General features: G+C 38.8%; 40 protein-coding genes, 2 pseudogenes and 1 riboswitch. Of the genes and pseudogenes, 4 read left to right on the forward strand and 38 right to left on the reverse strand.

What is annotated here, in order from left to right:
• On the reverse strand, window positions 1-1,527 hold a 1,527-nt coding region (locus HMPREF2728_RS10780; RefSeq protein WP_186822183.1), incomplete at its 3' end, for a YSIRK-type signal peptide-containing protein.
• 508 nt (window positions 1,528-2,035) lie between these two features.
• Window positions 2,036-3,340 carry a surface-displayed alpha-enolase gene (eno, locus tag HMPREF2728_RS02370; RefSeq protein WP_000022825.1) on the reverse strand — a complete coding sequence of 435 codons (1,305 nt, stop codon included), beginning with the start codon at window positions 3,338-3,340 and terminating at the stop codon, window positions 2,036-2,038.
• Window positions 3,341-3,504: 164 nt separating this feature from the next.
• Between eno and HMPREF2728_RS02375 the strand changes: the two genes are divergently transcribed.
• A complete protein-coding gene (locus tag HMPREF2728_RS02375; protein ID WP_075226937.1) occupies window positions 3,505-3,951 on the forward strand; it encodes a DUF1694 domain-containing protein in 447 nt (148 codons plus the stop codon).
• Here HMPREF2728_RS02375 and HMPREF2728_RS02380 read toward each other — a convergent pair.
• The 14 genes and pseudogenes from HMPREF2728_RS02380 to HMPREF2728_RS02445 form a co-directional block, all read right to left on the reverse strand.
• On the reverse strand, window positions 3,948-5,063 hold the full coding sequence (locus tag HMPREF2728_RS02380) for a glycerate kinase (protein WP_075226938.1): 1,116 nt from the start codon (window positions 5,061-5,063) through the stop codon (window positions 3,948-3,950). The two genes, HMPREF2728_RS02375 and HMPREF2728_RS02380, sit on opposite strands and share 4 nt — an antisense overlap.
• A 16-nt stretch (window positions 5,064-5,079) precedes the next feature.
• Window positions 5,080-5,721, reverse strand: coding sequence for a phosphoserine phosphatase SerB (gene serB, locus HMPREF2728_RS02385; protein ID WP_075226939.1), 642 nt, complete (start codon window positions 5,719-5,721; stop codon window positions 5,080-5,082).
• Window positions 5,722-5,783: 62 nt separating this feature from the next.
• Window positions 5,784-7,217, reverse strand: coding sequence for a glycogen synthase GlgA (glgA, locus tag HMPREF2728_RS02390; protein WP_049510192.1), 1,434 nt, complete (start codon window positions 7,215-7,217; stop codon window positions 5,784-5,786).
• Complete coding sequence (glgD, locus tag HMPREF2728_RS02395) at window positions 7,214-8,353, reverse strand: glucose-1-phosphate adenylyltransferase subunit GlgD (RefSeq protein WP_075226940.1); 1,140 nt, start codon at window positions 8,351-8,353, stop codon at window positions 7,214-7,216. Before glgD ends, glgA begins: the two co-directional genes overlap by 4 nt.
• Window positions 8,343-9,485, reverse strand: a complete 1,143-nt coding sequence (locus tag HMPREF2728_RS02400; protein WP_075226941.1) for a glucose-1-phosphate adenylyltransferase — start codon at window positions 9,483-9,485, stop codon at window positions 8,343-8,345. Before HMPREF2728_RS02400 ends, glgD begins: the two co-directional genes overlap by 11 nt.
• Window positions 9,475-11,403: a 1,4-alpha-glucan branching protein GlgB gene (gene glgB, locus HMPREF2728_RS02405; protein WP_075226942.1), complete on the reverse strand. Its 1,929-nt coding sequence runs from the start codon at window positions 11,401-11,403 to the stop codon at window positions 9,475-9,477. The genes HMPREF2728_RS02400 and glgB overlap by 11 nt, the downstream gene beginning before the upstream one ends.
• A 373-nt stretch (window positions 11,404-11,776) precedes the next feature.
• A complete protein-coding gene (locus tag HMPREF2728_RS02410; protein WP_075226943.1) occupies window positions 11,777-12,817 on the reverse strand; it encodes a DMP19 family protein in 1,041 nt (346 codons plus the stop codon).
• 232 nt (window positions 12,818-13,049) lie between these two features.
• Window positions 13,050-15,329: a type I pullulanase gene (gene pulA, locus HMPREF2728_RS02415; protein ID WP_075226944.1), complete on the reverse strand. Its 2,280-nt coding sequence runs from the start codon at window positions 15,327-15,329 to the stop codon at window positions 13,050-13,052.
• Between the two features lie 32 nt (window positions 15,330-15,361).
• Complete coding sequence (locus HMPREF2728_RS02420; protein ID WP_075226945.1) at window positions 15,362-16,312, reverse strand: diacylglycerol kinase family lipid kinase; 951 nt, start codon at window positions 16,310-16,312, stop codon at window positions 15,362-15,364.
• A 3-nt stretch (window positions 16,313-16,315) separates the two neighbouring features.
• Window positions 16,316-18,274 carry an NAD-dependent DNA ligase LigA gene (ligA, locus tag HMPREF2728_RS02425; RefSeq protein WP_075226946.1) on the reverse strand — a complete coding sequence of 653 codons (1,959 nt, stop codon included), beginning with the start codon at window positions 18,272-18,274 and terminating at the stop codon, window positions 16,316-16,318.
• A gap of 93 nt (window positions 18,275-18,367) precedes the next feature.
• Window positions 18,368-19,627 (reverse strand): nucleobase:cation symporter-2 family protein, encoded by a 1,260-nt coding sequence (locus tag HMPREF2728_RS02430; RefSeq protein WP_075226947.1) that lies wholly within the window; start codon window positions 19,625-19,627, stop codon window positions 18,368-18,370.
• Complete coding sequence (locus HMPREF2728_RS02435; RefSeq protein ID WP_075226948.1) at window positions 19,627-20,208, reverse strand: xanthine phosphoribosyltransferase; 582 nt, start codon at window positions 20,206-20,208, stop codon at window positions 19,627-19,629. Before HMPREF2728_RS02435 ends, HMPREF2728_RS02430 begins: the two co-directional genes overlap by 1 nt.
• 76 nt (window positions 20,209-20,284) lie before the next feature.
• Window positions 20,285-20,381, reverse strand: a riboswitch (purine riboswitch).
• The gene (gene guaC, locus HMPREF2728_RS02440) at window positions 20,374-21,357 is read right to left on the reverse strand and encodes a GMP reductase (protein ID WP_049529533.1); all 984 of its coding nucleotides are present in this window, start codon (window positions 21,355-21,357) and stop codon (window positions 20,374-20,376) included. It overlaps the preceding riboswitch by 8 nt.
• A gap of 170 nt (window positions 21,358-21,527) precedes the next feature.
• A pseudogene (locus HMPREF2728_RS02445) lies at window positions 21,528-22,313 on the reverse strand (3-isopropylmalate dehydrogenase); the annotation flags it as partial.
• A gap of 176 nt (window positions 22,314-22,489) precedes the next feature.
• Between HMPREF2728_RS02445 and HMPREF2728_RS02450 the strand changes: the two are divergent.
• Window positions 22,490-24,193, forward strand: a complete 1,704-nt coding sequence (locus tag HMPREF2728_RS02450; RefSeq protein ID WP_075226949.1) for a thiol-activated cytolysin family protein — start codon at window positions 22,490-22,492, stop codon at window positions 24,191-24,193.
• A gap of 452 nt (window positions 24,194-24,645) precedes the next feature.
• On the opposite strand, the gene HMPREF2728_RS02455 is transcribed toward HMPREF2728_RS02450, so the two are convergent.
• The 15 genes from HMPREF2728_RS02455 to gyrA form a co-directional block, all read right to left on the reverse strand.
• Window positions 24,646-25,425, reverse strand: coding sequence for an L-threonylcarbamoyladenylate synthase (locus HMPREF2728_RS02455; RefSeq protein WP_049526683.1), 780 nt, complete (start codon window positions 25,423-25,425; stop codon window positions 24,646-24,648).
• Window positions 25,426-25,455: 30 nt separating this feature from the next.
• Window positions 25,456-26,049, reverse strand: a complete 594-nt coding sequence (leuD, locus tag HMPREF2728_RS02460) for a 3-isopropylmalate dehydratase small subunit (protein ID WP_075226950.1) — start codon at window positions 26,047-26,049, stop codon at window positions 25,456-25,458.
• Window positions 26,050-26,058: 9 nt separating this feature from the next.
• A complete protein-coding gene (gene leuC / locus HMPREF2728_RS02465) occupies window positions 26,059-27,441 on the reverse strand; it encodes a 3-isopropylmalate dehydratase large subunit (protein WP_075226951.1) in 1,383 nt (460 codons plus the stop codon).
• 3 nt (window positions 27,442-27,444) lie between these two features.
• A complete protein-coding gene (locus HMPREF2728_RS02470) occupies window positions 27,445-27,714 on the reverse strand; it encodes a DUF1294 domain-containing protein (RefSeq protein ID WP_075226952.1) in 270 nt (89 codons plus the stop codon).
• Window positions 27,711-28,748: a 3-isopropylmalate dehydrogenase gene (leuB, locus tag HMPREF2728_RS02475; RefSeq protein ID WP_075226953.1), complete on the reverse strand. Its 1,038-nt coding sequence runs from the start codon at window positions 28,746-28,748 to the stop codon at window positions 27,711-27,713. Before leuB ends, HMPREF2728_RS02470 begins: the two co-directional genes overlap by 4 nt.
• An 11-nt stretch (window positions 28,749-28,759) precedes the next feature.
• Window positions 28,760-30,322 (reverse strand): 2-isopropylmalate synthase, encoded by a 1,563-nt coding sequence (locus HMPREF2728_RS02480; RefSeq protein ID WP_075226954.1) that lies wholly within the window; start codon window positions 30,320-30,322, stop codon window positions 28,760-28,762.
• 314 nt (window positions 30,323-30,636) lie between these two features.
• A complete protein-coding gene (locus HMPREF2728_RS02485; RefSeq protein ID WP_075226955.1) occupies window positions 30,637-31,293 on the reverse strand; it encodes an MmcQ/YjbR family DNA-binding protein in 657 nt (218 codons plus the stop codon).
• 43 nt (window positions 31,294-31,336) lie between these two features.
• Window positions 31,337-31,969, reverse strand: a complete 633-nt coding sequence (locus HMPREF2728_RS02490; protein ID WP_075226956.1) for a copper homeostasis protein CutC — start codon at window positions 31,967-31,969, stop codon at window positions 31,337-31,339.
• A gap of 93 nt (window positions 31,970-32,062) precedes the next feature.
• Entirely contained in the window at window positions 32,063-32,422 is a 360-nt protein-coding gene (locus tag HMPREF2728_RS02495; RefSeq protein ID WP_045763427.1) for a YbaN family protein, read from the reverse strand.
• Between the two features lie 251 nt (window positions 32,423-32,673).
• Complete coding sequence (topA, locus tag HMPREF2728_RS02500; protein WP_075226957.1) at window positions 32,674-34,761, reverse strand: type I DNA topoisomerase; 2,088 nt, start codon at window positions 34,759-34,761, stop codon at window positions 32,674-32,676.
• A gap of 118 nt (window positions 34,762-34,879) precedes the next feature.
• Window positions 34,880-35,737 (reverse strand): DNA-processing protein DprA, encoded by an 858-nt coding sequence (dprA, locus tag HMPREF2728_RS02505; protein ID WP_148130246.1) that lies wholly within the window; start codon window positions 35,735-35,737, stop codon window positions 34,880-34,882.
• Between the two features lie 111 nt (window positions 35,738-35,848).
• Complete coding sequence (dapA, locus tag HMPREF2728_RS02510) at window positions 35,849-36,784, reverse strand: 4-hydroxy-tetrahydrodipicolinate synthase (protein WP_000121596.1); 936 nt, start codon at window positions 36,782-36,784, stop codon at window positions 35,849-35,851.
• A 50-nt stretch (window positions 36,785-36,834) separates the two neighbouring features.
• On the reverse strand, window positions 36,835-37,911 hold the full coding sequence (locus tag HMPREF2728_RS02515; protein WP_049504392.1) for an aspartate-semialdehyde dehydrogenase: 1,077 nt from the start codon (window positions 37,909-37,911) through the stop codon (window positions 36,835-36,837).
• Window positions 37,912-38,198: 287 nt separating this feature from the next.
• Window positions 38,199-38,948, reverse strand: a complete 750-nt coding sequence (locus tag HMPREF2728_RS02520) for a class A sortase (RefSeq protein ID WP_000078698.1) — start codon at window positions 38,946-38,948, stop codon at window positions 38,199-38,201.
• A complete protein-coding gene (gyrA, locus tag HMPREF2728_RS02525; RefSeq protein ID WP_060955818.1) occupies window positions 38,948-41,416 on the reverse strand; it encodes a DNA gyrase subunit A in 2,469 nt (822 codons plus the stop codon). Before gyrA ends, HMPREF2728_RS02520 begins: the two co-directional genes overlap by 1 nt.
• Window positions 41,417-41,611: 195 nt before the next feature.
• Between gyrA and HMPREF2728_RS02530 the strand changes: the two genes are divergently transcribed.
• Window positions 41,612-42,598, forward strand: a complete 987-nt coding sequence (locus HMPREF2728_RS02530) for an L-lactate dehydrogenase (RefSeq protein ID WP_045763432.1) — start codon at window positions 41,612-41,614, stop codon at window positions 42,596-42,598.
• Between the two features lie 57 nt (window positions 42,599-42,655).
• On the opposite strand, the gene sdbB is transcribed toward HMPREF2728_RS02530, so the two are convergent.
• The 6 genes from sdbB to HMPREF2728_RS02560 all read right to left on the reverse strand — a co-directional run bounded on the left by sdbB (window position 42,656) and on the right by HMPREF2728_RS02560 (window position 48,036).
• On the reverse strand, window positions 42,656-43,216 hold the full coding sequence (gene sdbB, locus HMPREF2728_RS02535) for a thiol-disulfide oxidoreductase-associated lipoprotein SdbB (protein WP_060955819.1): 561 nt from the start codon (window positions 43,214-43,216) through the stop codon (window positions 42,656-42,658).
• A gap of 12 nt (window positions 43,217-43,228) precedes the next feature.
• Complete coding sequence (ccdA2, locus tag HMPREF2728_RS02540) at window positions 43,229-43,936, reverse strand: thiol-disulfide oxidoreductase-associated membrane protein CcdA2 (protein WP_060955820.1); 708 nt, start codon at window positions 43,934-43,936, stop codon at window positions 43,229-43,231.
• 127 nt (window positions 43,937-44,063) lie between these two features.
• Window positions 44,064-44,924 carry a methionyl aminopeptidase gene (locus HMPREF2728_RS02545; RefSeq protein ID WP_045763436.1) on the reverse strand — a complete coding sequence of 287 codons (861 nt, stop codon included), beginning with the start codon at window positions 44,922-44,924 and terminating at the stop codon, window positions 44,064-44,066.
• 14 nt (window positions 44,925-44,938) lie between these two features.
• A complete protein-coding gene (spxR, locus tag HMPREF2728_RS02550; protein ID WP_060955821.1) occupies window positions 44,939-46,216 on the reverse strand; it encodes a CBS-HotDog domain-containing transcription factor SpxR in 1,278 nt (425 codons plus the stop codon).
• Complete coding sequence (locus tag HMPREF2728_RS02555) at window positions 46,209-46,760, reverse strand: GNAT family N-acetyltransferase (protein WP_049525843.1); 552 nt, start codon at window positions 46,758-46,760, stop codon at window positions 46,209-46,211. The genes spxR and HMPREF2728_RS02555 overlap by 8 nt, the downstream gene beginning before the upstream one ends.
• A gap of 16 nt (window positions 46,761-46,776) precedes the next feature.
• Window positions 46,777-48,036, reverse strand: coding sequence for a UDP-N-acetylglucosamine 1-carboxyvinyltransferase (locus HMPREF2728_RS02560; RefSeq protein ID WP_060955822.1), 1,260 nt, complete (start codon window positions 48,034-48,036; stop codon window positions 46,777-46,779).
• A 181-nt stretch (window positions 48,037-48,217) separates the two neighbouring features.
• Between HMPREF2728_RS02560 and HMPREF2728_RS10785 the strand changes: the two are divergent.
• Window positions 48,218-48,958: pseudogene (locus HMPREF2728_RS10785) on the forward strand (transposase); the annotation flags it as partial.
• Window positions 48,959-49,164: 206 nt separating this feature from the next.
• Here HMPREF2728_RS10785 and HMPREF2728_RS02570 read toward each other — a convergent pair.
• On the reverse strand, window positions 49,165-53,793 hold a 4,629-nt coding region (locus HMPREF2728_RS02570), incomplete at its 5' end, for a ZmpA/ZmpB/ZmpC family metallo-endopeptidase (RefSeq protein WP_148130245.1).

The following is a 53,793-nucleotide window of genomic DNA, read 5'->3' on the forward strand; positions in this document are numbered from 1 at the left end:
GAAGCTATCCTGAACTTTATCAGCTGGAGTCTTATCGCCTGCTCCTTCAAAGGTTACTGTTTGTTTAGTTGCTTTTGTCACATCGTTTTCTACTGGAGCAGTTGCTCTATAGTAGTATACAATTTCATTAGTTGCATTCAAAAATGGATTTTCTAAACGTTGGGTATACGGACGTCCATTAGCTGCAGTACCATTATACTCAGTTGTTTCACCTTTTCCTAAAGTTGTTTCATGAATCTTTTTACCACTATAGTAGACCTCAGCCTTCATAGTTCCATCCATGTTCAGTAAAGTATATTTAATCTCGAGGTTAGGTTGAGTCACTTTTGTAAAGCTATCACCTACTTGCTTCCAAGGAGAAATATAGCCACTTGGAGAACCTACAATCTCTTTATCGACTAGTTCGTAACCCTTTAATTCTGCCGCGGTAGTATCAAAACGCATTCCAGTCAAACCATTTAAAGTATGAGAAGGAACCAATTCTTTATTTGTATCTTTATCCTTAAATCGTACAGTTACTGAATTATTGGTAGGAATCAACCATCCATCTGCATAAAAAATACCTTGGCCTTGTTTAGTTGAAATTTCTGGACCGTTATACAAGATATAAAAGTTTGCAACTTGATTACGAGTTTTTGTAATATTCGGCATATCACCGATAGAAATGGAATCCGCATTTCGATTAATGAGTATTTTCTGGTCACGCTTTTTATACTTATATACAAATTCCTTAGAATTAGTATTTTTATCCATGATAATCTCTTGCTGCAACTCATTTTTACGGTTATAAAATTCTAGTTTTACCGTGCCATCAGTCGTATACCCATTTGGTGTTCGATCTGACTTAGCAGATATAACCACATAACCATCAAACGAATTAATGTAAGTGAACTGTGGATGTCTTTCTTGTTGATCCAATTGAACAAAAGTATACCAGCCATCACTACCATCATGATACTTAGTAGAGTTATTATATCCATTCGGATGAGACGAGTCGCTTGAAGTATTTTCTTTTGGTGAAGTGATACTGATAGTTCCCCCTTTTACTACTGCGCTAGAATCAAGTTCACGACGAGTTCGTTTCAAAGAGTCAGCGGTATCAACAGATACACTTCTATCTTCTGCATTAGATTTATCTAGTTTATCCTCAATTTTTTTATCTGAATTTTCTGCGGTAGCATTTACAACTGAATTTGTTGTTGACTCAGATGATAATGGTTGAATTTCTTTATTATTTTCTGAACCTTGATATTCTTTAGAATCGATACCTGGAATAACTGCAGGTGCTTCATAAGTTGATTCAGTTTTCTGATTATCTTTAAGTAAATCAGATTTATTTTTTTCAGTAATGGTTTGATCTCCAGTAGCTTGTGAAGTGAGCTCATTAGCTGAAACAGTCCCACTTCCTAGAAACATCAAACCTGTTGCGATTGCAACTGAAGCCGCTCCAAAACTGTACTTTCGAATACCAAAACGAGTATATTTCTCAGTCCGAAAATCAGCTTGTTGGTTTCTTTTAATTTTCATTAAATTGCCTCCTTATTCATATATAAAAACTAACATTTATATATACCTCACCTAGTATAACAAAATTATTTTCAACTATCAAATTATAACAGATGTTTTTTTTAGAAAAAAATAATTTTATAACACTTTAAAAGATAATTTTTGAAGCTTTTCGAACTTTTTGGTATTAGATATCTAAGATTTTTACATTTAGTGAACTAGATATCTTACTTGAACCATTTTATAATATCATAGAGATGAGAATTATATTTTTTCTAAATCAGGGTTATTATTTAAGAAAATATTTCTCTGACTTTTCGAAACACAAATTACGTAAAATTTAAAATATGAATCAATAAGTGTCTTGGATAAGGTTATAAAAATTTTTTAAAAAGTTTTGCCCCTTTTTTGCCCCCCTGAATAAAGAAAAAGCCCTTCGGATAAAATCCGAGGGGCTTAAAACGTTGTTAAATCAACGACCGAACTTTTGAGTTTCAAGGTTCGGGATAAAATAGTTCACTGAACTATTTTATTTCTTAAGGTTGTAGAATGATTTCAATCCACGGTATTCAGCTACTTCACCAAGTTGATCTTCGATACGAAGCAATTGGTTGTATTTAGCGATACGGTCAGTACGTGAAAGTGAACCAGTCTTGATTTGTCCTGCGTTAGTTGCAACTGCGATGTCAGCGATTGTTGAATCTTCAGTTTCACCTGAACGGTGTGATACAACGGCAGTGTAACCAGCTTCTTTAGCCATTTCGATAGCGTCGAATGTTTCAGTAAGAGTACCGATTTGGTTAACTTTGATAAGGATTGAGTTAGCAGCGCCTTCAGCGATACCTCTTTCAAGGTAAGCAGTGTTTGTTACGAAGAAGTCGTCACCAACCAATTGAACTTTACCACCAAGACGTTCAGTAAGAGCTTTCCATCCATCCCAGTCGTTTTCATCCATACCATCTTCGATAGTGATGATTGGGTATTTGTTTACCAATTCTTCAAGGTAGTCGATTTGTTCTGCAGAAGTACGAACAGCTGCTCCTTCACCTTCGAATTTAGTGTAGTCGTAAACTTTACGTTCTTTATCGTAGAATTCTGATGATGCACAGTCAAATCCGATAAATACGTCTTTACCTGGAACATAACCAGCAGCTTCGATAGCAGCAAGGATAGTTTCAACACCGTCTTCAGTTCCTTCGAAACGAGGAGCGAATCCACCTTCGTCACCTACGGCTGTTTCAAGACCACGAGATTTAAGGATTTTCTTAAGAGCGTGGAAGATTTCAGCACCCCAACGAAGAGCTTCTTTGAATGTTGGTGCACCAGCAGGTACGATCATGAATTCTTGGAAAGCGATTGGAGCATCTGAGTGAGAACCACCGTTGATGATGTTCATCATTGGAGTTGGAAGAACTTTAGTGTTGAATCCACCAAGGTAGCTGTAAAGTGGGATTTCAAGGTAGTCAGCAGCAGCACGAGCCACAGCGATAGACACACCAAGGATTGCGTTAGCACCCAATTTACCTTTGTTAGGAGTACCGTCAAGTGCGATCATAGCACGGTCGATAGCTTGTTGGTCACGTACATCGTAGCCGATGATTGCTTCAGCGATGATGTTGTTTACGTTGTCAACAGCTTTTTGTGTACCAAGACCACCGTAACGAGATTTGTCACCATCACGAAGTTCAACTGCTTCGTGTTCACCAGTAGAAGCTCCTGATGGAACCATACCACGTCCGAAAGCACCTGATTCAGTGTAAACTTCTACTTCAAGTGTTGGGTTACCGCGTGAGTCTAGGACTTCGCGAGCGTAAACATCAGTAATAATTGACATTTTTTACTCTCCTTATTGAGTTAAATTTTTTACACCTCTATGATACCTTAAAAAGACTCCTTTTTCAAGGAAAAACGTTATCTTTGTGCAAATTTTCCTTAAGTTTATAAAGTAATCGCTTTCTTTCATCTGTTTTCTCCTTTATTTTATGATATACTATTTTTATGACTGATGTATCAAAACAAATCCTAGAAAAAGCTCATGGTGGGCTTAAACTAAATCCAGATGAACAGAGACGTTTTCTCGGAACTTTCGAGGAACGTGTCCTTGGCTATGCAGACCTTGAAACAGCTGATGATGATAAATTTAAAAATGGATTTTTAACAATTATAGAAACCTTTAAAAAAGAGACTCAACCTCTATTTGTCAAAATTTCTCCTCAGGTAGAGTTTGATAAACAAGTTTTTTATCTAAAACAATCCAAAGATGCTGACTGCCAAGCGACCATCGTTTCTGAAGATCATAACTCTTCTCCTTTTGGCCTAGTCATCCATAGCGATGCCCCTGTTCAAACAAGTGAAAAGGACCTCAGAAAGGCCTTTTCAGACTTATGGCAGGAAAAAGAGATGAAAAAAGCTCCTACTTCTCTTTGGAGAAAGTGGTTTGGTTAATTTTTCTTCAAAGCTAAAATTTGACCAATGTTTGCAGCTGTATCTTCTAAATAGGTAGCTGCATTTTTTAAACTATCTTCTAATGGTTCGCTTTTCTCTAATATTGAAAAAGCAGCTATGACATTCTCAAATGGTAAAGGAGGTAAATCCTCAGCTAAACTACCACAAATAGCAATAACTGGAACACCATCTGGTGTTCTTTTTGCTATTCCAATTGGCGCCTTACCAGATAAACTTTGAGAATCTAACCTACCTTCACCAACAATAACTAGATCTGCATCTGCAACGTTTTTATCGAAATTGATTATATCTAAACAAGTTTGGATACCAGATACGATCTCTGCTCCAGCAAAAGCACATAAGCCAGCCGCAATACCACCACCTGCTCCAGCTCCTTCAAGGCTTAAAATTTCAGGGGCAACTTTGTGGTAAAAGTTTTCAATAGAAGCATCAACTTCTTGAAATTTTGTTGGATTCAATCCTTTTTGCTTTCCGAATGTATAGGTGGCACCGTGAGTTCCACAGAGTGGATTGGTAACATCTGCTAAGATTTTGATATGCACATCAGAAGGAATAGATATAACTTTCTCCTTTGAGATATCAGTAATTTCAAACAAAGACTGACCAATAGCTAGAAGTTCATCTCCATTTTTGTCATAGAACTGGTAACCAAGTCCTGAGGCAATTCCAATACCACCATCGTTACTGGATGTCCCACCAACTCCTATATAGATTTCTTTCATTCCTTGTTCGATTAAATATAGGATCAGTTGACCAATCCCCTTTGTTTGAATCTTTAGTGGATTTCGTTTTTCAACAGGAATTTTAGCAAGCCCAACTAAATCGGCCACTTCGAAAAGAGCAAGTTCTCCTTTTTGAACATAAGTCATTTGAACTTCATCTCCAAAGGGACCCGTCACTAAAGCAGTTTTTTCTACAAGACCAAGTGAATTTTTAATGGCATCTACTGTTCCTTCCCCTCCATCGCCAACAGGTAAGAGCAAACATTTCGATTCAGGTAGAGCCTTTTTAAAACCTCGTTTAATAGCTTTAGCTACTTCACTTGCAGGGAGACTCTCCTTAAAAGAGTCAGGTGCTATAACAATTTTCATACACTCATCTTTCTAATCAAAGGAAATCTATCAGATTCAATACTTTTGTTAAATCTCTATCTTCAATTTGAAGGTGAATTTCCTCTTTCACGATTTCTTTGGCACAGAAACCAATGCCGATTCCAGCTCTCTTCAACATCGCTAAATCATTAGCTCCATCTCCAATAGCAATTGTTCTATCGATTGGTACCTCTAATTCATCAGCCCATCTTACTAGGGTTTCTTTTTTAACTTCTCTGCTTATAATAGGACCAACAAGATTTCCGGTTAAATGACCATCTCTGATTTCCAGTTGATTAGCAGCAAATAATGAAATCCCTAAATCTTTTGCTATTCTTTCAACCACAGGTGTAAATCCCCCCGAAACTAAACCCACTTCTATCTGATTTTTTTGCAGAGTGTTAATAAATTGCGCAGCATTTTTACTAAGGTGTAGTTCATGATAAATCTTATCAAAAGTATCTACAGATAGTCCTTGTAATAAAGAAACACGTTTTCTCAGGCTCTCTTCAAAATCTAGTTCTCCCCTCATAGCTTGGGCCGTCAGCAGAGCTACTTCATTTTCACACTCTGCTTCTTTCCCCAACAAATCAATAACTTCCTCTTCTATCAGTGTCCCATCTACATCCAGTACACAGAGTCCTTTAATTTTTTTCATATAATTGCCTTACTTTCAGAATCTCAAAAAATCGTATGAAGGTATCATACGATTTTAACTATTTAGTTTGCTAAACTGTGATACAAATCAAGATATGACTTGCAGGCTGTATCCCAAGAGAAATCACATTCCATAGCTTGAACTTGCATATTTTTCCAAACATCAGGATGGTTGTGATAAACATCCAAAGCTGTTTGCAATGCCCAGTTGAGCCAGTATGGAGTTAGGTTGTTAAAGCTAAAGCCTGTACCTGTTCCTTCAATTGGGTTAAAAGCTTGAACAGTATCTCTAAGTCCACCCACCTCATTTACTAAAGGAAGCGTACCATATCTCATGGCCATCATTTGTGAAAGCCCACACGGTTCAAAGCGACTTGGCATGAGGAAAATATCACATGCTGCATAAATCTCTTGAGCTAACTTCACATCGAAAGTAATATTGGCAGAAAGTTTTTCTGGGAATACTTGACTAAACCAAGAGAAAGCTTGTTCAAATCCTGGATCTCCAGTTCCCAAGAGAACAATTTGAATATCCTCTTGAAGCATACGATGCAGGCTTTCAACCACCACATCAAAGCCCTTCTGACGAGTCAAACGTGACACGATACCAATCATTGGAACATCAGGACGTACTGGAAGACCAACTCTTTCTTGAAGCTTCGCTTTATTTTGAGCTTTTCCTGACAAATCAGATTTGTTAAAATGATACTCAAGTAAAGAATCCGTCTCTGGGTTGTACAAATCTGTATCAATACCATTAACAATACCTGAAACCTTACCAGATTCCATACGAAGAATCTGATCAATACCGCAACCAAATTCTGTAGTCATGATCTCATAAGCATAGCTCGGTGACACGGTTGATACACGATCTGCATAGAGAATACCTGCCTTCATCCAGTTAAGACAATCATTCCAACGAACTGTTCCATCAGCATAGCGCTCAAATCCAACCCTGAACAAGTCCCAAAGCATGCTTTCAGAGAATTGACCTTGAAATTCCAAGTTATGAATGGTCAAAACAGTCTTGATTCCTTGGTAAGCTTGAATCCATCTGTATTTTTCTTTCAACAAGAACGGAATCATTGCTGTATGGTAATCATGAGCATGGAGGACGTCAGGTATGAATCCAATACGCTCCATAGCTTCAAGGGCAGCAAGTTGGAAGAAGGCAAAGCGTTCACCATCATCGAAGTCTCCATAAACATGTCCACGGAAGAAATAATATTGATTGTCGATAAAGTAGAAGGTAACACCGTTTAAAACAGTTTTCTTAATTCCACAAAATTGTCTGCGCCAACCAACATAGACTTCGAATTGAAGGACATCTTCAATCTGATCACCAAACTTGGCTTCTACCATGTCATAGTAAGGTAAGATAACAGCAACCTCATGCCCAGCTTTTACTAATGATTTTGGAAGTGCTCCGATAACGTCTCCCAAGCCACCTGTTTTTGAAAAGGGCGCACCTTCGGCTGCTACAAATAAAATTTTCATGAAAGGATATCCTCTGTTACTTTTTCGCCTTTTTTGATGACAACAGGATTTTCTGCTGTACCTCGAATGACAACTCCCTCAGCTATTTCAGCACCCTTATCTACGACTGCATACTCGACTTGCGCACCTTCACCAATGACAACACGAGGGAAAACAATAGATTCTTTAACTAAGCTATCTTTATGAATTTGAACATTACGAGAAATAACCGAACGAACAACTTTACCTTCGACAATACTACCAGAAGCAAACTGCGAAGTATTTACTTCACAACCAGGTGCATAGTAAGTAGGCTCTTCGTTTTTAACTTTAGTGTGAATCTTTTGATTTGGTGAGAACAAAGAGTAGAATTTATGCTGATCAAGCATATCTAAATTAGCTTGGTAGTATGTTTCTACTGAATGAATATTTGCTAGGTATCCTGTGTATTCATATGCAAAAGCACCTTCTTTAGCTGCTAAATCACGAAGAACATAACGTAATTTTTCTGGATATTCTTTTTGAGCTTCTTCTTCTAAACGTTTAATCAACCATTGAGTATCTACAACAAAGATATCTGTTGACATGTTGTAGTAATCTTGATTTGATTTTTTATCAAAGAGTTTGTGAGAAACCACATGGTCAGTTTCGTCGATATCAAGGATTGCATTTACTTCTGAAATGTTCTTCTTAGGCAATTTCTTATAAACAACTGTGATTGGTGATTTTGTTGTATTATGCAAATGGAAAACTTGATTGAGATCAATATTCACCAAAACATCAGAGTTCAAGGAAACTGTTTGGTCTGAACCTGAACGTTTTAAGTAAGTTAAGAGTTGTTTATAGTACTCTTTTCCAACAGTACTGCTCTCTACACGAGTATTGTAGATTCCAAGATAGTAGTGGCTAAGAAGTGTATTCAAGCCCCATTCACGTCCTGAACGAATATGGTCAAAAACTGAGCTGATGTTATCTTGTTGGAAAATTCCAAAGATACTACGAACGCCTGCATTAGCTAAACTTGAAAGCGGGAAGTCAATCAAACGATACTTTCCTCCAAATGGTAAAGTTGCCACTGGACGGTTACTTGTCAAGGTTGACATATCATGGAAACCAACGGTATTTCCTAAAATCGCTGAATATTTATCAATCTTCATCTGTTGCTACCCCCACTACTTCGTTATATCCGACTACTTGTACTTCTTCTGTACCATCAATTTCAACACCATCGGCAATAATTGCACCTTCACCGATGATTGCACGTGTAATTTTAGCTCCTCTACCGATAACTGCTCCACTCATGATGACAGAATCAACAACTTCTGCTCCCTTACGAACTTGAGCAGCTGTAGAAAGGATAGAGTGTTTTACTGTACCATTTACGTAACAGCCATCCACTACAAGAGAGTCTTCTACATGAGCATGTTCTCCAATAAAGTTTGGTGGAGCGATAAGGTTACGAGAATAAATTTTCCATTGACGGTTACGGCTATCTAGAGCATTCTCTGGAGAGATGTATTCCATATTTGCTTCCCAAAGAGATTCGATAGTACCAACGTCCTTCCAGTATCCATTGAATTCATAAGCATAGACACTCTCGCCTGTTTCAAGATAATTTGGAATAACATTTTTACCGAAGTCTGACATATCTAGGTTGGCCTTTTCAGCTGCAACTAGCATATTACGAAGTCGTTTCCAGTCAAAGATATAGATACCCATTGATGCCTTAGTTGATTTTGGTTCAGCTGGTTTTTCTTCAAACTCAACAATACGATTATTAGCATCTGTATTCATGATACCAAAACGGCTAGCTTCTTTTAGTGGTACATCCAAGACAGCAACTGTCAAGCTGGCATTATTGTCCTTGTGTGATTGGAGCATATCATCATAGTCCATCTTGTAGATATGGTCACCTGAAAGGATCAAAACATACTCAGGATTGATACTGTCGATATAGTCGATATTTTGGTAAATGGCATGACTTGTACCTTCAAACCAACGATTTCCTTCACTTGCAGAGTAGGGTTGAAGGATAGAAACACCTGTGTCAATACCGTCTAGACCCCAACTAGAACCATTACCAATGTGGCTATTGAGAGCTAGTGGTTGATACTGTGTAATAACCCCAACATTATGGATACCAGAGTTGGCACAGTTTGAAAGAGCGAAGTCAATGATACGGTAGCGCCCACCAAATTGCACGGCAGGTTTAGCAATGCTTTGAGTGAGTTTACCGAGACGAGTTCCTTGCCCACCAGCAAGGATTAAAGCTAGCATTTCATTCTTCATTTTCTACTCCTTTTTGAGTTTTATTAGCGACTTTTTTAGTAGGTTTGATGCGACGTTTGATTTTCCAAATACTTGCTCCCATAGCTGGCAAGGTAAATGTCAAAGTCTGCTCATAATCCTTCCACAATCCTTCTTGAGTTTGAACTGTTTGGTTATGCTCTTTCCACACACCACCCCATTGTTCTAACTCTGTATTCCAAATTTCTTCATAAATACCTGCAACAGGAAGACCAATTGTAAAATCAGGACGTTCAACTGGTGCCATATTGAAGACACAGACTAGCATCTCGCCTTTCTTACCTTTTCGGATAAAGGATAGGACGCTTTGGTCTCTATTATCCGCATCAATGATTTCAATACCATCGTAACTTGTATCAATTTCCCAAAGACAACGGTGATCTTTATAGAGCTGATTCAACTGTGATGTAAAGTATTTCATCTTGGCATTCATTGGATCTTCGAGATTTGACCACTCTAATTGCTCTTCTGACTTCCACTCTAAGAATTGACCAAATTCACTACCCATAAATAGTAATTTCTTACCAGGGTGACAAATTTGATAGGTGTAGAGATTTCTCAGGCCTGCAAATTGATTGTAACGATCCCCCCACATCTTATGCATCATACTCTTCTTACCGTGGACAACCTCATCATGTGAGAATGGTAGGAGATAATTTTCATTAAAGACATACATGAAGCTGAAGGTCACAAGATTAAAGTCATACTTGCGATAAATTGGATCTTCTTCGTAGAATCGTAGGATATCATTCATCCAACCCATGTTCCACTTGTAGTCAAATCCAAGTCCACCCATTTCCTTCATGCCAGTAATCTTTGTACCAGAAGAAGACTCCTCTGCAATCATCATAACATCCGGATGAGCTAGTTTAATAACATCATTCAAACGTTGTAGGAAATAATAGCCTTCATAGTTGAGATTGCCACCATCTTTATTTGGTGTCCATGGAGCATTGTCATAATCTAGATAGAGAATATTACTTACGGCATCTACACGAATACCATCTAGGTGATAGAAATCTATCCAGAACTTAATGCTTGAAATCAAGAAAGATTGGACTTCATTTTTACCTAAGTCAAAGTTGAGTGCTCCCCAACCGTAGTTGTTAGCCTTATTATGATCTTGGTATTCAAAAGTTGGTGTACCGTCGTAGTATGCCAAAGCGTCGTCATTGATTGTAAAGTGTCCAGGTACCCAGTCCACAATTACTCCGATATTGTTGATATGACATTCCTCAACGAAGTCTTGAAACTCTTCAGGACGACCATAGGCATGCTCTAAAGCGAAGTAACCCATGAGCTGATAACCCCAACTCAAACCAAGTGGGTGAGCCATCAAAGGCATAAACTCGATGTGAGTATAGTTCATCTCAACGAGATATGGGATGAGCTCTTCTTTAAGTTGAGCAAAGCTATAAGGTGTTCCATCAGGATTTCTCTTCCAAGATCCTGCATGCACCTCATAAATGTTGACCGGTCTCTCAAAAAATCCCCAACGTTTTCTACGAGCTAACCAGAGCCCGTCCTTCCATTTTTTCTCAGGAATTTCTGTTAAAACAGCTCCTGTACCCGGACGTGCTTCATAGCGAACAGCCAAGGGATCAATCTTCATGAGCTGATGGCCATTAGCACGAGTAATATGATATTTATAAATATGTCCCTCTTGAGCTAAAGTTGTAAAAACTTCCCAAACTCCAGATTCATTACGAACCATGGGGATTTGATTTTCAACCCAGTTAGTAAAATCACCAACTAGATGGACAGCCTGCGCATTTGGCGCCCAGACACGGAATGTATAGCCATACTCACCGTCTCTTTCTTCACGATGCGCACCTAAATAGTGTTGAAGATGGAAATTTTCGCCACTAGTAAAAGTTCTTAAAGCCTCAAATTTATCCATTGAATCCCCCTTTTATTGTAAGCGTTTTCTTATTTTTATTATACTACCTTTTAAGAGAAGTTTCAAGTAAATTACTATATTTTTAAAAATTATTTTGAAAATCTGAAAATAATTCTCTGATGCGTCCTGGGAAAATCATTTTAATTTTCCAATTTATCTTCGCCTCTTTTCATTTTCTTACATTTTTATATAATAGTAACAAAATATTCGGATTTAAGCAATTTTTAGCCTTATATTTTTGAAAAATACATTGAAAATCCGTAAATATTGAGTTTATAACATTCAATTTAGATTGCAACTATTCAGAAACAAGGGATTTCTCCCAAAAAATAGAGCAGATCTTCCAATCTGCTCTTTCTTTATTTACTATTCTTTACGATTTATCTGCACTTCCATGAAAAATGAATTTCTCTGGATATTTTTTGATAAAACTTAGCTCATTCTCATTTCCATCATAATCATAGACAAAATTATCTGCTTCATCCAATTTCTCATAAAAATCATCGCCATACTCTTCTTCCATCTGTGCTAGCAGCTCCGATCTTTCTTCTCTAACAAAGGAGATAGTTCCACCAAAGTATGCAAGGAGATTTTTGAAATTAGCAGCATGCTCCTTCATTCCAAATAGTTCGAAGCCCTTTAAAGTATCTTTCCAGACAATCCCTGTCGAATTATCGAAAAATTGATAGTGACCTCCATTGTTTACTTCGATAAAATACCAGATAATTGCCAGAAGGTATCTTTGTTCTAAAGTAAAGATTTTTGCAGAATCGAGATAGTCTTTATAGGTGTTATAGATGTTAACAGTTTCGTATACTGGTTCAATAATATCCCAAGAGTCTTCTGCATTTTGAACATCTTCTATCTTAATATTCTTGTATAATTTCTTATTCTGTGCAGTTTTCATTTCTTGATTAGTTTCATTAGCATTTTCAAAATAGTATTTCTGAAGCAGGGGATATTCTGTTGGCTTGCCTTCAAAAACTTCCTTTAGAGAACCTACTTTAACCAACTCAATACACCATTCAATGACTGGATTTGTTGAGGAATCAGCATTTTTGATAGCATTTTCTAATAAATCTAGAGCCTGATTAGCTTCAGTTTCAAAGTCCTTGTTCGGATCACTAGATAAACGCCAATGGGTAAAACCATTTCGATAATACCAAATAGCATCCCTATCTTCTTCAGAGACCATCTCTAAAACTCTTTTGGCTTCTTCGAATTGACTCCAATTATTATAGACTTTGGCTAGTTCACTAAGGACTAGTCCACTTAAATTTTCTAAGCCAAGCTCTAAAAGAATTTCTATTACTTTCTCGAATTGGAAGTTATGCTTAATGTCTTTAAGACACTGAACTTTCTCCGATTCATTTAATGTGATAAATGTTTCCAGCGTAATTGTATTGATATCCATAGGTATCTCCCACTAAAACTAATGAACTTTTATAATTTTAATTCAATTTGTAATGAAACTTCTGCTTTTTCTATCGTCTCCAAGATAAACTTTCTAGAAGTATAGGCCGAGATAAAAAATCCCGACCTCACATTTTAGTAGAAATGAGTCTTTGAAATACTTTTGTTCATTTATTGGACTCTGCAAAATAGTTTTGCCCTACACTTCATTGTGTCAATCTTCAATCTAAGACTTACGATAAAACATTCATAACTGCCACACTGACATCGTCAATGGCATTTTCTTGGTTAGAACGGCTATTGGTTACCAACATTTCTAGGTTTCCTGCATTTTCATAGTAATAGGAAGCCCCTTTAGCATTGAATACAACCAAGAAGTGCTCTTCGCCACCATGAATCTCATAAACAATCCAACCACTATTTTCAATGGCCGTGTGTACAAAGACATGACGGTAGACTTCTTCATAGGTAGGGTATGAAAAGGCACTGTTTTGTGTTTTAAGTCGGATAATCTGACGAACAAACTCGATACTATCTTGACGCTCATTGATCAAATCCCAGTTGACTTGGTTGACGCTATCAGGAGCATTGTAACTATTCATAGCTCTCTCACGATCTGCGTGAGTCAACTCACCATTTTCTCCTGTAGCTACAAGCTTGGTACGGCCAAACTCTTGCCCCAACTCCATGAAGGCCATCCCTTGCATGAGAAGGTTCATGGCTGTCGCTGTTTCTACTTTCTTCATGATACGTTTTTCACTCTCCGTTGGATGAAGGGTTTTAAGCAAATCATGCAAATTGTAGTTATCGTGGGCTTCTACATAGTTAAGAACCTGATTGGGGCTAAGGTAAGAACCCAGCTCTCGGCTTCCAAGGATAGCCTTTGCGACGATCGGTTCAGTTCCAGCACCACTGACGAAACCAGATTTGATAGAGCCATAGACTTCACAACCTTTGACCGCATCACGTTGATTATCATTAAAGAATCCAATGTTTGGCAACTGGTAGGCGTTATCTTTCTTAGCCTTATCATAAGGAGCAAGACCAGTTCCCATATCCCATCCTTCTCCATAAAGGATGATTTTAGGATCGACTTCGTCCATAGCCCAACGAATCATCTGCATAGTTTTGACATCATGGATTCCCATCAAGTCAAAGCGGAAACCGTCAATATTGTACTCTTTTACCCAGTAGAGAAGGGAATCAATCATATACTTACGGAACATTTCGTGCTCACTGGCAGTTTCGTTCCCGACTCCTGTTCCATTTTGGTAAGTTCCGTCATGGTTCATTCGATAATAATAATCAGGAACCGTTGTTTGGAATGGCGCATCCACCGTTGAGAAGGTATGATTGTAAACAACATCCATAATAACACCGATACCAGCATCGTGATAAGCTTGGACCATGGCTTTCAAATCACGGATAGCTTGACCTGGATCGTTTGGGTTTGTAGACATGCTAGTTTCTGGAGCATTGTAGTTTTGTGGATCATATCCCCAGTTATAAGTTACATTTCCATCAGCGTCGTATTCTTTATGACGGTCAGCAATTGGTTGCAACTGAACATAGTTGACACCAAGTTCTTTGATATAGTCAAACGAAGTCGACTGACCATACTGGTTAACTGTTCCAGTTTGCGCTGCACCTAAGAAGGTTCCTCTTAATTCTGGCGCAACACCAGATGTTTCAGACTTAGTCAAATCACGGATATGCATTTCATAAATGACTGCTTGGCAAGGATTTTCCAAACGCCAAGTTGCTTCTGTACCATGCTTGACCTCAAAGCCTTCAACCTGTCGATCTTGATTTGAGACAATGGCTGAACGTTTTCCAACAGGACTCGTTGCAATGGTATATGGATCACGAGTTAATGACTGGTGATGAGGAAAGTCAATTTGGTAGTGGTAAGCACGACCTGCTAGGTTTTCTGGGACTGTTAAGCTCCAAACACCAATGGTATTATACTTGTGGCTATAGGAATAACTATTTCCTCGCTCCATTTCAAAGATTTTAAGGATAGGAGCGTCATTGCTCGCTGATTCATAGACAACTACTTGGACAGATGTAGCTGTTGGTGCCCATAAGCTAAAACTTGTTTCATTTTCAGAAACTTGACATCCCAACTCTCCTTGATAACCCCAGTGGTGGTCGAAACTCGCACTATTGATTGCCTTGTCAAAAGCAAAAGGATTTTGGTCTTTATAGTGGGGACTGGCAATAGCTGGATTTTCAGAATAATAAACTGTATCGTCTCCATCCAAAATCCAAACCTCTGTCAAAAGTGGATAGTAATTGAAACGAATAGGATACTCTTTGCTGACACCGTCTTTTTCAACGCTAAAAGTCATGGTTTCAAGGGCTACTTCACTCGATTGAGTCAGTGAAAATTTGGCTCCAAAGTATTCTTCTTTGATAAGCTCTACTGAATCTACTGTTTTTTTACTGAAACTGCAAGCCTCGTAGGCTTCATCCTTACGATGATAATGAATAAGTACAGGATAATTGTACATAGTTCTCCCTAATTTCTAAATTAAATTTGATTTTATATGTTAATCATAATTTCTTGATCAATCGCCTCACGATTCACAAAAAACTCAATGTGATTATGGCACACTTCCAAATCTACTGGTGTGTCGCCACCGTATTCTCCATCAAGATTAAGCATAAACGGCTCTTCCTGATCCAAAGTTTCAATTCGGAGTTTACTAGTTTTCAGATATTCAACATTGACATCTGATACGTGTTGGCCTCCGTTCATGGCTTGAACTAGCAGACTCAACATATCTAGGATTTTATCTGTCTTTACTAGAATAAGCGTGAAATTGCCATCATCCAGCTTGGTATCAGGTGCAAATTGCTCAAATCCACCGATAGAATTGGTCAAGGCAACAAAGACAAGAGAAACTTCTCCTGTAAAAATTCCCCAATCATGGTAAATACGAACAGGACGGGCTTTGGATTTTGGGAACATCTCGATGCCTTTAGCAACGTAGGCCAGATAACCCAGACGCGTCTTTAGTTCACTCGGAACACTAAAAGTTAACTCCGTAAGAGCTCCTGCCGCAGCAATATTGATGAAATACTTATCGCCAAAAGCACGACCAATATCAATTTTCTTGGTTTCATTTTTGGCAATGATCTTCGCTGCAGCAACTGGATCCCCCATAGGGATTTTCAATGCTCTTGCATAGTCATTGGTAGTTCCAGTAGGAATGATGGCTATCTTTGGACGATGTTCCAGAGGTGCAATTCCATTAACCACTTCGTTGATGGTGCCATCGCCACCAGCTACTAAAACCAAATCAAAGCCAGCTTTTGCAGCTCTTTCTGCTTCTTTCTGGGCTGACAGGTGTTCAGGTTTGGTTTGGAAAGCACTGGTTTCATAGCCTATGCTCTCTAACACTTCTAGGACTTCTGCGATATTTTGCTTGATCATTTCCTGGCCTGATGTCGGATTATAAATGAGACGTGCGCGTTTTTTTTCTTCTTTCATAGATTACAAACTCTCAAGCCAAGCTTCATCACGAATCTCTATTCCCAGTTCTTGTGCTTTTTGGAGCTTGCTTCCTGCATCTGCTCCTGCTACAACAAGGTCTGTTTTTTTCGACACACTACCAGTAACCTTGGCTCCTAGACTTTCTAATTTATTTTTAGCTTCTGAGCGATTAAGACGCTCTAGCTTTCCTGTCAATACGACAGTTAGACCAAACAAGGCTGCATTTGCTGCAACAGTCTGTCCTTTGTAGTCTAGATTAACACCTGATTCTTTCAATTCCCTTAAAAGGATTTCAGAACCCTCTGTAGCAAAATAGGTCTGAAGGCTTTGGGCAATGACACTTCCCAAACTTTCGATACTTGCAATTTCTTCAGGATTGGCTTGTGCTAGCGATTCGATTGAGTGGAAGTTTTGTAAAAGCAACTGACTTACCTTACTTCCTACATGACGAATCCCCAAACCAAACAAGAGTTTTTCAGCAGAATTTTCTTTGGATGCTTGAATAGCCTGGTAGAGTTTTTGAGCAGATTTTTCCTTGATACCATCTAGCAAAAGCAATTCTTCCACAGTCAAACGATAAATATCTGCAACATCCTTAACCAAATTGGCTGCAAATAGTTTCTCAACGATTGATGGACCAAGGCCAGAAATATTCATAGCATCACGCGATGCGAAGTGCGTCAAACCTTCCTTGATTTGAGCAGGGCATCGCGGATTGATACAACGAAGGGCAACCTCATCTTCAAAATGCAAAAGCTTACTGTCACAACTTGGACAGTTTGTTGGAATATCTAGTCTTTCCTCTGACACACGCTTGGATTCTACCACTCGTAAAACAGCTGGAATGATATCCCCTGCCTTATAGACAATGACGGTGTCATCCTTACGGATATCCTTTTCAGCGATATAGTCGACATTATGAAGGGTTGCACGACTTACAGTTGTACCTGCAAGTTGCACTGGAGTAAGATTAGCAGTCGGAGTCACAACTCCTGTACGCCCTACTGTCCAGTCAACAGAAAGAAGTTTCGCTTCTTTTTCTTCTGCTGGGAATTTATAAGCGACTGCCCACTTAGGTGCTTTGACTGTAAATCCTAGTTGCTCCTGACCAGCTAGATCATTGACCTTAATCACAACTCCATCGATATCATAAGGCAACTGATCTCTTTCTCGACCAATTTCTTGAATAAACGCCCAAACCTCATCCATACTATGAGCTAATAGACGTCTTTGATTAACCACAAAGCCTAACTGCTCTAAATGATTCAAAACCTTCTCTTGACTATCCCGAGTTGAAGGACTAGCTTCCTGATAAAGGAAGGTTGCAAGATTACGTTTGGCTACTACTGCTGTATCTAACTGACGAAGGGTTCCTGCAGCAGCATTTCTTGGGTTGGCAAATTCTGGCTCCCCATTTTCTTGACGAGATTGATTGACCTGGTCAAAAGAAGCTATCGGCATATAACATTCACCACGAACTGTAATATCTATTTTTTCTGGTAATGATAACGGAATGTCTTTCACTCGTTTAAGATTTTCAGTGATGTTTTCACCGATGGAGCCATCACCTCGAGTTGCCCCAGCAACAAAAATTCCCTGCTCATAAGTCAAGGAAATCGATAAACCATCAATCTTCAACTCACAAATATAAGTGACATCATCTAATTCTTTACGAACACGCGCATCAAAGGCGTCGAGTTCTTCACGTGAAAAAGCATCCTGCAAACTATAAAGAGGATACTGATGACTATATTTCTCAAACCCATCAAGAATCTTTCCACCAACACGATGTGTCGGACTTTCTGGTAAAACTTGGTCAGGATGAGCTTTTTCTAACTCTACCAATTCACGATAAAGACGGTCATACTCACTATCAGATACAGATGGATTATCACTTGTATAATACTCTGTCGCATAGCGATTGAGCAGTTCAACGAGCTCTTTCATTCTTTCATTCATAGAACCATTTTACCATAAAAAGGACTCTATAAACAATCCTCAAGCTCTAAAAAAGAAAATGAGAAGGATATTTCTATCGCTTCTCATTTATTTTTATTTTTTACGATTCAAAATAGCATTCAAGACGATGGCTACTGTACTTGCAATGACAATACCATTTGAGAAGAACATTTGTAATTCAGTCGGTAAAGTATTGAAGAGATTACTTCCATTCAATCCAACCCCAGCAGAGATAGAAACTGCTGCAATGAGGAAGTTGTGTTCATTGTGTTCGAAGTCTACACGCGCCAAGATTTGCATCCCTTGGAGAGACACGAAACCGAACATGACGAGCATAGCTCCACCTAGAACAGGACTAGGAATAATCTGTGCCAAGGCACCGAACTTAGGCAAAAGACCGAGCAAGATAAGGAAACCAGCTGCGTAGTAGATTGGTAAACGAGTACGAATACCTGAAAGTTTCACCAAGCCTACGTTTTGTGAAAATCCTGTATATGGGAAGGTGTTGAAAAGTCCACCAAGCAGAACAGCGAGACCTTCAGCACGATAACCATTGCGAAGACGAGTGCTATCGATTGGATCTTTAGTAATATCAGAAAGGGCAAGATAAACACCAGTTGATTCTACCATAGATACAGTAGCGATAATACACATCATGACAATAGAAGAAATCTCAAATTGCGGAGCACCGAAGTAAAATGGAGTTGGGATATGAACGAGTGGAGCTTCTGCTACTGGTGAGAAATCAACCAAGCCCATTGTTGCAGCGATAATGGTACCTGCAATCAAACCAATCAAAATTGAAATAGATTTGATAAATCCTTTGGTAAAGATATTGACCAAAAGAATAATGAGGACTGTAATCATTGCCAAGGCTAAACTTTGTCCAGTTGGTTTTTCAACGTTATTTCCCATATTTCCGATGGCAACTGGAATCAAGGTCAATCCGATTGTTGTAATGACAGAACCCGTTACGATTGAAGGGAACAGATTGGCAACCTTAGAAAAGATACCTGAAATCAGGATAACATAAATCCCTGAAGCAATCAAAGCACCAAACATAGCACCACTACCATGACTCTGACCGATCATGATAAGAGGAGCAACAGACTGGAAGGCTACCCCAAGAACAATAGGTAAACCAACACCAAAATGTTTATTGAGTTGCAATTGTAAGAGAGTTGCAACCCCACACATAAAGATATCTGTTGAAATAAGGTAGGTCAACTGTTGAGCTGAATACCCTAAAGCACTTGCAATCATGATTGGTACCAGGATTGAACCTGAGTACATGGCTAGCAAGTGTTGCAAACCAAGAACGGCTGCCTGTGAGTGGTTTTCCTGTTGTTTCATTAGATGTCTGCCTCCTTAAATATAACTTTTCCATTTTCAAAACGCTCTAATCGCGCGAGTGATACTACTTGATGGCCTGATTTTTCTAGCAGTCCACGACCATCTTGGAAAGATTTTTCAATCACAATTCCGATAGCTTCAACTGTAGCACCAGCCTGTTCAATAATCTGAATCAAACCTTTAGCTGCTTGACCATTAGCCAAGAAATCATCAATAATCAATACTTTATCTTGAGGAGATAAGAACTTACCTGCAATAGATACGGTACTAGTTACTTGTTTAGTGAAAGAATAAACTTCAGCGGTTAAAATTCCTTCATTCATAGTGATATTTTTTGCCTTTTTAGCAAAAATCATGGGAACATCTAACTGTTCAGCCACATAAAGAGCTGGGGCAATTCCAGATGCCTCAATGGTTACGACTTTGGTAATACCAGCATTTTTAAAATGCTCTGCAAAAGTACGACCAACCTCGCGCATCAAGGAATAATCAACTTGGTGGGTCAAGAAAGAATCCACCTTAAGAATATTCTCACCAAGAACGTTTCCGTCCTTTAAAATTCGTTCTTCTAATAATTTCACAATAACCTCCGAAATAAAAAGAGACTTACAAAGTAAGCCTCTGGGAAACAAAGAAATAGATTTAACACCTATCCTTATATCTCTGCAGCTTACTCATTGTTAGGTATTTACGGTACCTTGTAGAAACGCCACGCCAATTCGTGGCATAAATAAGTAATAGTAATATTAGTGAGCATCACCATTCCAGATAGAATTTTTCACAATGACATAGTCAACGTGACGAAGATCAGCTACCTTTCGACCTCCAGCATAAGAAATCGAACTTTGCAAATCCTGTTCCATCTCAGTCAAGGTATCTTGCAAATGTCCTTTGGCAGGAAGAAGAATTTTCTTACCTTCGACGTTCTTGTAGGCACCTTTTTGATATTCTGAAGCTGAGCCATAGTATTCTTTGAATTGTTTACCATCAACTTCAACTGTTTTACCAGGACTTTCGATATGCCCTGCAAACAGTGAACCAATCATCACCATACTTGCACCAAAGCGGATTGATTTGGCGATATCACCATGTGTACGAATACCACCATCGGCAATAATCGGCTTACGCGCAGCTTTCGCACACCAGCGAAGGGCTGCTAACTGCCAACCACCAGTACCAAAACCAGTTTTGACCTTAGTAATACAAACCTTACCTGGACCGATTCCGACCTTAGTAGCATCTGCACCAGCATTTTCAAGTTCACGCACGGCTTCTGGAGTTCCAACGTTTCCAGCAATGACAAAGGTATCTGGCAATTCTTTCTTGATGTGCTGAATCATTGAAATAACGCTATCAGCATGACCATGAGCGATATCAATAGTGATGTACTCTGGTGCATCATCCTTTAATTGACTAACAAAGTCATACTCGTAGTCTTTAACACCTACTGAGATTGAAGCAATCAAGCCCTGATCGTGCATACGTTTGACAAAAGGAATGCGTCCCGCTTCATCAAAACGGTGCATGATGTAAAAATAGCCACCCTTGGCAAGCTGTTCAGCAACATCTTCATCCAAGATAGTCTGCATATTAGAAGGAACAACTGGCAACTTAAAGGTATGTTTCCCCAAGGTCACATGTGTGTCAGCTTCTGCTCGACTTTGAAGGACACACTTATTTGGGATTAGCTGAATATCTTCATAGTCAAAGATTGGAAATTCGTTTAACATATTTCTCTCATTTCTCTTCTTTAGACTTTCCTAAAGTTAGGAATAGTCTCGTCTTTTCCAGACAATTACTCTAACAAGTTTACAGTAATGTCCGTTTTTTGTCAATTATTATGACTGAAAACAAATAATGTTCGTGTTTCGTATTTTCAATCAAGGAGATAACTAGACAGTTACCCTGAATTTGTCTTACCTTTTAAATTTCTACCTAGATTTTCGATAAAAACTTTTTCAAAGGACTCCATCTTCCTGACAAAATCTTGATAGCTTTCAGCTTGTCCAGGGACTTGGATAGACCACTTCTTCAACAGGGCTCCATAGCCTGCTAGCTTACCTATCTCATTATCAACTACCTTTTCCTTGCTCGGAAAAACAAGCCCAGCCTGCTCAGCTTTTAAAATATAAGAATAAGAAATCAGCTGGAACAAGTCTTCACGATTGATCCCTTTTTCAGTGAACTCTAGTTTTTTATATTTAGTATCTAGTACGATTTTATGGTTTTGATGATAGAAATCTGGAAATACTTTTCGTTCACGGTCAGAAAATACTGAAATACCGTCCGCCCTATTCTTATTTCGTGGATGGATGAAATCTTTTGGCAACAAGGTATAAACATACTCTTCCCAAATCCAGGCAACATCAAAAAGAATACCATGGATTTTTTGCTCTTGGTCTCCTAAACCATGCTTTTCTCTATTTAGGATCATCAGGCAAAGCTCTTGCAACTTTCTGTACTCTCGAAAATAGGCATGACGAAGAGGTTTGGTTTTATTTATTCTGATAATCTTAGCTCGATTAGCTAGTTTATAAGTGGATGTTACTCGCACGATTTCTGCCACATTCTCACGACTTGTTAATAAATTATCAAGAACTCCTCCCCCTATGCTTCTCTGATTCTTCATATATTCAATTGTATGACGGATCAGCTGCATAAGAGGATTATCGTAGGTAAACTCTCTAGCGAGAGAGAAATTACACTAAAAAGCATAAATTTCTAAAAATAAACATATATATAAATATGTCCATTTTGTCAAGAAAACGATTGCATTAGATTTTTATTTCTGATAGAATATTTTTATCCCGAGAAAGCGCATTCAAGAGATGATAAAATGAAATAATAAACTAGGAGCTTTATATGATTCAAAATAATCTTGAAAAAGGTTTTCGTTATTCTATCCGAAAACGTAGCATTGGTGTCTGTGGTGTTGTTATTGCAACTTTTTTATTAAGTACAGCTTCGATTATTCAAAATAATACTGTAAAAGCTACTGAACCCCCAATTTCAAGTAGTTCTAATCCAAAAACAGAACCTACAGTAAACGAACAAGAAAATACTCCAAACCTCAATTCAAAACCTGAAGAAAAAGACGCCACTACTGTAACTGAAGCACCAAAAGCAGATGTTATGGAAAACCTCATGAGATCTACTAATCAGGCAGATAAGGACTTGAATAAATATCTTTTCGGATTAAACTACAATAAAATTGATATTTTAACTCGTAGAGGTGAAGCAATCGAAAATTATTCAAATACATCTTCAAAACAACAAGGAAATGAGTTTGTTGTAATTGAAAAAGTGAAAAAGAGTATTTCTAATAATTCAGCTGATGTTTCAATTAACGGTAATAGCGACATCTTCCTAGGCGCTTTGTTCCGAGCAGATCAAGGGTTATTAGAAAATAAACCTCAACTTGTTAGTATTGATAGAAAACAGGGTAGAATCAGCGTGGACCTTCCAGGAATGGCTGGAGCAGATAGCTATACTGATGCAAACACAACAGTCAGTGGTATGCAGGAAGGAATTAACACTCTGGTAAATAGATGGAATGCAAATTATGCATCAAGCAATCCTGCACCTGCTCGTATGCAATACGATTCTACTTCAGCATATAGTATGAATCAACTAAAAGCAAAATTTGGTAGCAACTTTGAAAAAATTGGGGTTGATTTAAAAATTGACTTTGAAGCTGCACAAAAAGGTGAAAAACAAATTGAAGTTGTCGACTTTAAACAAATTTACTTTACCGCTAACTTTGATGCACCAAAAAATCCTGGAGATGTCTTTGGTGATAATGTAACAGTCAACGATTTACAAGATCGCGGCTTGGATGAACAAACACCTCCTGTTTATGTTTCTAGTATGTCTTATGGCCGTCAAATGTATGTTAAATTTGAAACAACAAGTACAAGTACAGAACTTAAAGCAGCTATAAATGCTGTCATTAAAGGTGTGCCTATTAACCCTGAATCTGAATGGGCTCGTGTTTTGAAAAATACTTCTGTAACAGCTGTTATTGTTGGCGGTAACGCTGATGGCGCTGCTCGAGTAGTTACTGGAACACCTGAAGATCTCAAAAAATTAATTCAAGAAGGAGCTAATTTTAGTACACAAAATCCTGCAGTCCCTATTTCTTATAAAACTGCCTTTTTAAGAGATAATCAAGTTGCAACAATCCAAAACAGTACTGATTATATTGAAACTAAAATTACCTCTTACAAGAATGGCTATCTCAATTTGCAACATAAGGGTGGGTATGTCGCTCGTTACTACGTTTACTGGGACGAAGTCACATATGACGAAAATGGAATTGAAAGCATCCGCTCTCGTGAATGGGAAGATAATGGAAAAAATAGAACTGCTGGTTTCCAAACTGAACTACAATTTAGAGGAAATGTTCGCAATCTTCGTGTAAAAATTCAAGAAAAAACTGGTCTTGCTTGGGAACCTTGGAGAACAGTTTATAATCGTACAGAATTGCCTTTAGTTCAAAAACGCACTATTATCAATACAGGAACAACCCTAAAACCAAAATATAGTGAACAAGTCGAAAACAACTAATAAAATGGTTAAACTACAGAGTATCATTATTCATCAAGTATCATTTTTGATCCACTTTGAATTTGAAGAAAAGCAATATGATAACTCTATTCGATAACTTATACAATAAAAGGAAAACATCTTTTTATGAGATGCTTTCCTTTTTGTTTTTTGAGGTTCTTAATCCAATAAATTCAACTTATCGCAATTTAATACTCATTTAAAATCAAAAAGAGGAGAAATGTTACTGTCTAAACAAACATATTAAAGTTATTGTTAGAAACTCATTACTTGCTTGCCCTGAATATAGTATGGTTCATTGATTTGCTGGTAAATTTACAAGTTTATACTTGTATTATGATGTTTCTTAAGTCGCCTATCAACAAAAAATGAACTTTGATTTTAATTGTGTATGAATACTTTTAAAAAATCTGTTTTTATCAATAATGACTAAACCTCACTCCTTCTACATCCTAATAATACTCACCCTGACGGTAGTCCCATGAGTTAAAGGTGTCTGACAGATGCATCATGATTTTATCGATGTCAAGGCCTTTACGGATAACCACTGGAGCTGGTGAAGTTGAACGTGCTCCACCTTGTTCTGGAATGAGTTTGCCGTCTTTATCGACCATAGAGACCATCACACCTTGCTCGTAGCGTGTTTCAATCGTTTTGTCAGGTTGGATTGATGCCACGTAGTCGTCTGCCTCGATAACAAGGTCCACTGCTTCTTCGATACGTTCTCCGATTCCTTCAACCTTACCACGATTTCCTTTTCCAGAAGGATTTGCAGATGAAGCGTAGACCATTTTTCCTTCTTCCCAGAGTTTAGCAGCCAATTGTTCACCAGCTTTACCAAACTTGATAACGAAACAGCTCGTTCCACGAACGTCAGTCATGAGTTCTTCGCGACCATCACCATATGCTTTCAATTTTTCAAAGGCTTCTGGTTTCCATGGAAGGATACAACCAAGAAGAATATCTTCGTCCCAATGTTTTTGGTAGAAAGCTTCAATTTCTGGATTTAGTTGTGCTAAAGCGCGAAGCTCATCCATACTACCACAGAGGACTACTCCTGGTTTGTTACGATTACGTTCTTTGGCTTCAAACTTACGCTCAAGTCCTGCCTTATCACTAGTCATAATGATGTAACCAACCTTAGTAGGACAAACGATACATCCGCCCTCACCTTTTAAAATTTCGTAGCCTTCTTGTGAAAGTGTTCCGTTCCATTGAATGTGTTTTGTCATAGTTCTATTTCCTTTTCTATTTTTTTTCTTCTAATCCTGCCAGTAGGCTGGTCGTTGTTTTTCATAGGCAGCAATCAAATCTTCGTACTGCATGGTAATACCGATATCATCCAAACCATTTAAGAGTTTGTGTTTCCATTCACTATCTATTTCAAAAGTGAATTCTCCAATTGGTGAGATGATTTTTTGTTGTTCCAAGTCAACCGTCACTTGGTCAGTTGGTTGGAGCTGGGCGAGTTTTTCTCTAACTTCCCTAGGTTGAACGATTGGTAACATGCCATTATTGAGTTCATTATTGTAATGAATATCCCCGAAAGATCCTGCAATCACGACCTTAAAACCATAGTCAGCCAATGCCCAAGCTGCGTGTTCTCTCGAAGAACCTGCGCCAAAGTTATCCCCTGTGATGAGAATACTCGCCTTGCGGTATTCTGGTCGGTTAAAGACAAAGTCTGGATCCTCAGTGTACTTATCGTCCAGATAACGCCAAGCATACATGAGATATTTACCAAAACCTTTCTTGTCAATCAATTTCAGAAACTGCTTGGGTAGGATTTGGTCGGTATCAATATTATCATTCATAAGAGGAACGGTCGTTCCCGTATAAACTGTAAATTTCTCCATATCCTCTCCTTACTGGGCTTCTGGCATTTGCCGTACATCTACGAAACGTCCTGCGATTGCTGCCGCAGCTGCCATGGCTGGACTACAGAGATGAGTCTTAGCACCAAATCCTTGTCGATCTTCAAAGTTACGATTGCTAGTTGAGGCACAATGAACACCATCTGGTACTTTATCAGGATTCATTCCTAGACACATAGAACACCCTGGATCTCTCCATTCGAAGCCGGCATCTAGGAATACCTTGTCCAAACCTAACTTCTCAGCAGCTCGCTTGACTGGTCGAGAACCAGGTACCACAATAGCTGTTAAGTTAGGAGCAATCTTCTTCCCTTCGACAAATCGAGCAGCCAGTTGCAAGTCACTGAGCCGAGCATTGGTACATGAACCTATAAAGATATAGCCTAATTCAATATCTGCTGGCTTTTGACCAGGCTCCAAATCCATATAATTGTAGGCTCGTTCATCATTCATATCCTTAATTTCTGGGAAACTACTGTCAAAATCAACCCCCATAGCAGGATTAGTTCCCCAAGTCACCATAGGAGCCAATTCAGAGACATCCATTCGGATAACCTTGTCATAAACGGCATCGTCGTCGCTAACAAGCCTTTTCCAATCAGCTACTGCTGCATCAAAATCTTTAGGTACACACTCTCGTCCCTTTAAATAGTCAAAAGTGGTCTGATCTGGATTCATGATTCCCATCTTAGAGCCAAATTCAATGGACATATTGCAGATGGTCATTCGCTCTTCCATACTCAGTGCATCAATCGCTTGTCCCCGATATTCCACCACATAGCCAACACCACAGGCAACGCCGTACTTGGCAATCAAGGCGAGAATAAAGTCCTTGGAATAAACTCCCTTTTGTGGAACTCCTGTAAATTCTACCAGCATTTTCTTGGGTTTGACCTGCCAGAGTGTCTGGGTAGCAAAGACATGCTCGACCTCACTGGTCCCAATTCCAAAAGCGATTGCTCCGAAAGCTCCGTGGGTTGCTGTATGGCTGTCTCCACAGACGATGAATTTTCCTGGTTGGGTTCGTCCTGTTTCTGGACCAACCATGTGTACGATCCCTTGTTTTTCAGAACCGTGAGCCGCATGTTCGATTCCAAATTCTTCAACATTTTCAGCTAGCTTATCAATTTGAGCCTTGGAAATCACATCTCGAATATCGTAGATATTAACTGTCGGTACATTGTGGTCAAAAGTGCCAAATGTTAAATCCGGTCTTCTCAATCTACGCCCTGCATCTCGTAATCCTTGAAAAGCTTGAGGACTGGTCACTTCATGGATGTAGTGCTGATCCACATACATGAGTTGAGGTTGTCCCTCTTCTCCTGTGATCACATGGAGGTCCCATAATTTATCAAAAATTGATTTTCCTGCCATTCATTACCTCCATACAAAATACAAAGCTACTAGTGTAGTTACTATTCCTAGGAACCAAACTGTTTTAAAATACCATTTTCTAGTCTTGTGATGAAAAGTGAGTCCTGCCAACCAGGCCCCAAAACCACCACAAAAGAATGCAAATGATAATAAATATTTTTCAGGTATTCGCCAAGCATCTCTTCTTGCCTTAAATTTGTCAATGCCATATATCAAGAAAATGATGAGATTCCAAATCAGGAGGGCAAAAGTAATTCCTTCGTTTAGTTTCATAGTCTTGCAATGATGGCTTCTGTCATTTCCTTAGTCGAAGCCTGTCCTCCTATATCTCTTGTTAAAATGCCAGCCGCTAAACTAGCTTCAACAGCACGTTCGATACGCTGCGCATCCTCATAACGTCCAAAGCTGTCTCTCAGCATCATGGCAACTGACAAAATCATGGAAATAGGATTTGCAATTCCTTGTCCAGCAATATCAGGTGCCGAACCATGAATGGGTTCATAGAGACTCGGACCATCTTCAGAGTGGCTGGCTGATGGCATAACCCCGAGTGTACCTGATAGAACACTTGATTCATCAGATAAGATATCTCCGAAAAGATTCTCTGTCACGATAACATCGAACTTAGCTGGATTTGTGATCATGAGCATGGCAGCCGAGTCGACTAGCTGATGTTCCAAAGTTACATCCGGAAAATCTTTTGCGACTTCATCAGCAACTCTCCGCCATAGTTTTGATGTTGCCAAAACATTTTGCTTATCAATACTGGTAAGGATTTTTCTCCGACTTCTTGCAATTTCAAAAGCCTTGCGAATAATTCGTTCTACTTCCTCATAGCTGTATTCATTGATATCACGCGCTTTTTTTTCTTCAAGGATATGATCACCAAAGTAAATTCCTCCTGTCAACTCACGTACTACTACAAAGTCAACACCAGTTATTCGTTCTGGCTTCAGAGGTGATAAGTGCTTGAGACTCTCAAAGATTTTAACCGGACGAATATTGGCATAGAGATTGAGTTCCTTTCGAAGGGCCAGAAGCCCTTGTTCGGGTCGAACTGGAGCATCATCATACTGAGGACTACCGATTGCAGCGAGTAGAATAGCATCCGCTTCTCTAGCAGCCTTGAGCGTTTCGTCTGGCAAGGGATTTCCTGCAGCATCAATCCCCGCCCCTCCAAAAGGTCGTCTGTCTATCTCGTAGTCAAAGCCTGTTTTTTCAGCTAGAGCCTCCAGAACTTCTAAACCAGCTTCCATGATTTCTGGGCCGATACCATCACCTGCTAGGGCCACTATTTTCTTTGTCATAGCTTTCTCCTTTACACGCTAGGCATGTCACGATAGGAAACTGTTGTTCCCATCTCACCAGCATTCTCTTTTTGAACAAAGGTATTAGCATTGATATAAGCGATAGCCGAAGCCTTCAACACATCGAAATCAAGTCCAGCTGCGTTAAAGATAGTCTCTGTATCTCTGTTTTCAACAGTTACCAATACACGTGCCTGAGCATCAATCCCATCAGTTACCGCATCAATCGTATAGGATACCAAGCGAACAGATTGATTAAAGAATTTATCAATAGCATTGAAAATAGCTTCAACAGAACCCTGACCTGTTGCATTAAATTCAACTTTCTCACCATCAAAATTAGCTAATCTAACTGTCGCTTCAATATCATTTTCAGAATGGGTTTGAAGTTGCAAGTCATCAAAGTGGAAGCCTTCTGGATTTTCAACCATGGTACCAGCTACCAGAGCTCGAATATCAGCATCTGTGATTTCTTGCTTTTTATCTGCCAAGGCCTTGAACTTAGCAAAGAGTGGCTTGATATCTTCATCTGTAAAGTCTAGGGCTAGCTCTCTCAGTTTTTCAACAAAGGCATGGCGACCAGACAATTTACCAAGCGGAAGACTATTGCTCTTGGCACCAACCAATTCAGGTGTAATGATTTCATAAGTGAGAGGATTTTTAAGAACACCGTCTTGGTGAATACCTGATTCGTGAGAGAAGGCATTTCCTCCAACAACCGCCTTGTTTTTTGGAACTGGAATTCCTGAGAAGCGAGAGACCATTTCGGACGTATTAATTGTTTCATTTAGGACGATACTTGTCTCTGCTTGGTAATAATCTTGGCGAATATTGAGGGCCACCGCTATTTCTTCTAAAGCAGCATTCCCAGCTCGTTCTCCAATACCATTAATGGTTCCTTCAACACGCCCCGCACCATTCTTAACAGCAGAAAGGCTATTGGCAACTGCCATTCCAAGGTCATCGTGACAGTGAGGTGAATAGATAATCTGACGATCAGTCTTAACATTGTCAATCAGATACTTGAAGATATTCCCATATTCCTCTGGTGTGGTAAAACCAACCGTGTCAGGAATATTGATATAAGTCGCACCTGCGTCTACCGCTGTTTGAACGACTTGTAAGAGGAAATCCAGCTCAGTTCTAGTCGCATCTTCAGGAGAGAATTCTACCACTTCAAATTTACTACGTGCATAGGAAACATGCTCTTTAATAGCTTCCAATATTTCCTCTTTGCTTTTATTCAACTTAAATTCACGATGAATAGGACTAGTAGCGATAAAAACATGGATTTGTGGATACTTAGCATCCTTAAGTGCTTCATAACAAGCGTCAATATCTGATTTAACAGAGCGAGCTAAACCAGTCACCGCTGTTTTCTTCAAGACTTTTGCGATTTCCTGAACTGCAGTAAATGAGTCTGGACTAGCTGCTGGAAAACCAGCTTCAATTGCCGAAATTCCCCATTTTTCCAGTTGTCTTGCAATGGCAATCTTTTCCTTGATCGAAAAATTAACACCTGGTGTCTGCTCACCATCTCGAAGGCTAGTATCTAGAAATTCAACTGTTCTCATAAGATTTCCCCTTTTCTAAATTCGGTTTTAAAAAAACATCTCGCTCGGAGTTCCAAGCGAGATGTTGATTTACTCCCGCTTGGTAAGCCAAACAGGACTAATGCTTTTGCACTAGTCCGAGTACCTCAACAACAAAGCAAATTGATTAAACTTAGCTGTTTTCATGTTTGACTTTCTCCTTCGTTTGATATCTTGTTTAGTATTTTAGCATAGGAAAAAACACATGTCAAGAAAAAATCCAATATTTTCTGAAAATTTCTTCAGTAAAGAATATTTTGCTAATTGAAAGTATTTGAAAAATCAAGTAAATCTAATTACTTTTTCAAGGTCAAGTTCCAACTTTTTTCGATCAATTCTAGCAGCTCTTCATCTGCTAAACTGTCATCAAGTGGCACACTTATCCAGTAGCGCTTATTCATATGAAAGGCTGGATAAATCCCTTTTTTTACCAACAAATCAGATACTTGATCATGTTTGAGATTGACTGCTTCCACTAGTCCTTCTCTGCCCTTTTCAAGCTTATCCCAAGAGATTCTCATCAAAACAGCATACCACTTTTGATTGCCCTCATGGCGCAGAATTGCAGTATCAGGGGATTTCTCCCATAGATATTCCAATTGATTTCCATACTTTTCTTGAACAACTGCCATAATTCTCTTGGTCTGTGGGCAGATAAAATCCCGCACCTCAAAACAAGACTTTCGGATTTCATAAAGAACTTCTAAACAAGCCTCTCGAACAGTTCCAACAAAACTACCTCTCATACTGGCCATATGAACTTGAGGATAAAGATCGCCAGTTTCTTGGTCATAAACTTGAAAACTTAAGTCTCCATCCTCAACTGTAACTATCATGAGAAAATCTCCGTGCAAGATAGTCGAACTATGGTTCCATACGCCTTGATTTTCTTCAAATCCATACTCTTTAGCCTTTTTACTATTAAACTGATAAGCTTTAAAAATTTCAAACATAAGCGAAAACTGCTACCAAAAGCTAGCAGTTCCTTTCTATTTTTTAAAAAACGACCTTAGTTCCATGTAATTGTGTCACGCCCAGTTGGTCAATAAAGGTTTGACGGTTGTCCATGTCAATCCCTCCACCAGGCAAAATTTCAATTTTTCCTGCAGCGTGTTCTAGGATTCTGTGATAGTGCGCAAAACGTTTCTCTAGAGAATCGCCAGATACACCAGCACGAGTCAGAATGCGTGTCACTCCAGCTTGGCTGAGCCAGTCAATGGCTTCCAACTGATCTTGATCTCTCAATTCATCAAATGCCATATGGAAAACAATTTCCATACCTTTAGATGCAGCAATCAATTTTTCAAGATTGGCCTTGTCCAACTTCTTATCAGCAGTCAATGCACCAAAGACAACGCCTTGGCTTCCTGCTTGAGCAGTTAGAGCGATGTCCTCAAGCATGATGGCAATTTCTAGATCATTGTAAACAAAGTCACCACCACGTGGACGAATCATAGTCATAATGGTCGTATCGTAGTCGGCCGCCAGTTCCACAGCTGCCTTGATCACTCCGTAGCTTGGAGTTGTTCCACCAACTGCTAGATTGTCACAAAGCTCGATGCGACGAGCTCCTGCCTGCATAGCTTTTTCAAGCAAGGTTACATTTTCAGCACAAAATTCGTAAATCATTTGATTCTCCTTGAAGATTACTTTAAATTTATTATATCATATTATTTCGAATATGTTTTTGTTTTTATCAAGGAAAATCGTTACTTATTAAAGCTATTCTTTATCAGGAATCACCTTAAAAAGATAGTAGGTAATAAAGATGGTTAAACATCCCAAACCGATTTTGACTGGTAAAAGAGGCGCAAAATAAATGGAAATTCCCATCAGGATATAAATCGATACAATAATTTTTTTCTTACGTTCACGCGCAATAGACTTGGTCTCACGAAAGTCCGCCACGTAAGTCTGATAAAGTTTGGTATGATAAAGCCAATCTTCAAAACGCTTGGAACTTCTCGAAAAACAAGCAATAGACAACAAAAGAAAAGGAGTCGTTGGCAACAAGGGCAAGACAACTCCAACAATAGCCAGAGCTAATGACAGAAATCCAATAATCAGATAGATAATACGCATAACTTCTCCTAGTTAATACTCTTCGAAAATCTCTTCAAACCACGTCAGAGTCGCCTTTCCGTATATATGTTACTGACTTCGTCAGTTCTATCCACAACCTCAAAACAGTGTTTTGAGCAGCCTGCGGCTAGCTTCCTAGTTTGCTCTTTGATTTTCAGAGTATAAAATAATCTTCTTCTAGTTTCGCATACAATGATGAATTTTGTCAAGCACTAATCAAAAGAGCCTGAAATTTACTTTCAGGACTCATTTTATTTGATTTTTTCTTCTTCGTAATCACCATTGCTACAAACGATCTGCTTACCGCCACCACGGACTTTTTTCTCCATGAGGAAGTTGCCACATTTTGGACAATCTCGGCCAACAGGCTTGTCCCAAGAAGTGAATTCACACTCTGGATAGCGATTGCAACCATAGAAGATACGATTACGCTTGGTTTTTCGTTCAATAATTTGACCTTGATGACAGCTTGGACACTCAACACCAATCTCTTTCACGATAGCCTGTGTATGACGGCAATCTGGGAAATTGCTACAAGCATAGAACTTACCAAAACGACCAAGTTTAATGACCATCGGACTGCCACACTCTTCACAATCAAATCCTGCTGGCTCATCCTTGATTTGGATTTTTTCCATTTCCTCTTCGGCTTTGGCAACCTCTTTAGAGAAGGGTTTGTAAAATTCATCAATGACTCGTTGCCACTGCTCTTTTCCAACTTCGACATCATCCAGTTTACCTTCCATTTCAGCTGTAAAGGTTACATTGACGATATCTGGGAAGTATTCAACAATCAGTTTATTGACAATTTCTCCCAATTCTGTCGGCTCAAAACGCTTGGCTGCCAAACGCACATAATAGCGCTTTTGAATGGTTTCAATAGTGGGTGCATAAGTTGATGGACGCCCAACACCATTTTCTTCCAAAGTTTTAATCAGTGTCGCTTCCGAATAACGTGCTGGTGGTTGAGTGAAGTGTTGCTCAGGCTTACTATTGACCTGCTTGACGACATCACCAACTGCCATATCCGGCAACATCTTATTCTTATCTGAATCATTGTAAATAGCCAAGTAACCATCAAATTTAACCTGACTACCATTCGCTGCAAACTGAACTCCATTTTGAGAGAGCTTCACGGACATAGTATCAAAGATGGCACCCGTCATCTGACTCGCTACAAAGCGATTCCAGATAAGGGTATAAAGCTTAAGTTGGTCTTTATCCAAATACTTAGCAATTTTTTCTGGCGTGTTAAAGACACTTGATGGGCGGATAGCCTCATGGGCATCCTGAGCACCAGTCGCATTTTTGACCTTGCTACCATGCTTAGAATACTTACTGCCAAAACGTTCATTAATGTAGTTTGCAGCTTCATTTTGAGCAACTGGACTGATACGAGTCGAGTCTGTACGCATATAGGTGATCAAACCTTGGACGCCCGTACCAATATTAATCCCTTCATAGAGTTGCTGGGCAACCATCATGGTCTTTCGAGTACGGAAATTGATTTTATTAGCTGCATCCATCTGCATAGTTGAGGTAGTATAAGGGAGTGGAGCGTTACGCTTGCGTTCTTTTTTATCTACCTGATCAACTGTAAAGTCTTTACTGGATAGATGAGACAAGACTTCTTTGACCTCTTCATTGCTCGTCAATTTCATCTTCTTGCCATTCATTCCATAGAAGGATGCTTGGAATTGCTTAGTCCCTTTTTTAAAGACTCCATCAATAGTCCAATATTCTTCTGGTTGAAAAGCATTGATCTCATTTTCGCGGTCAATGATTAACTTGAGCGCAACAGACTGAACACGGCCAGCTGATAAGCCCTTTTTCACCTTTTTCCATAAAATCGGTGAAATAGAATAACCTACCAAGCGGTCCAAGACACGACGGGCTTGTTGTGCATCCACCAAATCCATGTCAATCTTACGAGGTTCTTTAAAGGCATTTTTTACCGCATCCTTGGTAATCTCGTTGAAAACAACACGGTTAGCATCATTTTCATCTAAATTCAGAATATGAGCTAAATGCCAAGAAATTGCTTCTCCTTCGCGGTCCGGGTCACTTGCGAGAAAGATTTTACTGGATTTTTTAGCTTCTTTTTTCAAGTCATTGATCAGAGGACCTTTCCCACGAATATTGATATATTGGGGTTCATAATTATTTTCTACATCGACTGACATACTGGATTTTTTCAAATCACGAATATGACCAACACTGGCTAAAACCTTATAATTTCTACCCAGGTATTTCTCAATCGTTTTAGCCTTTGCAGGCGACTCCACGATTACTAGATTTTTTTTAACTGTTGATTTTTTTTTCTTTGTTGCCGTAGCCACAGTATCACACCTTTTCAAAGTAATAAACTTTATAAAGTGTAAACCATTTTTAAAAACCTGTCAAGACTTAACTCTTATATATAGAAGAAAAGTTTAACCGATAAAGTCTTACTAGTTCTTAAAATTCAAATTCTGCTAGCACATCCTGACCACTTGAAACAAGTTTTGCACCTTCTTGAACCAAGTGATGACAACCATCTGAACGACCATCTAAAATGCTACCTGGAATAGCAAAAACATCTCTTCCTTCTTCCATAGCTCGCTCACAGGTAATCAAACTACCAGATCTCATCTTTGCTTCAGCAACGATAACACCCATACATAGGCCAGCAATAATCCGATTTCGTGCTGGAAAGTGATATTTCAAGGGTTCTTCACCAGGTCCATATTCACTCAGTAGCAAATGATATTCACCGATGTAGTCCTGCAGTCGTTTATTAGATCGAGGATAAAAGACATCCAAGCCAGTCCCTATAACTGCAATAGTTTTTCCACCACCTTGAAGAATAGACATATGCGCTGCAGTATCAATCCCTCTAGCAAGCCCACTCACAATCACCAGCTCATTCTCCAGTTCTTCAATAACCTTACGGACTGATTTTGTCCCTGTTTGACTACAAGAGCGACTGCCTACAACTGCAATCTTAGGCAACTTTAAGAGATTTAAATCGCCCTTATAAAATAATAATACTGGAGCATCATAGATTTCACTGAGAGCAAAGGGATAGACATCGTCTAGGATGGAAAATGAGGGAAATTTTTCAAAGTCACTTCTTAATCTCTCCATACTTTCAAAGGTGAGTTTATGGTAACGTTCCATAAAAACCACTGGATTTCTACACTCAGATGCTTCTGCTATCGTTTCTAAGCTTAATTCCTGATCATAAATTTCTCCATATTGAAGAACCTTTAGCACTTGTTGATTACTTAGACCTGCTTGTTTCAACTTATAAATCTCAAAATTATCAATCTTAATTTTCATGATAGACTCCTTATTTTTCTCTCTATCTATTTATTCGTAAAAAAAGAAAAAACTTCCCAACAAATTGACTTGTTTAGAAAGTTTCTATTATTAATAATGAAAATTTTAGTAATCAGGACGAAGAACTCCGGTGACAGTTGCCTTGGTTGCTTCGTAATCCCCATCAATAACAACCTTGATAATGCGTTTAGCATCCTCTTCAGGCGCAGGAACCAAAGGTAGACGAGTTGGCCCCGCTTCGAATCCCATATAGTTGAGTACTGCCTTAACAGGTGCCGGACTTGGGTAAGAGAATAGAGCATTAACTTTAGGAATAAATTTACGTTGAATAGCTGCCGCTTTCTTCATATCACTTTCTTCGATTGCAGTGAACATTTCATGCATCTCATCCCCATTTGTGTGGGAAGCAACAGATATAACTCCGTCTGCACCAAGATTCATAGCATGGAAGGCATCTCCATCCTCACCAGTGTATACCAAGAATTCTTCTGGCTTATGCTCAATCAAGTAAGCCATATTGGCAAGACTGGTACATTCCTTAACACCAATGATATTTGGATGTTCCGCCAAACGAAGTAAGGTATCTGGAGTCATTTCTACAACTACACGACCTGGAATGTTATAGATTATAATAGGCAAATCAGATGCGTCTGCAATAGCTTTAAAGTGTTGATACATACCTTCTTGAGATGGTTTATTGTAGTAAGGAACAATCGCAAGACCAGCCGCAAAACCACCAAATTCCGCTACCTCTTTGACGAACTCAATAGAGTCTCGTGTATCATTGGTACCAACACCAGCGATTAAAGGAACACGGCCATTGACAACCTTTTGAACAGCCGCAAACAACTGCAACTCCTCATCGTGAGTCAGAGTCGGACTCTCAGCAGTTGTTCCTGCTAGGAGAATTCCGTCTGTATGATGTGCTAATAAATGTTCAATCAACTTTGGAATGGCATCGAAATTGATTGACCCATCTTCATGAAAAGGAGTAATAAAGGCCGTGATAATTTTACAATCTTTTAAATCTTGATAAGACATACAAAACACCTCTCTATTTTAAAGAAGGAGTTCAAATGAACTCCTACACATTATTTCAATTCAAATTTTAATTCAGCTGTTGGGCGTACTAGACCACGTTCGTGAAGTGTTTCTGCGATTTGAACTGAGTTCCAAGCTGCACCTTTAAGAAGATTATCAGATACTACCCACATATGAATACCTTTTTCTGCATCCAAGTCTTTACGGATACGTCCAACGAATGTATCACGTGAACCAACAGCATTTACTGCTTGAGGATAGATTTGGTGAGCAACATCATCTTCAAGAACTGCACCTGGGAAGGCAGCAATAGCTGCTTTCACTTCTTCGATTGGTGCTACTTCTTTTGTTTCAATATAGACTGACTCAGAGTGAGCTGACAAAACTGGAATACGTACACATGTTGCTGATACGGCAATGCTATCGTCTTCCATGATTTTCTTGGTTTCATTGGTCATCTTCATTTCTTCGTAAGTGTAGTCATTATCAGTGAAAACATCAATTTGTGGAAGAGCATTGAAGGCAATTGGATAGTGTTTCTTATCGCCACCTGAAGGCAAGATTTCCGCATGTACATCACGTGGATTAACACCGTCATTCAAGACTTCACGAAGCTCACGTTGGGTTTCAAGAATTGCTCCCATACCAGCACCTGAAACTGCTTGATAAGTTGATACGATAATACGGTCCAAGCCCCATTTCTGACGAACTGGTTCAAGAGCTACCATCATTTGAATAGTTGAACAGTTAGGACATGAGATGATTCCGTTGTGAGCATCAAGGGCGTGAGCATTCACTTCAGGAACAACCAATGGTACATCTGGATTTTGACGGAAGTAAGAAGTGTTATCTACGACGACTGCGCCTGCCTTAACAGCATAAGGTGCGTATTTTGCAGAAGTTGATCCACCAGCTGAGAAAAGAGCAATATCAACCCCTTCAAAAGCGTCTTCTGTTGTTTCTTCGATGGTCACATCTTGACCTTTGAATTGCAAGACCTTTCCTGCAGAACGTGCAGACGCAAGGTAACGAATCTTATCGATCGGAAGAGTTGATTCTTCCAACATTTTGATCATTTGAGCACCAACGGCACCTGTAGCGCCAACAACAGCAACTGTGTATCCCATAACAAACCTCTTTCGGAATTTTCTAAAAATTTCTATAATAGAAACATTATACTACTTTTTACCAAAATTGAAAAGTCTTTTTCCTATCTATTTTCTGAAATTGACAAGAAAAGGCGGTGGGACAGAAATCGATAGACAAAGTCTCGATTTCGTAGTCCCAGCCCCGCGAGGATGATTAGGAGCTTTTTGGAGTCTAAAAGACGAACAAAAAGTTCAATCAGCTACCGCGTCAAAGTTTGATTGCTAATAAAAAATGAGGTCGGGCTCTTTTGTCCCAACCTCTTCTACTATTCATAAAATTGTTTATAGGGTTTATTAAAGGCTTCTAAGATATCTGATGGAGTTTCTGCATAAGATTTTATCTCTGTCAAATTTCCTTTAACGATGATTCTCTCAACTGCATTAGCATCTTCACAGGTTACTAAGGTAATCTCTTTAATCCCATCACGTTCGTCAATTACATCTACTCGATCAGGAGTTACAATTTTAACTTCTTCAATCTCGTATGTATAGACTTTCTCTTTATCAGTGAGATAAATTTTCATCCCTTTCTCAGCGCGAGCAAGAGGAGAGAATAATTTCTTATCTGCATTTTCACCTGCAAAGATACGGTGACTTGCTAGAGAATAATTTCCTTCTCCCATTACCTGATTGGCTTTCATTGTCCCAGCACCATAAAAGAGGTTAACATTATCGAGTCCCTTAAATATTGGCAGATTCATTTCAAGCTCTGGAATGGCAATACCTCCAATAACCGGAAGTTGCTGAGAATTCCACTGAGCTGATAGGACTGCCTCCGAGGAAAGTGATTTTACAGAGTCAAAATCGAAATTCCCTTCTGTTTCTTTATTCTCCTCAATCTCTTCCTTAGTTACTTGACTGACCTGATACTTATTAGTGTTCCAAATCATGAACATATCACGAATATTGGCATTGAAGATTAAAGCGATAGATAACAAGATTAGGAATCCTGCCAGTATGTTAATCAGAAGATTCTTACGTTTATTTTTTTTACTTTGATTCTTTTTTTGAGACATTATGCTTCACTTTCTGTTTCCTGTTCTGCCCCAACTTCTTCTTTTTCTGCTGCTGCAACACTTGTAAAAGTCACAATCTTAGCATCTTGATCTAGACGCATCACTTTTACTCCCATAGTTGAACGCCCCGTTTGTGAAATATTGGCTACATTTGTTCGAATCATGACACCTGTGTCAGTGATAATCATCAAGTCTTCGTCACCGTTTACTGTTAAGAGGCCAGCCAGAGGACCATTTTTTTCAGTAACATTGGCTGTTTTCATTCCCTTACCGGCACGACCTTTTGTTGGGTATTCAGTCGCAACTGTGCGCTTACCGTATCCTTTTTCAGTTATGATAAGGACTTCATCTTGGTCAGTGATCACTCTCGCTCCTACTACTGCATCACCTTCACGAAGGTTTACCCCTTTAACACCAGTGGCGATACGACTCATACTACGAACTGAAGACTGATTGAAACGAACTGCATAACCTAATTTGGTTCCGATGATGATATCCGTGTCTTTTTCAGTTAGTAAGACATTAATCAACTCATCCTCATCTTTCAGATTCAAGGCTTTGAGACCATTTTGACGAATGTTTGCGAATTCTTTAACGCTGGTTCTCTTAACAATACCAGCACGAGTTGTAAAGAAGAGGTAAGCATCATCACTACGTTCTGATTCAACATTGATAATGGTTTGAATGCTTTCACCATCGTCTAGTTTCAAAAGATTGACGACTGGCAAGCCCTTAGCAGTGCGACCATACTCTGGAATTTCATACCCCTTAAGACGATACACACGCCCTTTATTAGTAAAGAATAGCAAATGATCGTGAGTGCTGGTTGAAACCAATTCACGCACAAAGTCATCGTCCTTAACTCCAGTTCCTTGGACCCCACGTCCACCACGTTTTTGAGCTGTAAATTCGTCTTGGTCCAAACGTTTGATATAACCTTTATTTGATAGAGTGATGAGAACATCAGACTCTTCAATCAAGTCTTCATCTTCAAGCGTCAAGACTTCACCAACCATCAACTCAGTACGACGTGGATCGCCAAACTTACGTTTGACCTCATCCAATTCTTCCTTGATGATTTGCGCTACGCGTTCTGGTTTTGCAAGAATGTCTGCCAAGTCAGCAATCAAAGCAATAAGCTCATCATATTCCGACTGAATCTTGTCACGTTCCAAACCTGTCAAACGACGTAGACGCATATCGAGAATTGCTTGACTTTGACGTTCAGATAACTTGAACTTGCTCATCAATTCAGCTTGGGCTTCTGCATCCGTTTCACTGGCACGAATGATACGAATAACTTCATCAATATGGTCTAGGGCAATTAACAAACCTTCTAAGATATGTGCACGCGCTTCAGCTTTCTCTTTGTCAAATTGAGTACGACGAGTCACCACTTCTTTTTGGTGCTCAATATAAGCATCCAAGATTTGACGAAGAGAGAGAATCTTTGGTACACCATTCTGGATAGCCAGCATGTTAAATCCAAAGCTAGTTTGCATTTGAGTCATCTTGAACAAGTTGTTCAAGATAACATTGGCAGAGGCATCACGCTTCACTTCGATAACAAAGCGAACACCCTCACGGTTAGATTCGTCACGAACAGCTGTGATTCCTTCGATACGTTTTTCTTGAACTAAACGCACAATATGTTCATGGACTTTGGTCTTATTAACCATGTATGGAAATTCTGTTACAACGATACGTTCGCGACCAGTTTTTGTTTCCTCGATTTCTGTACGGGAACGAAGAACAATGGAGCCTTTTCCTGTTTCATAGGCCTTATGAATCCCTGATCTCCCCATAACAAGGGCACCGGTTGGGAAGTCAGGCCCAGGGAGTACTTCCATCAAGTCCTTAGTCGTAACTTCTGGATTATCCATAACCAACTTAACCGCATCAATGGTTTCACCCAAGTTATGTGGCGGAATATTGGTCGCCATACCAACGGCAATACCTGTAGCACCATTGACCAAAAGATTTGGGAAACGAGCTGGTAGAACAACAGGTTCACGTTCATTGGCATCATAGTTATCTACAAAATCAACGGTGTTTTTATTGATATCACGAAGCATCTCAAGTGCAATCTTGCTCATGCGCGCTTCAGTATAACGCTGAGCTGCGGCACCATCACCATCCATGGAACCAAAATTCCCATGCCCATCTACAAGCATGTAACGGTAACTCCACCATTGAGCCATACGAACCATAGCTTCGTAGATAGATGAGTCACCGTGCGGATGGTATTTACCCATGACATCCCCTGTAATACGAGCAGATTTCTTATGAGGTTTATCTGGTGTCACACCCAATTCGTTCATACCGTATAGAATACGACGATGAACTGGTTTCAAACCATCTCGAACATCAGGAAGGGCCCGCGATACGATAACACTCATGGCGTAGTCGATAAAGCTGGTCTTCATCTCCTTTGTCAGATTGACATTCACTAAATTTTTATCTTGCATTAACAAATGCCTCATTTCACTATTAGTAACTAGATATATTATACCATAGTTTAGCTTATATTTCAGTCTATGGACACACATAAAACGCTTACATTGATAACTGGATGTTATATCCGTGACAAAGCTATTTAAAAGTGATAGAATGGAATCAGACAGGGTATTACCCTAAAAAAAACAAAGGAGATGTTTAGACTAATGACAGCAACTAAACAACACAAAAAAGTTATCCTCGTTGGTGATGGTGCCGTAGGTTCATCTTACGCTTTCGCTCTTGTTAACCAAGGAATTGCCCAAGAACTTGGTATCATTGAAATTCCTCAATTACACGAAAAAGCTGTTGGTGACGCTCTTGACCTTAGCCACGCCCTTGCTTTCACTTCACCTAAAAAAATCTATGCTGCTGAATACGCTGACTGTGCGGACGCTGACCTTGTAGTTATCACTGCTGGTGCTCCTCAAAAACCAGGTGAAACTCGTCTTGATCTTGTTGGTAAAAACCTTGCAATCAACAAATCAATCGTAACACAAGTTGTTGAATCAGGATTTAACGGTATCTTCCTTGTAGCTGCTAACCCAGTTGACGTTTTGACATACTCTACATGGAAATTCTCAGGATTCCCTAAAGAACGCGTTATCGGTTCAGGTACTTCTCTTGACTCAGCTCGTTTCCGTCAAGCCCTTGCTGAAAAATTGGATGTAGACGCTCGTTCAGTTCACGCTTACATCATGGGTGAACACGGTGACTCAGAATTTGCCGTTTGGTCACACGCTAACATCGCAGGTGTTAACCTTGAAGAATTCCTTAAAGACACTCAAAACGTTCAAGAAACTGAATTGATCGAATTGTTCGAAGGTGTTCGTGACGCTGCTTACACAATCATCAACAAGAAAGGTGCTACATACTACGGTATCGCAGTTGCCCTTGCTCGTATCACTAAAGCAATCCTTGACGATGAAAATGCAGTACTTCCACTTTCTGTATTCCAAGAAGGTCAATACGGAATCAAAGATGTCTTCATCGGTCAACCAGCTGTTGTTGGAGCACATGGTATTGTGCGTCCAGTAAACATCCCATTGAACGATGCTGAAACTCAAAAAATGCAAGCTTCAGCAAAAGAATTGCAAGCTATTATTGATGAAGCTTGGAAAAACCCTGAATTCCAAGCTGCTTCAAAAAACTAATTTAAGTTAGAAAAAATGTCTAGACGATTTGTCTAGACATTTTTATATTTCATTACTTTATTTCATTTGAGCAAAAGCTGCTTCTGCATCTGCGTTACTAATTGCACCTAATTGCATCTTAGCAATTTTACCTTGTGAATCAATTAGATACTCTGTAGGGATACTTCGAATTTGATAGGCTTGAAAAACAGCTCCTTTTGTATCATATAAAACAGGGATGTCTTTATAACCTTGTTCCTCAAACCACTTTGGAAATTGGTCTACCGTTTTTTCACCTTGAAGCCCTGGCGCAATGACAGATAAAATTTCGAAACCACGATCTTCCTTAGCAGCAAGTTCCATCAATTCTGGCATACTCTTCTTACATGGTCCGCACCAAGATGCCCAAAATTTAAGATAAACTTTTTTACCTTTAAAATCAGATAATTTCACTTCTTTTCCATCCATCGATTGGAGGGTGAAATCAGGTGCTTCTGCTCCAATAGCTACTTGCTTCACATACGCTTGTTGTGTCTGACTTGATTGATTTTGTGGACTTGATTTTTTCTCTTCCTTGCCACAAGCAATCAGAAGAAAGAGAGACAAGAAACTAAGTCCAAAATAGATAATTTTTTTCATAGATTACTCCTTTTATCCTAATATTCCAGATAAGACATTTAACTGTCCCAACATTAATAAAATTCCCATGAGAACGATCAATAAACCACCAATTTTCTTCAATAAAAGTATGTGGAATTTGATTCTACTAAAATAAGGCATGACAAGACCTGATGCCAAGGCCAGAACTAAAAATGGAAGTGCCATTCCGAGAGTGTAAATGAGGGTTAATAAGGCCCCCTGAAGAGCTCCATTTCCTCCTGAGGCAGCCAGTGCTAAAACAGAACTTAAAACTGGGCCTATACATGGAGTCCAGCCAAAGCTGAAGCTGATACCCAGTAAAAAAGCCGAGAGATATTTACTAGACTGTTTTTGCTTAAATGTTACTGTTTTTTGTACCTCTAATTTTTGTAGATGAAGAATTTCCATCTGATGCAATCCCAGTATGATAATCATGATTCCCATGACATAACGGAACCAGACAGCATAAAGTAAATTCCCAAGGAATCCTGCTCCAAATCCAAGAATAAAGAAAATGAGAGAGATACCCGCAATGAAACAGAGGGTACGAATCAATCCTGACCAGTCAACATCTTTACCCAAAAAACGAAATGTCTTTGACTTCTCTTGATCATCTAGCAGAACACCTGCGTAGACTGGTAACAAGGGAAAGATACAGGGAGAAAAGAATGACAAGACCCCAGCAATAAAGACAGAAATAAAAAATAAAATACTTTCCAATTAAAAACCTTCTTTCATATAGTCATCTTTTATTTTACTATAAAAGAAAACGTTTGTAAGATATCTGCTACGCAAATTTATTTTCAACTTGAAAGAATCAAAAAAAGGAGCTCAGCTCCTTTTTTGATTAATAAGTTCCCTCTTCACCTTGACTTGTCAAGATTACAGGTCCATCTTTAGTAATAACAAACTGATGCTCGTACTGACATGATAGTCCACCATCGATTGTTTTATGTGCCCAGCCTGTTTTCATATCTGTATCGATTTCCCAATCACCTGTATTGATCATAGGTTCAATGGTTAAGACCATGCCTTCACGAAGGCGGAGACCACGACCTGCGATACCATAGTTAGGCACCATTGGTTCTTCATGCATAGTTGGACCAACACCGTGTCCTACAAGATCACGAACAACTCCGTACCCACGACTTTCAGCATATTCCTGAATAGCAGCTCCAATATCTCCAATACGATTTCCTACAACAGCCTGCTCAATTCCCTTATACATAGCTTCTTTGGTAACATCCATCAAGTTTTTAACTTCTTCTGACGGTTTTCCAACAGCGTAAGCCCAACAAGAATCTGCCAATCCGCCCGTAAAGTTTTGAGTGTATTTTTTCATCTGCTCAACGTTGTTAAAATTAAGTTTAGAAACATTGAGGTCAGACTTAGCGATTGGCCCACCAAGAACCATATCAACTTTCAGCAAATCGCCTTCCTTCAAAATATAGTGGCGTGGAAAAGCATGGGCTACTTCGTCATTAAGCGAACAACAAGTTGCGTATGGATAATCCATCATTGCCCCATCAACACCAATTTGAAGAGGGAGGAAATTTTCTTCTTTACAACGACGACGCACATATTCTTCTACTTCCCACATATCTACACCTGGTTTGATGATGTCTCGCAAACCGATGTGAATACTGGCAAGAAAATCGCCAGCCTTATCCATTGCTTCGATTTCTCTAGCTGATTTTAATGTAATCATGTTTTCTCCTAGTTTTAATTAATTTTTACAGTAACATTTGCTTTTGATACGATTTGATGATTGATATAAATGTCATAGTCAATAATGGCTGACCTTCTCGTATGATGAATAATTCTAGCCTGAATTCGCAAGATATCATCGATCTGAACAGCCTGTAAAAAGTAAATCAACATCTGTTCAATGATGAGGTTACGTCCGCTATTCACGACCAGATCCTGCGTCATATGGGTCAAAATTTCTGAAAGAACTCCATTTGCAAGGACTCCATTTTTTTCCAACATAAATGGTTCAACCGTAATGACAACTTCATCATGGTGGTAAGATAACTTCTGACCAACCTGTTCTGAAAATGTTGGCAAAGCTGAAACTTGAGAGCGGCTCATCTTTTCCATGACATCCCGTCTAGTAATAACACCAAGTAAAGTTTGATTACTTCTCACAACAGGTACCATTTCAAAGTCTTCAGCAATCATTCTCTGGCTAACGTTAGCGATATTCGTCGATAAACCAGTCATGTAGACTGTCCTTGTCATGACCTTATCTATCGTTGTACCAGGTGATTTATCCCCAGCATCACGCATAGTAACTACACCAACAACGACCTGATGCTGATTGATGACAGGAAAACGGCTCGTTCTATTCTTACGAACCAAGTCTAGATAATCTTTGACAGTATCCGTTTCCTGTAGAAATCCATATTCATGACTGGTACGATAGATTTTTTCAACCGTTAAAATATCTGTCTTAATCTGAACATTAGACAAAGCTCTGTTGATCATAGTTGCAATTGTAAATGTATCATGTTTACTGCGCAATACTGGAATATTTTTTTTATTAGCATGGTTCAAAACATCTTCATGAACTTCAAATCCACCTGTTACCAAGACAGCATTTTCATTTTCTAGTGCTAATAACTGAATACGTGTTCGATCTCCTACGATAAGTAAGCCGCCATCATGAAGATATGAAAGAATATTCTTTTCAGTCATCGCTCCAATGGAGAATTTACTAAATTCTCTATCCAATCCAGCTTGACCAGCTAAAACTTCCGAGCCTGTAACTTCTGCAATTTCTGCGAACGTTAATTTCTCAATAGCTACTTTTTTTGACTTTACACGTACTGTTCCACTTCGAGGACGTGTTTCAACAAGTCCCCTATTTTCAGCTTCTTTGATAGCCCGATATGCCGTACCATCACTTACTCCCAGCCGATTTGAAATACTACGAACACTGACACGCTTCCCAACTGGTAATTCTTCCAAGTAGGCTAATATTTCTTGGTGTTTACTCATTTAGATTTCCTTTTGTATAACGGAATTCTAGATAATCCCGCATCTTTCGGGTATAACGATCGCTACCTTTAAAACGACGATAAAGAACAAAATCTGATTTCTCTGCTACTTTCTGACTAGCAACATTTTCTAGATGTGTCACAATCGAAAGTTGCTTCAAGGCAAACTCGTTCATAGATAAATCTCGTAATTTGGTAACTGCTTCAGTCATATAACCCTGAGACCAATAGTCTTTCTTTAAAAAATAGCCAATTTCAGCTTCTTTCTTAATTTCATCAAGTTTTTCAAACTTGATAGCTCCAATCATTCTTTGCTCTTTTTTATCACAAATAGCCCAGATCCCCAAAGGTGATTTCATAAAATAATTGGCAAGAGCATACTGACTTTCTTCAATACTTGCTTGTGCAGGAAAGATAAATTGAAGATTTTCAGGATCTGATGCAAGTTGATGAAAATCATCTACATCTGTAAAAAAGAAGGGACGGAAATATAAACGTTCCGTCTCATAGAAAGAAAATTTTGCTAATTTAGTCCAGATATTCATTGCAATCCTCAAAGTGCTAATCTTCGATTAGCTCAATATCTGCTCCAAGATTACGCAATTTTTCGATAATATTCGAGTAGCCTCGAAGGATGAATTCTACATTGGTAATCTCTGTTTTTCCTTCAGCCATCAAGCCAGCAATAACCAAGGCAGCTCCAGCACGTAGGTCTGTCGCCTTAACTTTTGCACCCTGCAAAGGATTTCCACCCTTATAAAGTATGTGGTCGTTTGTTGTTGAAATATCTGCATTCATTTTGGCTAATTCAAAAACATGGTTGACACGTTTTTCATAGATTGTATCAATCAATGTGCCACGACCTTCTGCTTTTAAAAGCAAAGGAGTAATAGGCTGTTGAAGATCTGTTGCGAAACCTGGATAAGGAGCTGTCTTGATATTAACAGCCTTTAGATTTGTTTGCTCTTCGACGAAAATACTGTCTTCAGAAACAGTCATGTGAACACCCATTTCTTCAAGTTTAGCAATAAATCCTTCTAAATGCTCATAAAGTACATTATTAATTCGAATCCCATGACCTACTGCAGCAGCCAATGAAATATATGTACCTGCTTCGATACGGTCAGGGATGACTTGGTGACGTGTTCCATGAAGGCTATCTACACCATCAATAGTAATCATATCCGTACCTGTGCCACGAATATGAGCTCCCATATTGTTTAATAATGTAGCCACATCAATAATTTCAGGTTCGCGAGCAGCATTTTCAATAACTGTTCGACCTTTAGCTTTTACTGCTGCTAGCATCGTATTGATTGTTGCACCAACACTAACAGTATCCATATAGACATGTGCACCATGTAGACTTGATCCTTGGGTTGAGAGATTCATATTATCTCCCTCGTAGGTTGTCTTAGCTCCCATAGCTTCAAATGCTTTTAAATGCAAATCAATCGGACGCGGTCCTAGGTCACACCCTCCAGGCAAACCTACAGTTGCTTCACCAAAACGACCTAAAAGACTACCATAGAAATAATAAGACGCACGCAAGCTATTAATTTTACCATAAGGTATTGGTTTATTTTGAACACCACGAGGATCAATCTCAAGAACATCGTCATAACGCTTGACACTAGCTCCCATGATTTCCATAATCTCAATAAGACTAGCTACATCAGAGATGTCTGGAACACAATCCAAAATCACAACATCATCTGATAAAATAATGGCAGGAATTAAGGCAACGACACTATTTTTAGCGCCACTAATCGTAATCTCACCTTTCAATGGTCTCCCGCCGTTAATGACAATTTTTTTCATTTTATGCTCTTTCACTATTTATTAAGAAGGTCTCACCCTATATTATACCATATTTCTTACTAATAGCCAATCCTATAAAATAATTAACAAACGTCTCACACTTAATTCCACCATAAAAATCCGTTTTAGACTAATTTCCACTTTGGTCAGGAAAGTGGAAGTTACTTTGAGAAATTACCCTCAAGATTTTGACAATCTCAATATCATCACAGTTCTGGAAGGTAGAACACAATCTATCATCCGAAATCATTTTCTTAAATATGAGAGTTCTGTCCGAAGTCGCGTCAAAATCATTACTATGGATATGTTTAGCCCTTATTATGACTTGACTAGACAACTTCGCTTTCGAATTTCTAGGCTCAGGCTGAAACAGTCTACGAGACTGTTTCACTCCCAAACGCTAAAATCGTTCTGGATCGCTTTCACATTGTACAACATCTAAGCCGTGCTATGAGTCGTGTGCGTGTACAAATTATGAATCAATCAGGATAGTCGTAAACTGAGTGATAAACATTTTTATCGCCCTACTTTTCGTATGCATTTAACCAATAAGGAAATCCTAAACAAGCTTTTGAGCTATTCCGAAGACTTGAAACACCACTATCATCTCTATCAACTCTTGCTTTTCCACTTTCAGAATAAGGAGCCGAAGAAATTCTTTGGACTCATTGAGGACAATCTAAAGCTGGTTCATCCTCTTTTTCAGACTGTCTTGAAAACATTTCTAAAGGACAAAGAGAAAATTGTCAACGCTCTTCAACTACCCTATTCTAACGCCAAACTGGAAGCCACTAATAATCTAATCAAACTTATTAAACGCAATGCCTTTGGTTTTCAGAACTTTGAAAACTTCAAAAAACGCATTTTTATCGCTCTGAACATCAAAAAAGAAAGGACGAAATTTGTCCTTTCTCGAGATTAGCTTTTCTTCAACCCACTACAGTTGACAAAAAATACCAGATGAGGTGTTTTTTAGCGTGCCCTTTTATGGATCAATAAGTGGTAAAAATAAGACAGTAACCTCAGAATAGCTACTGTCTTATCTCTTTTTTTACTTAAGGCCCTTGATATACTTGACAAATGGTAGAAAAGAGCCACTTTTCAGAGGGAGCAAAAAACTTGTCCCTTTTATATTTTAAACAATGGATTTAAGAAACCATCTGTGTTTTGTAATAATTTCTTATAAACTTTCCACTTGAGGCCTTCGGTATGCTTGAAACCACCTTCTTTCAAGTCTTTCTCAACAGCAGTGTTAAATAAGTTTTGAAGTTGAGCGTAAGTTGAAATCTTAGAACCGTCTACTTCAATCTCAACAAAGCCTTTCTGTGCTTTCGCATACACTTCATGATACCAATGTTTCTTCCACTCTTCGAGGTTTTGGAATTGATTATTAGAAACTTTCTTGATAATGAAATCATCACCTAAAAGCCCTTTATTTTCTCTGTTGGCATCACCTTTTAACTTGTTAGAAACATAAGGGATAAAGCCATTCTCATAACCATAGTAACCCCACATACGGAAAGTATTGTGTTTAAAGGAAATAGAACCTACGGTGCTTCGACTCGTATTCCCGCCAAAGATACCTGCCATCATATTGACCGTTTGATAAGCACTATCAAAACCTTCCGTACGGAAGCGACCGTTATTTGGCATACCATGAAGAGTTACAAAGTTATTATCTACCAACTTGTCAATGCTATCAATTGGTAATTTCTTCTCTTCTTCCGTCAAATCACGTAATTTGTCCCACTGGTGTGGTTCTCCAATTAAACGATTTCTATCCGCATTTGTACGCCACTCTTTATCCATCTTCTTGAACCACTTAGAGTTATCAGATAACTTCTGCTTAATAACGGCAGTAGCTTCTAAGTAATCTAACATCATCATAGACTCATTGTAGTTTTTCATATAACTATCAATCTTGTCTCGACTGTCTAACTTAGCTGGATCATAATTGTAGTACTGCTCACCATCATTTTTACGCTCATAAGCCATGTTGATACCCAGAGCTTTATACTCACTATTCGGAGTAGATTTATCAGGGGTTTGTAACATACCTTGAGCAAAGGCTTCTAAGTCAGTACCTTCACGATGCCAATCTCCACCATAGTAAGCCATACGGTCGTTTATGTGAGTTGTTTCATGTGTAAAGGCTGAAATACCAAACTGACTAATCATGTCAGTTACCATGAAGTAAACCTGATCATCTTTCCATGGACGTTCATAAATTTTTGCCATCGCTCCCATCGCTCCGTTAACTTGATGCCAACGATCAGTTGGGCCAAATAGCTCACGAATAGGAGTTGCAACCTTGCCATCTGAACCATAACCACGGCGACTAGCATTCTTAATACCGCTATAATTTTGATTATCCCAAACAGGCGTTGGTACGGAGTTTTGACTCTTCAAGAGCTGATTACGAACTTTTGGTAAAGCTAAACGAGACCAAAAGTCTAAATATCTTTGTTGAGCTTTCGCTACTTTGTTTATCTCCTCTTTGAAAGCATTTCGTTCTTCTTCCGTATTCTTCCCATATTTTTCAAAAGAACTGAATGCCAACGTGTTGTAAGTAGAAATGACAAAAATATGTGCTTTCTTCAAGTTGAGTAACGGTAAAATCATGCGACTATGCACGTCATTGTTCAAACCGTCATAGATACGATGGCGCTTGTCTTTGAAATCCTCTGTAGTCGTCTCAGGCTCAGAAACATAAACGTTCTTTGCAGCATGAATAAACCAGTCATTTAAGTCGGTGTACTTAGTGAATAAACGCATGTTATAGCCTAACAAGCCATTTAATTCACCTTTTCCAATAGTACCACCAATAACTTCACGATAAGCTTCTAAACTTCTATCTCCTTTTAAATTCTTTTCTGCTGAACCTATACGAATCAAGAAATCTAAAATACTTGGTGTTTTACCATAAAAGTCTGGTTTAAACATCATCAAATGCTTAAAGTTCAAGCCATCATAGTCGATACCATAATAACGATTTAGATAAGTCAAGGCTAATATAATCTTAGCTTTATTATCTTCAACTTTCTTGAGAAGCGCCTTCTCAGCCACTTCATCACTGTTCAGTTGATGGTCTTCATTTTCTAACAAGGACTTCACTAACTTATCTAACGTCTCTCTAACCTCAGCGAAGCTTTCTTCTAGGTATAGAGATGAAGGGTTATTTGTAATAGCTTTAACCTCAGCAGAGTCTAAAGCAACAGAACTCAACTTCTCTTTAACTTTCGTAATCAAGGAATCTCTGTTCTTATAAACCATATTAGGAGTGTAAACTACACCTAAACCATCTACATTATATTCTTTGACTTGTTTTACCTTAGAGTCCGAAACCGCAGATACCCCAAATTCTTCTTTGGTTCCATCGGCATAGTGAATCATGATTTTATCCACACTTGATAAATCAGTGACAAATTGCCCTGCTTTCATACCTGTTACAGACAGAACAGTTTTCTTAACAAGATTGGAATCATCTGTTAACTTATTCCCTTGGTTTATAATCCACTCTTTGTTATAAAATGGTTGCAGTTTTTCCAAGTTTCGATAAGCTAGGTTTCTTGTTTCTTGGTAGTCCTGAATCGCTTTATATTCAGAATCTCTATCAACAATACGATTTAACTTGTTTACAACTGGATCTTGAATAGCGAAGGTATTCGCAGTAATCCCCATATTAGCGATTTTGGCGTCTGCTTCGGCTTGAGAGATACCAGTAATACGATTTGAATGCTTGTAGGAAGATAAACCACTTGCAACACCATTTACATAATTTACACGTTTGATATTATCTAATCCAAAATATTGGTCATTATCATTCAAGGCTGATGAACCATAGACAATTTCACCATTATTTACTTTAAGCATTGTTACGACGTCTTCAATAACCCCCCAGTTAAAGTTGTTATGAATTACAGCTCCACTTTCGCCATGCTGAATCAAATTCATAGTACCTTTTATTACAGCATTTCGGAGAAATCCTTTTTTACCTACTGTCATCGAGTCAATACCATGATCTAGTTTACCAATTAAACCACCATATTTAGATTTATTGGCACTAATCTTAGCATCAACGTAAGCTTTATCAACGTTACTTATCCAACTTTCGCTGACAAGTCCACCAGACCACCAGCCTTTATCTCCAAGACTGTTAATCTTGCCAATAAAAGCTACATTGCGCATATTAGCTTCATCTAACTTATTAACAGCACCGGTTACATCGTTATTTCCTGTTACTGAACCTACTACTTTGATATTCTCAAGTGTAGACTTCTTAAACATATTACCAATAGGTGCAACTTTATCAGCCCAAGGCATATTGATATTTACATTACCTAAGTTAAAGTTTTTGAGTGTAGCACCTTCAGCCTCATTAAACAAAGGTCTTTCTAAGTTATGAATCGTGTACTGATGATTCTCTACACTTGATAAAGTACCTCTAAACTTAGCCATAACATAAGCTTTACCTGCTGGCTTAACGTTAACTGCATTCAAATCTGCACCAAGTTTAAACTCACCGGTAGGATTTGCTTGCATGTCTTTTGCTAAATCATGGAAGTTGTAATAAACCTTATCCTCGGTAGCCCTCGGTTTTTCAAGATAATAAGTGTAAGTATCTCTTAACTTACCGTCTTTATCACGTTGAACTAAGTCAGGTGCTTTTGCCGTTATCTTGTAAAGCTGCTTACCTTCCTCAATGACCTCTTCAATCTTATCAATTGCTAAACGAGTCACTTTGTTTTCTCTGGAGGTTACTTTTAAGTAATAGTTGTTAAAATCACTTGGAAGAGAAGTTAAATAACTACTATCGCTTTCGATACCGCTCTTATCTACTTGTATTAGACTTGTGTTTGCAATATCTTTCAACTCAACTTTCTTTAAATCTAAGCGTAAAGGTTTATCTTCCAAAGTCGATACTTCTGCACCCTTACCTACATCATAAGTCATAGTGGTTGAAATCGTATAATCTTTGTAATAGTCTAAGTTCTCTAATACTTGAGATAAGTTATCGGTTTTTAAATCAAGCGTTTTTACAATTTTTCCACCTTCTTTGATAGTCGCTACAATGCGTGTAATTGTAGCATTGTCTTGATTTTCTAGATTGTAGTTAATTGTAGCAGACTTAGCTAAAACATCCTTAGATACAGTGGTCAGAGTCAAAACAGGAGCCGTTTTTTCTTTGAGCTTTTCTTTGGTACCTTTTACAAGAATTTCAGGCTTCATTTCTTTCAAAATAGTTACTGTTTCAACTGGGTCACTGATTTTTTTGCCATGTAACTCTTCATAGCTAGTAACAATTTGACGTTCGCCATCCTCACCAACTTGTTTAATAGAATCATCACCTATAAATTTGCTAGAATCAGATTCTTCTGTGATAGTTTTAGGAATAGTCTCTGTACGAATATCAGTATGTAAAGCAGGAAGCTCTTCTCTCTCTGGAGCAACGTCAGGAACTGTAGCTAGTGGATCGGTATACTCTGAGATTTCAATAACCGGCGGATCAATTAAGTTTCCTGTTTCATCTACTCCTGTTGTACCTACAGATTCCGTGTATTCTGACTTCTCGGACTTGGGTGCTTCGTCTGGAACTGTGCCTACCGGTTCAGTGTATGCTGGTTTTTCATGAACTTCTGGCTCACCTTTTTCAGTCACAACAGCTTCGGGTAATGCCGGTTGAACTTCTGGTTTTCCTTTATCAGTCACAACAGCTTCGGGTAATGTTGGTTGAACTTCCGGTTCGCCTTTGTCAGT

It is taken from the genome of Streptococcus sp. HMSC061D10 (genome assembly GCF_001808865.1).
In the GTDB taxonomy this organism is placed as follows: Bacteria; Bacillota; Bacilli; order Lactobacillales; family Streptococcaceae; genus Streptococcus.

What these genes read in the sequence shown, in the direction of transcription:
- eno (WP_000022825.1), bottom strand. Translation starts at nt 3,340, where the DNA reads ATGTCAATTATTACTGATGTTTACGCTCGCGAAGTCCTAGACTCACGC.
- HMPREF2728_RS02375 (WP_075226937.1), top strand. Translation starts at nt 3,505, where the DNA reads ATGACTGATGTATCAAAACAAATCCTAGAAAAAGCTCATGGTGGGCTT.
- HMPREF2728_RS02380 (WP_075226938.1), bottom strand. Translation starts at nt 5,063, where the DNA reads ATGAAAATTGTTATAGCACCTGACTCTTTTAAGGAGAGTCTCCCTGCA.
- serB (WP_075226939.1), bottom strand. Translation starts at nt 5,721, where the DNA reads ATGAAAAAAATTAAAGGACTCTGTGTACTGGATGTAGATGGGACACTG.
- glgA (WP_049510192.1), bottom strand. Translation starts at nt 7,217, where the DNA reads ATGAAAATTTTATTTGTAGCAGCCGAAGGTGCGCCCTTTTCAAAAACA.
- glgD (WP_075226940.1), bottom strand. Translation starts at nt 8,353, where the DNA reads ATGAAGATTGATAAATATTCAGCGATTTTAGGAAATACCGTTGGTTTC.
- HMPREF2728_RS02400 (WP_075226941.1), bottom strand. Translation starts at nt 9,485, where the DNA reads ATGAAGAATGAAATGCTAGCTTTAATCCTTGCTGGTGGGCAAGGAACT.
- glgB (WP_075226942.1), bottom strand. Translation starts at nt 11,403, where the DNA reads ATGGATAAATTTGAGGCTTTAAGAACTTTTACTAGTGGCGAAAATTTC.
- HMPREF2728_RS02410 (WP_075226943.1), bottom strand. Translation starts at nt 12,817, where the DNA reads ATGGATATCAATACAATTACGCTGGAAACATTTATCACATTAAATGAA.
- pulA (WP_075226944.1), bottom strand. Translation starts at nt 15,329, where the DNA reads ATGTACAATTATCCTGTACTTATTCATTATCATCGTAAGGATGAAGCC.
- HMPREF2728_RS02420 (WP_075226945.1), bottom strand. Translation starts at nt 16,312, where the DNA reads ATGAAAGAAGAAAAAAAACGCGCACGTCTCATTTATAATCCGACATCA.
- ligA (WP_075226946.1), bottom strand. Translation starts at nt 18,274, where the DNA reads ATGAATGAAAGAATGAAAGAGCTCGTTGAACTGCTCAATCGCTATGCG.
- HMPREF2728_RS02430 (WP_075226947.1), bottom strand. Translation starts at nt 19,627, where the DNA reads ATGAAACAACAGGAAAACCACTCACAGGCAGCCGTTCTTGGTTTGCAA.
- guaC (WP_049529533.1), bottom strand. Translation starts at nt 21,357, where the DNA reads ATGTTAAACGAATTTCCAATCTTTGACTATGAAGATATTCAGCTAATC.
- HMPREF2728_RS02450 (WP_075226949.1), top strand. Translation starts at nt 22,490, where the DNA reads ATGATTCAAAATAATCTTGAAAAAGGTTTTCGTTATTCTATCCGAAAA.
- HMPREF2728_RS02455 (WP_049526683.1), bottom strand. Translation starts at nt 25,425, where the DNA reads ATGACAAAACACATTCAATGGAACGGAACACTTTCACAAGAAGGCTAC.
- leuD (WP_075226950.1), bottom strand. Translation starts at nt 26,049, where the DNA reads ATGGAGAAATTTACAGTTTATACGGGAACGACCGTTCCTCTTATGAAT.
- leuC (WP_075226951.1), bottom strand. Translation starts at nt 27,441, where the DNA reads ATGGCAGGAAAATCAATTTTTGATAAATTATGGGACCTCCATGTGATC.
- HMPREF2728_RS02470 (WP_075226952.1), bottom strand. Translation starts at nt 27,714, where the DNA reads ATGAAACTAAACGAAGGAATTACTTTTGCCCTCCTGATTTGGAATCTC.
- leuB (WP_075226953.1), bottom strand. Translation starts at nt 28,748, where the DNA reads ATGACAAAGAAAATAGTGGCCCTAGCAGGTGATGGTATCGGCCCAGAA.
- HMPREF2728_RS02480 (WP_075226954.1), bottom strand. Translation starts at nt 30,322, where the DNA reads ATGAGAACAGTTGAATTTCTAGATACTAGCCTTCGAGATGGTGAGCAG.
- HMPREF2728_RS02485 (WP_075226955.1), bottom strand. Translation starts at nt 31,293, where the DNA reads ATGTTTGAAATTTTTAAAGCTTATCAGTTTAATAGTAAAAAGGCTAAA.
- HMPREF2728_RS02490 (WP_075226956.1), bottom strand. Translation starts at nt 31,969, where the DNA reads ATGATTTACGAATTTTGTGCTGAAAATGTAACCTTGCTTGAAAAAGCT.
- HMPREF2728_RS02495 (WP_045763427.1), bottom strand. Translation starts at nt 32,422, where the DNA reads ATGCGTATTATCTATCTGATTATTGGATTTCTGTCATTAGCTCTGGCT.
- dapA (WP_000121596.1), bottom strand. Translation starts at nt 36,784, where the DNA reads ATGTCTTATCAAGATTTAAAAGATTGTAAAATTATCACGGCCTTTATT.
- HMPREF2728_RS02515 (WP_049504392.1), bottom strand. Translation starts at nt 37,911, where the DNA reads ATGGGATACACAGTTGCTGTTGTTGGCGCTACAGGTGCCGTTGGTGCT.
- HMPREF2728_RS02520 (WP_000078698.1), bottom strand. Translation starts at nt 38,948, where the DNA reads ATGTCTCAAAAAAAGAATCAAAGTAAAAAAAATAAACGTAAGAATCTT.
- gyrA (WP_060955818.1), bottom strand. Translation starts at nt 41,416, where the DNA reads ATGCAAGATAAAAATTTAGTGAATGTCAATCTGACAAAGGAGATGAAG.
- HMPREF2728_RS02530 (WP_045763432.1), top strand. Translation starts at nt 41,612, where the DNA reads ATGACAGCAACTAAACAACACAAAAAAGTTATCCTCGTTGGTGATGGT.
- sdbB (WP_060955819.1), bottom strand. Translation starts at nt 43,216, where the DNA reads ATGAAAAAAATTATCTATTTTGGACTTAGTTTCTTGTCTCTCTTTCTT.
- HMPREF2728_RS02545 (WP_045763436.1), bottom strand. Translation starts at nt 44,924, where the DNA reads ATGATTACATTAAAATCAGCTAGAGAAATCGAAGCAATGGATAAGGCT.
- spxR (WP_060955821.1), bottom strand. Translation starts at nt 46,216, where the DNA reads ATGAGTAAACACCAAGAAATATTAGCCTACTTGGAAGAATTACCAGTT.
- HMPREF2728_RS02555 (WP_049525843.1), bottom strand. Translation starts at nt 46,760, where the DNA reads ATGAATATCTGGACTAAATTAGCAAAATTTTCTTTCTATGAGACGGAA.
- HMPREF2728_RS02560 (WP_060955822.1), bottom strand. Translation starts at nt 48,036, where the DNA reads ATGAAAAAAATTGTCATTAACGGCGGGAGACCATTGAAAGGTGAGATT.